Raw genomic sequence first — 57,671 nt, forward strand, 5'->3', positions numbered from 1 at the left:
ATAGATTTCCCGATAATAGCTTAAATGATTACGGTAACTTTTTAGCTGCTATTTTGATTTTGGGAGAACTGTGTTTTTTAATATTTATATATCTCAAAGAGAAATTCAAGACAAAAAACAAAGAAATATACGAATCAAAGGTAGCTACTAGAAGAAAGTGATTAAAGAAATGGATAAGCTGAAAGTTATGATTTAATGAGTAACAAAAGAGAAATTCGAATACTTTTTTGGTGGTTTGGTTACTCTTGAAGATTAGCCAATAGTTAATCTAAAATATATTAAATTAATGTGGATTCTTTCCTGATTTATTTGAGCAAAGTTAGAATGATTGGTTTAATCCGTAAAGGAGTAACTAGAATCGAAATATTTAAGAAATAGTACGATAAAAAGTGTCAATAAAAACATGGATTCTATCACTCTGGCATGGGGTGAATAGAGTCCATGTTTTTTTGATGACAAAAAAATAAAAAAAATTTAACTTTTTGCAAAAAAGTGCAGACCAAATGCCTCTTTCATTCGTCTATATCTATAAGAGGTGATTCACGGATGAAAAGATGGTGGAAACGGGCAGGAATGCTGCTGGCTCTGCTGGTCATTATATATGTGGGAGTTAAACCGGACATACTGATAGGCAAACCGGGAATCAAGGCGGAATCTGCGGTACTGATGGATTTGAGTACAGGCAAGATCCTGATGGATTATAACGGTTCAATGGAAATGGCCCCTGCGGGTATCAGCAAATTGATGACAGAGCTGCTCGTCATGGAAGCTGTCATGAATGGCGAGGCACGCTGGGATGATGCGGTTAATGTTAGCCAGTACGCTAGTTCGGTGGGAGGCACTCAGCTTGCACTTAAGCAAGGTGAGAAATTTACGGTACAGGAGCTTTTCCAGACGATGGCGGTGTATTCCGCTAATGATGCAGCTGTCGCGCTTGCAGAGCATATTGGTGGCACAGAGCAGTCGTTTGTACAGATGATGAACGAGAAATCCTCGGAGATTGGCATGTCAACGGATACCGTCTTCAGGAACTCAACGGGACTAAGTGAGAAACAGCTGGGTCCTAACCGTCCTGATGTAATTCAGGGACAGACCGTCATGACAGCTACGGATGCATGCAGACTTGCACAATATCTGATTGAAAACTACCCCGAAGTGCTCCAGGTCTCCAGCCAAACTCAGGTATCCATGCATCAAAAAGGGATTTATATGAGTAACACGAACTGGATGCTATCCTCCATTGGAGGACCTTACGCTTACGATGGCAATGACGGATTGAAAACTGGCTATGATCCACTTACAGGCTACCACTTTGTAGGAACAGCAGAGCGCGATGGCAAGAGACTGATCTCGGTTGTATTCGGTACAGAAAGCCGCGAAAGCCGTTTTAATGAAACGCGCAAACTGCTCAATTATGGTTTCTCTGGCTCAAAGAATTAAATGTTGCCGTATTCCCCTAACTGTAAACTTATGGATTATCATGGTAAAATGATTTACGAGTAATTCCATATTATTCTGTAATCCACTTATAAGGGGGACTTAATATTGAACGCAATTAGCAAAAAGGTATATGCTGTAACGCTAACCATGGCCATGTCGATTGCTCTGATTCAGCCTGCAGTTCTGGCAGCTGAAGCAAGCAAGCCTACAGCAGCCGTTGCTGAAGCCATAACTTCGAAGGCAACGCAGACGCTCCAGCAACTGGGATACATAGATGGTACAACAGATGGAATGCAACAAACACAGACACCGATAACGCGTGCTCAGGCAGCAATTATCCTGCAACGTGTACTTAAGCTCGATACACCTGCTTCTCTTACAGGCTTCGCTGATGTTCTGGCTCAAGATGAAGCCGCACCAGCCATCTATGCATTGAAGCAGAGTGGTCTCATTCAGGGACAAGCCAAAGGCTATGCACCGGATGCACCACTCACGCGGGCACAGATGGCCTCATTATTTACCCGGGCATTTGAATTGAAGGATAATGGAATTCAGGTCGTATACAGTGATATGAAACAAATTCCCGCTGTACACGCCGAGGATGCGATCCGCCTCAAGCAGCATTTTATCATTGAAGGCAGTGCATTTAATGCCAAGGGTACAGTAACTCATGGTGAATTTGCCGAAGCACTGTATCTGGCACTAGGGCTTGATGTAGCAGCGGAGGGTCTTACACCATTAGAGGATTTTTTCAAGCAGCCTGCACAGGCTGGCTTCCAGATGTCGCCGGACGGCAAACATATAGCCTATCTGGAACCGTGGAATAATCGTATGAACGTTGTGGTTAAGGAAAATGGCGGTACAGGCAAGCCGATCCGGATCACGAGTGAAACCGATCGCAGTATTGCTGCCTTTGTATGGGCTACCGATGATAAATTGCTCTATGTGAAGGATGAAGCCGGGGACGAGAATTATCATATTTATGTTACGGATATTGATGGTAAGAACAGCAAGGATCTTACCCCATACCCCAATACAAGAGCCATGTTAGTGGATCCGCTGGAGAGCATTCCAGATGAAATTTTGGTGGGCATGAACAAACGCGATCCTCGGATCTTTGATGTATACCGCATCAATATTAAGACAGGCGAAGCTGTGCTTGCTGCCGAGAATCCAGGTAATATCTCGGGCTGGTTAACAGACCACGAAGGTAAGATTCGTGTAGCCGTATCCAGTGATGGCAACGTATCCTCGTTAATGTATCGCGATTCGGAGGATAAACCGTTTGAGCCATTGCTAACCACAGAGCTCGGAGAGACGTTTGTTCCTCTGATGTTCACCTATGACAACAAAAATATCTATGTTGCGTCCAACCTGGATCGGGATAAAACAGCTATTGTGGAATTTAGCCCGAGCACCAAGAAGGTAACTAGAACCATTTATGAAAACAAAGATGTGGATGTAACCAGCTTCGTACCTTCGAAAGAGAAGGGGACAATTCTTGCAGCAGTTTATGAGACAGACAAGGTAAACTATGAATTCTTCGATGACGAGTTCAAAAAATTAATGCAGGATCTTCAAGCCAAAGTGCCCGGCAAGGAAGTTAGCATTGCCAACTTGAGCGAAGAAGGTCAGGTCCTGTTCGCCGCTTATAGTGACAAGTCGATGGGCACCTATTATTTCTACGACTCGAAGACAGGCAAGCTGGATAAACTGGCTGATGCTGCACCATGGATTGATGAGAGCAAAATGTCGGACATGAAACCTGTGACTTATACGTCACGTGATGGTTTAACCCTTCATGGTTATCTGACACTACCTAATGGGGCGGAAGCTTCCGGGCTACCACTCGTTGTTGTCCCGCATGGCGGTCCATGGGCTCGTGACTCATGGGGCTTCAATCCGGAAATCCAGTTCCTTGCCAGCCGCGGGTATGCTGTACTGCAGGTGAATTTCCGTGGCTCCACAGGGTATGGCAAAGCGTTCCTGGATGCAGGAAACAAAGAGTGGGGCAAAGCGATGCAGAACGATCTTACCGATGGCGTGAACTGGCTGGTGAAAGAAGGAACAGTTGATCCAGAACGTGTAGCCATCTATGGTGGATCTTATGGAGGTTACGCAGCGCTAGCTGGACTGGCATTCACACCGGACGTGTATGCTGCCGGAATCAGCTATGTGGGACCTTCCAATCTGTTCACCCTGCTGGATTCCCTTCCACCTTATTGGGAATCTGAGCGGAACATGTTCTATGAGCGCATGGGTGATCCGGTGAAAGACAAGGAGCTGCTGACTGCAGCCTCACCATTGTTCCATATCGATCAGATGAAGGCGCCGCTATTTGTCGTACAAGGTGCGAATGATCCGCGGGTTAAACAGGCAGAGTCTGATCAGATCGTGGAAGCACTGCGCGAACGTGGTGTGGATGTCCCTTACATGTTAAAGGCGAATGAAGGTCATGGCTTCGCTAATGTCGAGAATCAGCTTGATCTGTATCGGGCCATTGAGAAATTCCTCAATCGTCACTTGATGCAGTAATGGTTACATCCAAGTTATCTGTTTCGCTAAATTAAGCAGCCATAGGTAATTTTCACAAGGCAGCGAGCTGTCCCTCAGGTTAGATTTAAACACAATCTGAGGGCAGCTTTTTTCATTAAAATCATACTAATAACCAGTGTAAATCCATATTAATGAATTGACATATGAAATCTATTTGTTTTAAAATGACCAGTGAGTCATTAATGTTCTAATTTGTTTAATATATGTGTAGCATCCCGGCATAGGCTGGGTCATTGTGATCTGATCGGGGAGGTAAGTAGAGATGCAAAAACAAATGAAATGGCCGCTCATTTTATTTGCGATAGGGGTATTCATGGCTGCACTCGATAATGGTATTATCACGTCATCGCTGACGACGCTAAATGCTTCGTTTGGAGTATCTCCAACGTGGGGAGCCTGGACAATTACCCTCTATACGCTTGGTCTTGCGGTGAGTGTACCGATTGCAGGGAAGCTGTCGGACCGTTATGGCCGCAAAAAGCTGTTTTTGATTGAAGTCGCGTTGTTTGGAATAGGTTCATTGCTTGTCGCAATGAGTCCATCATTTACCTTCTTCCTGGTTGCGCGTGTCATCCAGGCGCTGGGCGGTGGCGGGATCTTTATCATTGCCAGTTCGTATGTGCTGAGCAAATTTCCTGCTGAACGTCAGGGCACAGCCTTGGGCTTACTTGGAGGTATGAATGGTGTTGCTGCGATTCTGGGGCCGAACATTGGTGCTTTTATTTTGGATATTACGGGAAACTGGCACTGGTTATTCCTCATCAATGTACCGATCGCCATTCTCTTATTTATCGCGGGCATTCGATTCATCCATGAAGAACAGGAGTTAAACCGTGCTGCTGTGGACTGGAGTGGTATTGCTGTTCTCACAATCGGGGTACTGAGTTTGATGTACAGCTTCAGTAATCTGGACGGTGTCGATATGCTGCAGAGCCTCGGTTCGCCGATGTTCTATGGTTTCTTCCTGGCAGGTGTGGTTATTCTGGTGCTCTTTTACTTTTTGGAAAAAAGGCTGGAAGGCTCGCAACGTGAACCTGTCGTATCGACTCAACTTCTTGGCATTGCGTCCTTTCGGTGGACGCTGTTGATTGCCTTTTTCTCGGGAGCCATTCTGGCATCCGTGATCTTCATTCCAGGCTTCGTGGAGCAATATCTGGGTGTATCCAGTACAGCTTCAGGCTATTGGTTTACCCCGCTTGCCTTGGCATCAGGAATTGGCGCAGGTGGTGGTGGTTACCTGGTTGACCGCAAAGGACCGATCTGGACCTTATCAGTCGCCGGTGTGCTGTCTGCGATTGGATTCTTGCTATTCCCGCTATGGGTAGAGCATATCTGGCAGTTTGTCATTGCGAGTGTACTTGTGGGTATCGGTTTCGGCATGATGCTGGGGGCGCCGGTAAACGTGCTCGTCACGGAACAGGCTGGTGAGAACAACAAGGGCATTGCCGTAGCAACCAGTTCCTTGTTCCGCCAGATGGCGATGGCCATTGCGCCTACCATCTTTGCAGGATTTCTCGCCCGTTCGTTCTCCAACTTGGGCTCCAATATTCAGACAGGTCTCGCTGATCAGGGGATCCAGGTTCCGCCAGAAGTGCTTCAACAGTATGCATCAGGAGCAGGCGGAGCATCGGGAAGTGATGTGGCGAGTCTGACGGAAGGATTGTCCCAAATCCCCGACCCGGGTATTCGGGATGTGCTGCTCCAAGCCGTTCATCAAACGACCGGTCAAGGTTACAACGGGCTGTTCTGGTCTGCTGTTATCTTCAGTGTGCTGACCCTGGCCGCTGCCCTGATCACGGGACGTTTGCGTACACGAGAGAAAAACAAACGTGTGGATACAGTATCCACCAATTGACCTTATAGAATAGATATACGTATAATTTGAAGAGAACAGTCTTACCTTTGAACAAGTCAAAAAGGAAGTCTGTTCTTTTCAATTTAACCGTATTGTAACTTTTCGTCCTGTAGCAATGTTTAAAATAGAACGAGCGTGAGCGTTGTTCCTGTCCGAGATAGAGAAAAGTTCAGTGAGCACCGTGTCATAAGCAGTTTCAGACGTTTAATGATATGTAGTATCGAATTTCATTTTGACAGTGAAGAAGGAATCGATGAATGAAAAGCAGAACTAAAGAAAAGAAGAAGAAAAGAAGAAAAGGCATATATATTACTCTCGTGTCGCTCGTTGTTTTGTTAATTGGCGGGTATTTGTTTCGCCAGCAGCTCGCTGTAGCTGCATTTGACCTGTTCCTGGCGGGCTCTGTAGAGGGCCAGTTGTCCAAATCGTATGTTCCGCAGGAGGGCAATAAAACGCCTGACCCGACAGTCTATCGCAAAGAGCCGTTTTCTGTGCTGCTGCTTGGTTCTGACAAACGTGCTTACGAGAAAACGCGTGGCCGCTCGGATACGGTCATTTATGCCGTGGTCAGACCAAAAGAATCACGTGTATTGCTCGTATCCATCCCCCGTGATACTTATGTACAGATTGTTGGACGTGATGCCGACAAGGATGGCGTAGATGATTACGACAAGCTTGCGCATGCCTACGCTTTCGGAGGGGAGAATATGTCCATCAATACGGTGGAGAAGTTTCTGGATGCGGATGTAGGCTACTATGCGACGATTAATTTTGACGGAATCAAAAAGGTCGTGGATGCGCTTGGTGGGGTGAAGCTGCCGATTGAAGAGGATATCGTGAACAAGGATCCGAATCACGTACAATTCACGATTGAAGGGGGCAAACCGATCTATGATGGTCAGGAAGCCCTTTATTATGTAAGGTACCGCGAGGATAGTGATTTTAATCGTACCAAGCGGCAGCAGATCTTTCTGAACGCCATGGCGAACGAAATGCTGAGTTTGAATCAGATCACGAAAATTCCGGAATTGATTCAGATTATGGGAGAGAACTTCCAGACAGACATGCAGCCATCATTTATTACGGATCTGGCCAAACAGGTCATGACCCAGGATAAACCGCAAATCTCGAGCTTCACCATTCTTGGTGAAGGGATGCGAAAAGACGGTATCTATTATGGTCAAGCGGATGAGAAGGATGTCCAATATGCCAAAGAGCTGATTAACAACTGGATGGATGAATCGACCCCAGCCGGTGAAGTCATGGTTCCAGACCGGCAAGCGATCGACTAATGAATTCCATACAGACCATGTGTATGACAACAATCAGCAGTACGTTAATGAGCGGGCTGCTGATTTTTTTCATTGGAGGGCATTTCAACCTTTTGGAACATCTTGCGTTGTGATCCGTATAATATAAGTTGAGGCGTAACTTGAAGTAGAATTACAAGGAGGATACGTAAGGGTATGAACATCGCATTTTTTTTGCTGCCTAAGCAAGAGGTTACCTGTGTAACGTCGGATTCTACTCTGCGGCAAACGTTGGAACGGATGGAATTTCACCGGTTTACGGCGGTACCCATTTTGAATAAGGAAGGCAAATATATAGGCACGGTCACCGAAGGTGATCTATTGTGGTATATGAAAAACGCTGAGGGAAAGATTACATTTGAAAACGCTTCAAAATTTCTGCTCAAAGATGTACCTCTTCGCCTCGATATTAAGCCGGTATCCATTGATGCCAATATGGAAGACCTGATCAATCTCGCCAAAGTACAGAACTTTGTGCCTGTAGTTGATGATATGGAACGTTTTATCGGTATTGTACGGCGCAGTCAGATCATTGAGTACTGTGAAGGCATTGTCTCCAAAGAGTCCATGAAAGCCAAGTAAGAAATCATTAAATGTAATTAAGCTTCAGTCAACGCGGATAATCAGAGCCTCTCAGTATCATGTTAAGCATTAGGAAGCATAAGAAGAGCGGGCATTTTCCTGCCATGGGGGATGATTTTGTGGACCCCCTTTTTATGCTATAATGGAGAATAAAGCTTTTTCGGGGAGAGTGACTTTCGCCAATATGCCTAAAGAACTGGATGTAGCCAAACGCGCTAAAGTGATTGAATGGCTGAAAACCGAAGTACTTGACCAGGTATCCCGATTGTTTAAAGCGTTATGGGAAGGCAGTACATCCCGCATCGGGGACAGTCTCGCCAGTCTGATGATGAGTAGTTACATATTGGGCCGTAGGCTCGGTATTCCTTTCAAGGATCTGGATGCATTGTTAATTGAGAAGTTGAGAAAGCACAAATCGGAAGGTCACCAGCTTGAAGACTGGTACCAGGATATATCCGCGCTAGAAGATCATATGCGTAAGAGGTGAATTTGTTGAAATTTAGCTTGAAGTCAGCCGTCTGGAGCGCAGTATACCTGCTCTTGCTGCTTTCGCTGTTAACTCCTTTATCGGTTCTCGCCATATTTTTCATGATGGTACCCGGAGTTATTTTGTATGCTTCCTTATCTGTAAAATCATTTATATGGCACCTTGTTCCGGTAGCGGTCATATTAGTCTTGTTTCATCCGATCTATCTATTACTGCTGCTGCTGTTCACCCTGCCTGCGATCATTATTGGTAATGCCTATAAGAAAAGGAAATCGGCCTTGTTCGCATTATTGGCGGGAGCCGGAGCCATGCTGGCAGAATACCTGCTGCTCTTGCTGATTGGAAGTGTCATCTTCCAATTCGATCTGTCGAGTTATATTGATGATGTGGTGAGACTTACGGTTGAACCACTAACGAATACGTCTAATCAAATGGTAAATGGCTTTGCGTGGACACCGGAAATGACTCAGGATGTCGCAAGGCAGACACAACTCATGATTCCGTTCGCTTTGGTTGTGACATCCATGGTGATGTCGCTTATCACACACCTGATTGCTCGTCCCATTTTGAATGTGATGGGTGTATCCGTATCGAAGCTGCCACCAGCGCGCGAATGGCGTATGCCTCGTGCCCTGATCTGGTATTACTTCCTGGCACTGCTCTTCGAGGTCATTTCCAGACAGAGCGATGGGACATACTGGACCATGATTGCGATGAACTTGTCGCCTTTGATTAATCTGGGCTTCATGATTCAAGCCATCGGTTTCTTCTTCTTCTTGGCACATGCGAAGAAGTGGAATCCTGTTATACCGTATTTGCTGGCGGTTGCGGTCTTCTTCATTGGGCCGCTTCGGATTATCGGGATTATCGATCTGGCGTTCCCGCTTCGCGAGGCAATATCGAGACCAAAACGTTAGGGTGATGAGTCATGCCTAAATTTCTGAAGAAACGCTGGCACGGCTACTATACCGTATGGGCGTTCATACTGCTGCTTCTGCTTGTTATGTTCGTGACCATCTATAACTGGGCGCTTGGTTTGATTAGTCTGATACTGGCTTCAGCGCTGGGAATCGTCATGATTAAGGCGGAGATGGCGTTCCGCCGCGAGCTTAACGACTACATTAATGGCCTGTCCATTCGCATCAAACGAATGGAGGGCGAAGCAATCAGCATGCTCCCATTCGGGATCGTGCTGTACAGCGAGGATCGTACGGTAGAGTGGCACAACCGCTTCGTCGGGGAGATGTTTCAGGAAAAGACGATGGTGGGCAATCCACTGCTTAATCTTTTCCCGAAGCTGCCTCAGCCGAAAGAAAAAAAGGATGGAACCAAAGAACCGGCCAAGGAACTTCATGATGAGTTCCAGTTGGATGACCGGTTCTATGGCGTTATTCATAACCCGCAGGAGCGGTATGTATATGTTTACGAGATCACGGAGCTTGCCATACTGCGTGATAAATATGAGAATGAACGCATTGCACTGGGTATTCTGGTATTGGATAATCTGGATGAGGCTTCACAAGGGATGGACGATCAGCAGCGAACTGCGCTTATCGCCCGGGTAACAAGCGAGATTACATCCTGGGCGAAGAGATATGAAGTTTACTTACGCCGTCTCTCTTCTGACCGCTATCTGATGATGCTGAACCATAAGTCGCTGCAGGAGCTCGAACAGAGCCGTTTCGTCATTCTGGATGAAGTGCGAGAGATGACGGCAGATCTTAAAGTTCCGATGACACTCAGTATTGGACTCGCATTTGGTTCGGATACGATCAGTGAGATGGGTGAACTGGCACAGTCCAGTTTGGATATGGCACTTGGACGCGGCGGGGATCAGGCTGCTGTGAAGTCCGGACAGCGCCTGTCCTTCTACGGCGGAAAATCCAATGCTGTGGAGAAACGTACACGGGTCAGAGCCCGGGTAATTGCCCATGCCTTGCGTGATTTGATGCAGGAGAGCGATCGAGTGCTGATCATGGGTCACAAGATGCCCGACATGGATGCAATCGGAGCTTCAATTGGCGTGTGGAAGGCAGCAAGCTTATACAATGTAGAAGCAAGAATCGTCCTGGATGGAATCAACCCATCCATTGAACGATTAATGGAGCAGGTGAACAAGGATGAGAAATTGTCCAAAGCCTTCGTCTCACCTGAACAAGCGACACAAATGATGACGGAGCATACGTTACTCGTGGTGGTGGATACCCATAAGGCATCAATGACGATGGAACCGAAGCTTGTGCAATCGGCCAATCGTGTCGTGGTGGTGGATCACCACCGCCGCGGAGAGGAATTTATTAACGATGCGGTATTGATTTATCTGGAGCCATATGCTTCTTCGGCTGCGGAGCTTGTGACTGAGCTCCTGCAATATATTCATGACAAGGTACAATTCACTCCGCTTGAAGCAACGGCCCTGCTGGCCGGGATTACGCTGGATACGAAGCATTTTGCACTGCATACAGGTTCGAGGACATTCGAAGCTGCAGGTTTCCTGCGCCGCAGTGGTGCAGACACCATTATGATCCAGCGTCTCATGAAAGAGGATTTGTCAGAATATATTGCTAAGGCAGAAATCATAAAGCATGCTAAAATGGTATACGGGAATATTGCGCTGGCGGTCACGGATCCCGGCAGCAAGATTTCACAGATGATGATTGCCCAGGTGGCAGACACATTGCTGAATATGACGGATGTGGTCGCTTCATTTGTTATTAGTGAGCGTCCGGATGGACTGATTGGCATCAGTGCAAGGTCACTGGGCCGCATGAATGTTCAGGTCGTCATGGAAAGACTTGGCGGTGGCGGACATTTGACGAATGCTGCCGTGCAATTGGAAGGAACGCTTGGAGAGGCAGAAAAACGGCTGATGAACGTACTGGCTGAAATCGAAAAGGAAGAGGGGCTGTTCGAATGAAAGTCATTTTTATAAAAGATGTTAAAGGTCAGGGGAAAAAAGGACAAGTGAAGGAAGTATCCGAGGGATACGCACAGAATTTCCTTCTGCCACGGGGAATGGCACGCTTGGCAACAGACGGTAACATGAAGACGCTGGATAACCAAAATGCAGCTGAGGAAAGACGCAAGCAGGAAGAGAAAGCTGAAGCGGAAGTACTCGGCAAAAAGCTGGAAGCAGAAGTAACTGAATTGAAAGCAAAATCCGGCGAAGGCGGCCGATTGTTCGGTGCAATTACAAGCAAACAAATCGCTGAAGCTCTGGCTGCAAAAGGTCTGAAAGTCGACAAACGCAAAATTGAGCTGGACGAGCCTATTCGCACACTCGGCGTAACGCAAGTAACCGTCAAGGTTCACCCTGAAGTGAAAGCTACCTTGAAGGTACAGGTAACGGAGGAGTAAGATGGGCGGCGAAATGTTATTCGACCGGATTCCCCCACAGAACCTGGAAGCCGAACAGGCTGTGCTGGGTGCAATCCTGTTGCAGGGCGAAGCCCTGATTACAGCGATGGAACGGGTGCAAACCGAGGATTTCTATGATAAGCCCCATCAATTGATATTTGAAGCGATGATTCAGCTTGGAGAGGAAAATCAACCGATTGACCTTGTCACGCTGACTTCGCGTCTGAAGGATAAAGGCGAGCTGGAGGACATTGGCGGCGTTAGCTATCTAGCGAAGCTGGCTCATGGTGTGCCTACGGCTGCCAACGTGGATTACTACGCACAGATTATCGAAGAGAAATCGATGCTGCGGCGCTTGATCCGTACCGCTACGCAGATTGTTAGCGAAGGCTATACGGGCGGGGAAGATGTTGCTGCGATGCTCGGTGAAGCAGAGCGGCGTATTTTGGAGATTTCCAACCGACGCTCCAGTAGTGGCTTTATCGCCATTCAGGATGTATTGATGGAAGTGTTCGACAAAGTCGAGACATTGCATCAGAACCGGGGAACCACAACGGGCATTCCGTCCGGATTTATCGATCTCGACAAGATGACTGCCGGATTCCAGCGTAGTGACTTGATTATTGTAGCTGCGCGTCCTTCGGTAGGTAAGACAGCCTTTGCCTTGAATATCGCACAGAATGTTGGCATTCGGGCACAAGAGACGGTAGCCATCTTCAGTCTGGAGATGTCAGCCGCACAGCTGGTACAGCGTATGATCTGTGCGGAAGCCAATCTAGATGCAGGGGTTCTTCGTACGGGTGAGTTCAAAGGGGACGAGGACTGGCAAAAGCTGACGATGGGCATCGCTGCATTAAACGAAGCAGAGATCTATATCGATGATACGCCAGGGATTACCGTAGCCGATATTCGTGCCAAATGTCGTCGACTCAAAAAAGAAAAAGGTCTTGGCATGATTCTGATCGACTACCTCCAGCTGATCAGCGGCCGCGGTAAAGCGGGCGAGAACCGTCAGCAGGAAGTATCAGAGATTTCGCGTACATTGAAACAGATTGGCCGGGAACTTGAAGTTCCGGTTATTGCCTTGTCCCAGCTGAGCCGGGGTGTAGAGCAGCGTCAGGATAAACGTCCGATGATGAGTGACTTGCGGGAATCGGGTTCGATCGAGCAAGATGCCGATATCGTAGCGTTCCTGTACCGGGATGACTACTATAACCAGGAGACCGAGAAGAAAAATATTATCGAGATTATTATTGCCAAGCAGCGTAATGGTCCAGTAGGTACGGTTGAGCTGGTGTTCCTCAAAAACTTCAATAAGTTCGTTAACTATGAGCGGGCACATAATGATGCCTTTGCCATGTAGACGATAGTTACGTTATATTTTGCTAGTTAATAGAGAAGATTCGGTACTCATCAACTACTAGTTAATATGAACTTATTAATCGATTCCAAATACGATATGTAGAGCCGTAATTCTATCGTGCAATTAAACCGGGGTTAGCCGTCAAGCTAGTTTTGACAGCCTGCCCCGGTTTTTCGCGTCGAAATATGGGGTTAATTCCGAACATTAGAGTAATGTGATTACCAATTGTTCGCCATTTCATTTGACTTTGAAAAAGGGGACTGGTACACTAGAATTGCTGCGTTAAAGCAGCGAAAACCTTCCTTGATATGTAACACGAGGGAGATTTTCACTGTCCGTTAGCACGCTTCTCCGCCGGTATTTTCACTTCGAATTCCTGCCGAGATAGAGGACGGACAGACCAATACAAAGGTGCGCAAGGCACCCACGGAGGTATGTACGATGTCAACGGTAGTTGTAGTGGGAACGCAATGGGGAGACGAAGGTAAAGGTAAGATTACGGATTATTTGGCTGAAAGCGCAGACGTGGTCGCTCGTTACCAAGGTGGTAACAACGCAGGACATACGATTCTGATCGACAACAAAAAATATAAACTAACGATGATTCCATCGGGCATTTTCTACACGGATAAAGCTTGTGTCATTGGTAACGGTATGGTTATCAACCCGAAGGCACTTATTGAAGAAATTAACTATATTCATGATAATGATTTTACGACCAAAAACCTGTTCATCAGTGAACGCGCACATATCATCCTGCCATACCACATGGTTCTGGATGCACTGGAAGAAGAGAGCAAAGGTCCAAACAAAATTGGTACAACCGGTAAAGGGATTGGTCCAGCTTACATGGATAAATCAGCTCGGATCGGTATTCGGATGGTTGACCTGCTTGATCCGGAAGAGTTCGAACTGAAGCTGCGTCATCTGGTAAAAGAGAAGAACCGTGTGATCGAGCAAGTCTATGGCGGTGAGCCAGTAGATGTAGAAGAAATTCTGAAAGATTATCTGGGATATGCAGAAATCCTGCGTCCATACGTGCGTGATACATCTGTTGTACTCAACGATTCCATTGATGAGAACAAAAAAGTATTGTTCGAAGGTGCACAAGGTGTAATGTTGGACCTTGACCAAGGAACGTATCCTTATGTAACTTCATCCAACCCTTCTGCAGGCGGTGTATGTATCGGTTCCGGCGTTGGTCCTGCTCGCATTCAACAGGTCATCGGAGTAGCTAAAGCGTACACCACACGTGTGGGAGATGGTCCATTCCCTACGGAGCTGCACGATGCAGTTGGTGATCAGATCCGTGAGACTGGACATGAGTACGGTACCGTAACCGGACGTCCGCGTCGTGTGGGCTGGTTTGACAGTGTTGTCGTGCGTCACGCTCGTCGTGTCAGCGGCATTACAGGACTGTCCCTGAATTCTCTGGATGTGATGACAGGTCTTGAAACGGTGAAAATCTGCACAGGATACAAATACCGTGGAGAGATCATCACACACTACCCAGCTAGTTTGAAAATGCTGGCTGAATGTGAAGCGGTATACGAAGAGATGCCAGGCTGGAGCGAGGATATCACGGGAGCGAAGAAACTTGAAGATCTGCCTGTGAACACACAGAACTATGTGAGACGTGTTTCCGAGCTGACAGGGATTCCAATCGCAATCTTCTCCGTAGGTCGTAACCGTGAGCAAACGAATCAAGTTCTTCCAATCTACGTATAATTTAATTGAATCATAGACCCCCAGTTATCGCCTCATAGGCGATGACTGGGGTTTTTCGCATATCTCCTGATATAATCCCGAGATTTCCGTCAATACTGAATAACAGTAGAATCACAGACCTGATGTGCTGACTGGCACAGACAGGTTGGATAATCGGAGGAGGAGAACAGGGATGAAGTTGCTTCAATGGTTTGCCAAAATCGTGCTTACCGTCATGCTGGTTAGTTCATTGACCCTACTGACAACCGGATTAATTGTACAGTCGTATGTGAAATCGCTGCTGGCGAGTTTTAATATTGAGTGGGAAGGTCAACCGCTGGGGTTAACATCCATGTTCCAGGGTGCACTCGGTGGTAAGGCGAGCGAGGAGAACAAACCGGGGGCAGGAACAACAGATCAGCCGACTGGTGCTGAAGAGGAACAAGTTCCAGAGGACGCCATATCGGTCATGGGCAATGGAACAGACCAAACTGAGACAAGCTCTGACAATGGTTTAGGCAATACAGAGAAGGGGTCAGATAAAACCGACCAGACAGCTTCTACCGGTGGAGGCGAGAGCAGCAACGGTGACACAGGCAGCATAGAAACAGATCCCAATAAGTCTACAGAAGGTGCTGCGGGAAGCGGAAACGGGACAGCAGCTGGCAATGGTACGGCTGGAACCTCTGGTCATTCTGCTGGTTCAGGTAATGATGCTATTGTGGTATCACCAGATGATATTACCGGAACAAAGGACAAGCTGCCTCTGGAGGAAAAAGAAAAGATCTTTAGCCTGCTGATGGCAAAGCTTCCTCAAAATGAAATGCAGCAAATCTCGGGTGCGATGGAAGATGGCCTGACCGAACAGGAATTACGTGACATTGAACAGGTGATATCGAAATATCTGACGAGTGAGGAATACGATAATCTTATGGAAGTGCTTCAGGCCGAATAAGTAACCGTGTAGAAATGCGCATGAAGTGTGTAGAGTTTGAGCTATCTATGGATTAAGAATTCACTCTTCAAAGCCTGAGAGCAACCGAGAAATATAGTAGGATAGCATGTTATATTCATACAACCATCCCTTGTCTGAGATCATCTGGCGAGGGATTTTTTTGATTGTGTTTTTATGAAAATAATGTCGCATTATTGCGGGTCTTAGAACCTAGTCTTAAAACTAGACCGAAACTACATAGTATACCTGAACCTGAGGCATAATGGTTAAGAATATTCGTCTGCCATGTTATGGATAATACAGGAAAACCAAGCGGGGCGCGACTTTGAGCTGTGACGCATAGAGTTGAAATGAGTGTAAAACCTGTGTTAAAGTATACGGGTGTGATTAAAGGTTAAATTTTTGACACTTTTATGAGCGCAGCTAAAGTCCTGATTTGCGGACACCCAGAACCAAATATCGACAAACTTGAGACAGACACGATGGGTGTGTCTTGACAGAAATGCGAACTGAGAAGTGCTGAAAAGGAGAGAATCATGAAAGGTTTCAGAGGCATACGCCAACCGGGCAAAAACCGGGTACACGAACAATCCGGAGAACACCGGACGGCCGAAGACAAAAACAACATGAGCATGTCCAACTTCAGTGTAAATAAAAAGCGCGTCCTGGCCTCGCGTAAATGGATCATTACAGCAGCATGCGGTGTGTTCATCGCTGCATCGGTTGGATTCGCAGGCAAGCAATACGTTGCTGCAAATACCGTTCCATACTACAAGGTCATGGTAAAAGGGAATGAGATCGGCAGCATCAAGGATGAAGCGCAATTACAGAAACTATTTGCAGACAAAACCGAGGAATACCAAAATAAATATCCTGACGCGGAAATGGTGCTGAACACAGATGGCATCACGACCGAAACGGTGAAAGCGTACAAACCTGAAGTGAACAGCGAAGAAACGCTGGACAAGCTGGATGATATGCTGACAGCATATGCCAAAGGCGTGGAACTCAAAGTGGATGGGGAAGTAATCGGCATTGTGAAGGATCAGGCAACAGCAGATGCCATTCTGGAACAAGTGCAGAGCAAATACATATCGGCATCGGCTGTGCGTAGTTCGCTCAAGACGAAGTCGGTATCGGCTAACTCGTCAAGCAAAGCGGAGGGGCCAAGTACAACGCTGAAGTCCGTGGACATCAAGGAAGATGTGGCGACAGAGTCAGTGAAGGCAGATCCGAACAAAATATGGGATGTGTCCGAGGCGGTTAAAGCATTAACCGTTGGTAAAGATGCGCCTGTAACCTACGTGGTGCGTGAAGGAGATACGATCTCTTCGATCGCAGCCAAATATGAGATTACACAAAGCGAGATTCGCAAAAACAATCCAGGCATCAAGGAAACGTCACTGCAGATCGGGGATGAGCTTACGCTGACGGTGCCTAAACCGGCAGTTACGGTGAAGTCGGTTGAGCAGGTCGTGGAGCAAATTGAAATCAAACCGCAGGTTGAAGTACGCAAAAGTGCTGAGCTAAAAGCCGGCATAACCAAAGTGGTACGCCCTGGACAAAGCGGATTAAAAAGCATGCAGTACCGTGTAACCAAGGAAAATGGTGAGGTCATCAAGGAAGAATGGCTGGGCCAGGAAGTCATCAAGGCAGCGGTTACTGAAGTGGTGCTGAGCGGAACCAAAGTGGTTGGTGAGGGTACAGGTGAATTTGCTTGGCCTGTATCAAACGCAACGATGAGCAGCAGCTTCGGACAACGCTGGGGTCGTCAGCATAAAGGTGTCGATCTGGTAGGTAACCGGGATGTGAAATCGGCCGATGAAGGCGTGGTTACTTTTGCAGGACAGAAGAGCGGGTATGGCAATGTCATTATCATTAACCATCGTAACGGATATGAAACACTGTATGGCCACCTGGACAGCATTGGCGTAAAGGTTGGACAAGTGATTGAAAAAGGGGAGAGCATCGGCGTTATGGGCAACACGGGTCGTTCGACCGGAACGCATTTGCATTTCGAGATTATCAAGAACGGAACGCCAGAAAATCCGATGACGTATCTTAACTAAGGGAAAGAAATCAGAAGCAAGGTTGGCTTAAATGCCGGCCTTGTTTTTTCATGCTGTAAAATATTTTCAATTTGTAGCATTTGGATCGTTGGATCAGGATGTGACTGTCCTTCAGGTATGTTAAACTATACAGTAAAGATACCTTTATAGATCAAACCTTAGAATTACGTTTGCCATAGAAGATAAGATGCAAAAGAGATAAAGACCGCTAGGGCGGATCAAGCAGGATATAGGGGTGAATACAGCCGATGCAGGGGAAGATTTTGGTGGTGGACGATGAACAGCCCATTGCGGACATTCTGAAGTTTAATTTGGAAAAAGAGGGGTACGAGGTCATCTGCGCTTTTGATGGCATTCGTGCAGTTGAACTGGCGTTATCCGAGAAACCGGATCTGATGCTGCTGGACTTGATGCTTCCTGGTAAGGATGGCATGGATGTGTGCCGCGAGGTACGCGCCCATCTGGAGCTGCCGATTATTATGCTGACGGCAAAGGACGGCGAGATTGATAAAGTGCTCGGCCTGGAGCTGGGTGCGGACGATTATGTAACGAAGCCTTTCAGTACGCGAGAGCTGCTCGCTCGGGTGAAGGCACAGATGCGCAGACGACAGAAGCCTGCGATGGCTGCCGAAGCTCCGGAGGACGACGAGAAACAGGTCATGCGCCTGTTCGATCTTGCATTTGATATGGACATGTATACGGCCTACAAAAGCGGTGAACCGCTTGATCTGACGCACCGTGAATATGAGCTTCTCTATTATATGGCGAAGAACTCCGGCAAGGTCATGACACGGGAACATCTGCTTCAGGCAGTATGGGGATATGAATATTTTGGGGATGTACGTACCGTGGATGTCACGATCCGTCGTCTGCGCGAGAAGATTGAGGAGAATCCGAGCAAACCGGAAACGATTCTGACGCGCCGCGGGCTGGGTTATCTCGTGCGCAGTCCCAAAAGCGTGGGGATATAATGGGGCGTTTCTCGCGATTTTCGTTCTTCCGAACGATTCAGGCGAAACTGATTATTATCTATGTACTGCTGATTTTGATTGCGATGCAATTGATCGGCGTTTATTTCGTGAGTGCGATGAAGAACTCCCTGACGAGCAACTTTACCGAGGATCTCCAGGCACGGGCGGAGATGCTATCCGTTCTTGTGGGCGAGACCATGGCAGGTGGGGAAGCAGAGCCTGGCGAGGACAAAACGGAAAACCTGCGTGTACTGGTAAACAATCTGTTCAACATTAACGGTGCCGAGATTCAGGTACTGGATGCGAGTGGCAAAGTGCTGACCACTTCCTTGAGTTCACATTCCGATTACGTGGGTCGTAAAAATACCCAGACCGTTGTCAGCCGGGCACTGCAAGGCATCCGGGATAACGAGGAATACATTGTGGACGAAGACAATGTCCGTAAAAAGGTCGTGGCCAAGCCGGTTATGTCCGGCGGCAAGATCATCGGCGCGGTCTACATCGCTGCCTCCATGAACGAGCTGTACTCCACCATGGAGGGAATCAATAAGATTTTTATTTCCGGCATATTGATTGCCTTGGTACTGACCGCAGTGCTTGGCGTCATTCTGTCGCATACCATTACGCAGCCCATCAAGGAAGTTACCCGCAGGGCAACAGCGGTTGCCGAAGGGAACTTTGATCAGCAGACACCTGTATTCGGTACAGATGAGATTGGGCAGCTCAGCCGGGCGTTCAACTATATGACCAGTCGCCTGCGGGACGCACTCTCCCAGAACGAAGAGGAGAAGGAGAAGCTGACGTCCATTTTGACGAATATGAGTGATGGTGTGGTCGCGACTGATGAGTATGGCAAAGTCATTCTAGTCAACCGCCGGGCCAGCAGCATCCTGGGCATGCGCCCTGGGGATATCGAAGGCAGGCATTTTGCCGTATTGCTCGGCATTGATCCGGAAGATGCAGAAGCACTAGCAAGTGGCTTTACAGGCTCGACACTGCTGCAGATTGCACCTGCCGGGCAGGAGGAACCCGTGGTGATTCGTATGACATTTACGCCGGTTCATCGGCGCGAGCTGGGCATTACCGGAACGATTGCCGTGCTTCAGGATGTTACCGAGCAGGAAGAGCTGGAGGCATCCCGGCGCGAGTTCGTTGCCAACGTATCCCATGAGCTGCGTACACCGCTGACGACGATCAAGAGTTATGCAGAAGCACTGGACGATGGTGCGCTTGAAGACCCGCAGCTGGCGGGACGATTCGTTGGCGTTATTCAGAATGAGACAGAGCGCATGATACGGCTGGTGACGGATCTGCTGCATCTCTCCAGGCTCGACTCCAAGGAAGCACTGCTGCGCAAACAGCCGACGGATATTATGGACATGCTGGAGGAGGTAACGGATCGATTCTCATTCCAGATGCATCAGAAGGATATTCAGCCCGTATTGTCGGTCGAGAATGGCATTCCTGAGGTACCTCTTGATCGGGACCAGATTGATCAGGTCCTGGATAATGTCGTATCCAATGCACTGAAGTATACGCTGGAGGGCGGTACGATTACAATTGCAGCCAGACGCAATGATGAGCATACCCTTGCCATTTCCGTGACAGATACGGGGATGGGTATTCCGCAGCGGGACCTCGATCGTATCTTTGAACGGTTCTACCGTGTGGACAAAGCTCGTTCCCGCAGTATGGGCGGTACCGGACTCGGACTATCCATTGCCCGGGAAATTGTTAGGGCGCATGATGGCACCATTTCTTTGGAGTCTGAAGTGGATGTCGGCACTACCGTAACGTTCACACTGCCTATGCGTGAAAAAGGAGGTGAGCACCTTGAAGGAACGGATTAAATCCCTGGTGCTCGCTTCTCTCGTTGCTGCCAGTCTGGTGCAGAGTTATTTTCTGATCTATCGTTTGCCCGGAGGCGGGGATTCCATTGTGACGTCTGAGACGAACTATGTGAAGACCGAGAATATGGGTCAGGAGCGAGATATTGAGGAACTGATCTTCCCCGATCAGATGATGATTCATCTGGGAGAGGACAAACATACCGTATTTTACCCAGGCAATACCTTCTACCAGCTGATCTATTCACGTCTGCAAGGACGGACATTTGATGATTTTCAGCGGCGGACGGTACAGTCCGTGAACTGGGATCAGATCCGCAAGGATAACCCGGGCATTGAGCTGTCGTTCAAGGAAGGCATTCCGGTAGCCCTGCTGCAGCGAGTGATGCGGCTGGGTACGGATTCCCTGTTTCAGGGGGAAACCATTAACCGGATAGCGATCTATACCGCGAAAAATGAAACCAAAGCCCATGCCCTGTTCTTCAGTGCCAAGGGTGATGTAGTCTATGAAGCTGCACAGGCGGATCTGACGGTCCAGGACGTACAGCAGCATGTCGACTTCGGTACCAACTGGACACCATACACACTGACGGATGGCGGATATTATATTCCGGCAGAGCCGCTGGATGCGGTGGAGGCCGATGTGCCAACCGGGCAGTTCACGGTGGAGCAGATGCAGCGCAGCCTGTTCTTCGATCCCAGCATGACCCGCAATATTCGGGAAAAGGATGGGTCGGAGATCTATACGGACAGCAAACGAAGTCTGCAAGTGAAGCAGGATCAGCGCTGGATCAGCTATACGGACCCGGCTGCACCGCCTGCAGGGCAGATTGATGCGGCGAAGGACGCGCTGTCTGCGGTGGATTTTGTGAACCAGCATGGCGGCTGGAAAGGCCGTTCACGCATGATGCTGGATACCGTGGATAACAAAACACAGCTGGAGTTCCAACAATACTACGGCAGTTTCCCGATTATGGATTCGGTGCAGTTCCGCTTTGGCACCATCAGTATGGAGATGCAGCAGGAGACCGTGTCCAGCTATGAACGCTCGCTGGAATACCTGAACGAGGGTGCCGATACGAAGAAATCAGTGAAGTTATCAGGTGGAGATAAGCTGAAAGCCCTTATCGAGAAGGTGGCTGGAGAGAGCCGCCAAGTGGTAGACGTGTATCCGGCGTATCGTCCGTCCACAATTGAAGGCGGACTGAAGCTGATCCCTATATGGGTGATCCGCTTCAGTAACGGAGAGGAAACCACTGTTTCTTGATGATTTTGTAGGGTGCCGGAGTCATTCGATTTGGCACGAGGTGTAGGGTCACACGATAACGGAGAGGGCAGAAATAACCTGAAGAAGCGGAGCGTTCGCTAAAAGCTTTCTGAAAGAAAGCTACTTCGGAAGCATAGGCTACCACCGGATTTCCTCTTGAGAAGAGGGAATTCATGAAATCCGGGGGTAACAGCGATCGGAAGGTTGTTCTGACCGCGTAGTGGTCCAGTGTGAGATTAGTCGTTTTATATCAAATAACGGAGGTGAATGGTTTGGATTGGGGACGGGCGAAAAATGTGTTGATCTATGCCTTCCTGCTGCTCAATCTGGTGCTGGGTTACCAGATCTGGATGGATGCACGGGAGACGGCCGGAGCCAATCTGGACTTCACCTCGCTGGCTGATAATACACAGCAGGCGATGGAAGAGAAGGGTATTCAGGTGCTGGCACCAATCCCGAACGAAACGCCGAAGCTGCCCAAGCTGTCCTATGAGTTTATAGAAGAGGACAAGACGGGAATTCAAATCGATCTGGACAAGCCGGTGGACAGCAAGCTAATCTTCTCACAAAGAGAGCTGGCGGACGTGCTGGCGGACGAAATTCCGCAGATTGGCACGTATCGGCTGGATCAGCTGATGACGGAGGATGGGGCGTTTGTGCTTCATCCGCTAGTCGATGGGAAATGGCCGCTCTTCAATGTCAGTCTGGAGCTGTTCTACAGCGATCAGAAAATTACGGGTTACCGTCAGACTCCGGTGCGGATTACAACCGCGGAGGAGAGCGATCAGCAGGTGCTTCCGGCGCCCAAGGCGCTGGGCACGCTGATCGAGAACTTTTTGCCGAACGATGCAATTGTCAAAGACATTCAGCTGGGCTATTACGGCCAGTTGTTCAATTCCGATATACAGGTAGCGATGCCGGCATGGCGGTTCGTGCTGGAAAGTGGCGAAGTGTTATACGTGCAGGGCATCAGTGGGGATGTATTCAGTCCCAAGACAGACAAACCAGGGGAGTAATGCGTTATGGGGATATATTTTACCGTGTTATCCAGCGGTTCGACAGGGAACGCCACAGTTATACAGCATGGGGGCACGTCCCTCATGATTGATGCGGGCCTTAGTGCGAAGCGTCTGGAAGCCTTGTTTCTGGAACGGGAGATTTCAGGAACAGAGCTGGACGGGATTCTGGTTACACATGAACATTCCGATCACATTAAAGGACTAGGCGCGATGTCTCGGAAATATAATTTACCAATCTATGCAAATACGAATACGTGGGCGGCACTGGAGAAGTCGGTTGGGGCCATTCCAGAGGAAAACCGGAGAGTGTTTGAGACGGGTGAAAAGCATGATTTTGGGTCACTGCGCGTGGAATCTTTCGGGATCTCGCATGATGCGGCTGAGCCAGTAGGGTATACGTTCGATGATGGCAGTGAGAAGCTGTCTGTTGCAACAGATCTTGGATACATGAGCGACAAGGTTCGCGATGCGATCTCCGATTCTGACGTGCTGGTGCTGGAGGCGAATCATGATGTCGAATTGCTGCGCATGGGGCGGTATCCATGGAACACCAAGCGCCGCATTCTGAGCGACATTGGGCACTTGTCGAACGAAGCGGCAGGGGCAGCGCTCAGTGAACTGATGAACGGACGCATCAAGCGCACGTATCTGGCACATCTCAGCCGGGATCATAATATGATGGACTTGGCAAAAATGTCGGTGCGCGACGCGATGGAGAGCCGTGGATGCTTCTATCGGGATCATGAGTTCAAACTCTGTGATACGTATTACGACCGTCCTACGCCATGGGATAGGGTGGGTGAGCCATAAAGCTGTCGAGTTCGGCGGCTTTGCGCTCGACCTCCTCACGGGTCAGAATGCCTTTATCGATCAGCAGCTCGATGATCGTGCTTAATGCTAGGGTATTACGATAATGTTCTTCCTTGAGATCGGCCAGCTTGGCCGCCATATGAACTTCATCCATAGCTGTGAGAGTACGCGTGCGTTCCATAATTGAATCCTCCTTCTATGAACCTTCGAATTGGTCTTTTTACTATTATTGTAGTCAGGCTGGATGGAAAACATTCCTCTTTTTGCCGCTATAATTTGTGTTGCGAGGCGTGTATGCTGAAGTCTGTGGCTTCCTGAACCGAAAAAGTTCTTGGGAAATTGGAAAAGTACGCTTAGCGAACCGGGTTTTGTGGTGATAGTTACTATGGACGTTTTATTGTAGGTCCGTTATTGATAAGCCTGCTTTAGCAGAAATTTGCGTCAATCTTCGTAATGATGCAACTTTTTTGAATTTGGCGTGTTTAGTATATATGGAGCCTTGAAAGAGAGGCTTGTTTGCTCGGGAAGTTAGCATGTCGTAGAATGCGAGAACGTTGCTGGTAGATTCATAGACAGGATGGGAGTGTCTGTTCTGCTGTACATAGACGCTTCATTTCGGGATAGCGGAGATGCAGCGATATGCAAAACAACCTTGAAAAATGCTAGAAAGCATGGAAAACCGTTGGGGTCTTCACGTAACGGAGACGACAGAATGAACTTGGAGAAGCGATCGAAAGGTTCATCTGTCGGCGGAGTGGGCTATGTGAGAACACCATCGTTGGCCATGCCACAATGATCAGGCGGCAGTCAGGATCTGGATGCGTGACAACGAAGGGGAGAGGATCACGATGGGATTGTTCGGAGACGATTTTTATTCAACCAAAGTATCAAGACGCGCCGAGCCTGTACAGAAAGGCAAACTTCAGATTATCCGCCCCGGTGGACGGGATCGCTGGCAAAATCCTCGCCGATCGCGCTCGGGCATCAGCTCCACCGTGAAGGTGGCAGTCATTAGTTCGGTAATCAGTTCCATCGTGACCGTCACGCTGTTTAGCTTCATTATGCAGCCCGCATCTGTTCCTCTGGCCAATGCTACAGGCAATGGCGGGAACGGAGGTAACCTGCAGGCCGCACAGGCGGCTGATCCATATGACCGGATTATCCAGGCAGCAGCCAAGGTGCGTCCTTCGGTCGTGAGCATCGTGAACCATAAGACGGGTAGCAGTCTATCCATAGAAGATTCGGCGCTTGGATCAGGTGTCATTTTCAAGAAGGAAGATGGCAAGGCCTATATCATGACCAATCATCATGTCGTCGAAGGGGCAAGTGATCTGGAGATCGTGACCGTCGAGGGCGAGACACACAAGGCGAAACTGGTCGGGAAGGACCGCGTAAGCGACATCGCAGTGATGTCTGTTGAGGATGACAAAGGCATTGGGCCAATAGCGGAGATTGGCGATTCCAGCAAGCTTCAGCGTGGCCAGACGGTACTCGCCATCGGGAATCCGCTTGGCTTGGGTGGTACGCTGACATCTGGTATTGTCAGTTATACGGATCGAATCCTGCCCGTGTCCATTAATCAGGATGGTGTATACGACTGGGAGCAGAACGTAATCCAGACAGATGCAGCCATCAACGAAGGCAACAGCGGTGGCGCACTCGTTGATCTGAACGGCAAAGTAGTCGGCATCAATACGATGAAAATTTCGGATACAGGCGTTGAGGGCCTGGGCTTCGCGATTCCGATGAATGAAGTGATGAAAACCGTCGATTCACTGCTGCTGAGCGGCAAAGTGTCACGTCCATATCTGGGCGTGTACACCGTTGATCTCAGCAATCCATATGCACCACTGGATGATGAGCAGCGTAAGGATCTGAAGCTGCCTTCTCACGTCGACAGCGGTGTGGTCGTGCTTGAAGCGTCCGGTCCGGCATCCGAAGCGGGTTTGAAGCTCAATGATGTCATCACGGAATTTGATGGGCAAAAAATTACCTCTACGCTGGATCTGCGGAAGTATCTGTACGATAAGAAGAAGATTGGCGATACTATTGAAGTCACCTTTTACCGGGACGGCAATGCCGAGAAGGTTTCCGTGAAGCTGACCGATAAACCGGAGTAAGGTAGTCGAGAATTAATTTAGGCGAGAAGTCCCCTGCTCGTGAAAGAGGCAACACATCATTCTTTTTGGAATGGTGGAGCCTTCTGACATGAATCGGGGACTTTTTTTGTTTTCTTTCCAAATAAGCGGATTGAACCAGAGCCAAAGTCTCAGTTACAGAAGGGATAGGCTATGATAGACTGTTTTTAAATGTACCAAGGTGCACGATTGTGCGAGTAACATGCATTTGTCGTGGTTGGGTTGGAAGATCAATTGGCAAGAAGAGGAGCTTATTTAATGAAACATTTGATGAAACACTCGCTCGGAGGAGCGGCTTTACTACTATCATTATCCGTACTCTCTGCATGTGGATCTGAGGTATCTTCCTCTGGGTCTGCGGATAACAGCGGTTTGGAGGGACGAATTGCAAGTCTGGAGAAGCAGCTTGCCTCACAAGGTGAGAAGAGCATTAAGCAGGATGAGAAGATTGCTGCGCTGGAGAAGAGGCTGGAAGAGCTGAATAGTACGGTAACAGCAGTAAATGAATTGGGTGGGAATAGTTCTACTTCTTCAGGTAATAACGGATCTGCCGGCAAGGGGGATGGCATACGGATTACATTTGCTCAATATGAGAAGCTTGATGTGGGCATGACGTATGATGAAGTGAAGGAGATCGTCGGCGGGGAAGGCGAAGCCCTGAGCGAAGCGGAGAATACGGTCGTCTACAGCTATAAGGGAGCTGGCGATACGGGAGCCAATGCGATTCTGGCGTTCCAGGGTGGCAAGCTGCTGACAAAGGCACAATCAGGGTTGAATTAAGAACGTTGAACTGGAGATTGAATGCGTTGAAACATAGATAAGCGTTGTTGTATGGAATCATTGGAGCGTTCTCTAAGGACATGGAATAGTGTCGAACAAGAACGCTTTTTTGGTTTGATTTTTTGCCGGTTGGGGAAGATTATTGGGGGTTAAACACGATAAATGAGGGATAGGGGTTTCTTTTCCACCCCAGGTGTGATAGAACAGAGAAGTGGCTATCCTATATGGATAAGCGGTTGTGAATCGGGAGCATAGCTGGTTACAGAAAGGATGCTTGAACGGATGTACGTTGTATGCAAAGAACACGTGGACATTGCCATCGACATGTTTGTCGATGAGTATGAGGACGCTCCGGATATTGTTGATCTGAAGGAGACGGAATTTGCCGATTGGGACCCGCCTGCGAAGTGCGCCGAGTGCGAACAAAAGGCTGAGTTTCTCGTCGTCTAGCGTACTGTGTAGGCATCCGCAGCAGAGGCGTCCCTTATGGACGCACTCGCTCGCCTGCCATCCGGTATGAACATCAAAGGTAAGAAGCAGGGAGAGCGTGTCGGAGCGCTCTTTTTGTGTTTGTGGAAGAATGGGGAGATGGCGGTATGTGCTGTCTGCTGTCTGTGGGTGAAGATGGGTAGGGAGAGTCATTTTTTGAAGCGTAATGTAAGGAACCTAAGACGTCTTAAATGGTTGATTTGGGCCGATATGTGGGTTAACGAACCGCAGACACGTTATTTGCCAGAAATGATAGGTATAGAGCCCTTACTTCCTCGTATTAAGGTGAGTGAGGTTCACTAGCCTCGCATTAATGTGTACTTGAGGCTGCATAAGGTGCGTGAGGTTCGCAAGAGGATCTGCGTTTAATAAGTGAGATTATAGGTGTGGCGAAGCACCGTTCATATAAATAGATACATACAGGATTGCGATCATGAGGAGGAAATGGTTTTATGTTCATTCAGATTATTGGCGTAGGCAAATTGAAGGAAAAATATCTGACGCTCGGCATTCAGGAATATGCCAAGCGTCTTGCCCCGTACATCAAGTTTCAGATGATCGAGGTCGCAGACGAGAAGGCGCCCGACACCCTGAGCGAAGCTGAGGTGCGGGCGGTGAAAGAGCGCGAGGGTGAACGCATCCTCGCGCATGTGAAGAGCGAGGCGCATGTCGTCGCGCTCGCATTGGACGGCCAGCTCTGGAGTTCGGAGGAGCTGGCAGCAGAGATCGACAAGCTCGGCACGTATGGGACGAGCCATGTCGTGTTTGTCATCGGAGGAAGCCACGGGCTCTCCGATGAGGTACTGGGCCGCGCGAAGCAGCGACTGAGCTTCGGGCGCATGACCCTGCCGCACCAGTTGATGCGGCTGGTGCTGGTGGAGCAGATTTATCGCGCGGTGAAGATCAATCGGAATGAACCGTACCATAAGTAGGGGCAAGTTTTTTGCGGAAAACTCGCAGTAGCCTGTATTTACAGCCTATCGACGATAGGAGCACGATTGTGTTTAAACCCAGTCCGTTTGCGCCACTGACGGCAGCGAAGGTTGCAGAGATTATTGCGAGTGAGTTCCCGGCTGGTGTAATCAATGTCGTTCATGGTGATGCGGATGTGGGCGTTGCATCGTACAGGGAATGTAGATGTGAAATTGAATGTAGGCTCTAACTTTGCGCTTTGTTTACTGATCTCTAAGAATCAGTAGACAAGGCGTTTTTTTGTCAGATAAGTTTGACAGTAGCAACTTTTTGGAGAAAAAAATAACACATATCTGATGGAGGTGACCCTGAAGAAATAAAGAAGCCACTCCAATTTTATGGAGTGGCTTTGTACTCAGCTATTATACGGTGAACGGCAGCTATTTTCTACCTAGTGTCTCCCAAATTCCATGGAGCCAGGAGTCGAACTCAGCATCTTTGTCGCCCTCGTAAGTATCATAGATATCCAGACGTGTCTTTTGCAGTTTTTCCTTAAATTGCTCAAATGTGTGACCTTCAGGAAGGCTTTTTTTAATCCGTAGCAAAATTTTGTTAAGACCTTTAAACAGATCGCCTTTGTTTTTGGCAGGCATCTGTACATCTTCATCCAACTGCTTGAGCTTGAGATATGCGGCTTCGCGCACTTGAAACACTTGATCATTTTTCAAAACATAATGAAGCAACTGTATGGTAGGGACGGTATCCCAGTTTCCCAATTCATTCACCGCATTCAGTCTGTCTCTCCAGCTTGCCGACCGATTAGCCGCTCGTTTGAGCTCTTCAAAGTTTTCCGGTAGTTCGTTAACTGCTCCAATATCATGGTTGTTCGTCAAAGTTCAATCTCCTTAATCATCGCCATCTCGGCAGAATGATGAATGTTAATCAGGTAAACTCCATTATAGCACGAACCTGGCTAAACTACTTCATTTAAGCCGATTGGTTAGCTAAAAATCACATTCACCATTTCATAAAGATGTACCAATCTATCTAATCTCTTTGACAATCATTTTTCCTTAATGAAGCCTATCATATACACCCAACCAATTAGTCCACATAAGACAAATCCAAACGCATGCAGAGATCCATAAATGGGAATGAAATCGAGTATGGTCAAGGAGTACATATTTTTCAGTAACGGATAGAAGATGGAAATGACAACAACCGTGTAAAAGGCTAGACAAGAAAGGCCTAAGAAGAAGGCTGCCTTAATATCCAGAGCGTTTTTCCTCATGTAAGCAAGGAGATAAGCGGTATAAACCACAATATTACATGCGAACAAGGTGACACCAATGTACTCAATCGGCTTGGAGAAAATCATACCGAAAGCAATCAATATGGGTCCGATGATATCGATGGCAACAACCCAGGGATACCAGCTTTTTTTCGTCATGATCCGTCCCAGTGCGCCAATAAAAATCGGAACGATTGCAGATGAAAAATGAAAATGGACCGAGCTTAACGCGTGTGTTGCCACATTAGCTTCAAAGAGGTCAAATTGATATTGATATAAGGTAAACCAAATGCCCCCGATAAAAAAATAAACAAGCCCTGCACCAATTGCTATTTCCGCTGCTTTTCCTTTAGAAATCATAATAGTGCTCAAGCCATAGATGCCAAGCAGTAGTGTAAACAGTAGCCACCCAAGGGAGAGAATCCCTGGTATTGCGGTGCTTTCTAATCCCCACATCTTACTGCTCATTACCGAGGCCAAGGTAAGAAGCACAGCGGGAAATTGAAGCCATTTCATAGCAGCATAAATCATTCGTTGATGTTTATTCCTTGCGTCATGGTTCAAAAGTAAGATTACAAGAGGTACAATGACGAAAGCCGCAAAAAGTAGAAATTTTTCAACAAGTTCGAATTGAAAGTAATCAAGATAAAATATCAGAATGCTTATGATTCCACCTGGAAACGCGGGTGCTAATAATGATTTCATTAGTTGCCTCAAGGAACTATTCATGGGGTTTCCTTTCTAACCTACGTTTATCGTAATAACTGCCTGCATCCAGTTGTGTAGAGTTCTTTATTATAGATCGGTAATTCTTCTTTTTGTAGTCTAACACATATAATTGTCAATATATGAAAATAAGCATCTTACTGCGAGAAGGATCGTGTGAAAATAGTCTCTAGAATCTTTCTCGAGGAGAGCTCCAATGGAGGCACTTTACTATATTGTTAAAAAGGAGAATGGAGATGACCGCAAAGTTAACCTTGAATTATACGGATGGAGATTTCATAGAAAAGATAGAAATACCCATTTACGATGAGTATCGCAAGAATACCTCTTTTGGGCTGTATCATTTAAATCGTAACCCCGCCCTTACGGTTCACAAAGAGTTATTCGTTATCGATGAATCAGGGATTGCCCCGCAATCGATGTTTCAAAGTGTTACAGAATTTTGTGAGAAAATTATTCCTTATTTATTGAGTAGGAAGAATGAGTCCCTATTTCTATATGGGGAGTACTACGATGCAGAAAAGGATAAGATGATCGAGATTGATGATATTGAGATTCTCTGTTTCATAGGCGGAGAAGCCATGGCACAAGAAGAAAAAAAGTAATCCTGGATAAAAGTCAGAGACGCTGGAGAGATGTCCACGTCTCTTTTTTCTGCGCTCAGAAATTGTAAACTTGAAGTTCGTCATCTTCCAATAAAATAGACCAGCTTCCTTATCTATCAATCTTTCAAAATTTTTACATCCATTTGATATAGTTCGCGATTTTTATGACTTGATTTATGTTAAAATATCTCAGGATCAGAAATTGGAGAGGGGTTTTTTAACTCATGTCATGGAAAAAAGTTTTGGGGAAAAGCACCATTCGTGTGGCAACTACTGCTCTATTACTTTCTCAACTATTCGGCGCGGTAGGTCCTGTTTCTGCTGCAGGCACAGATGTAGAAGTACACTTGATCGGAATTAATGACCTGCATGGTCAGCTCGATACCACATCAATGGTTGGGGATAAAAAGGCAGGAACAGCTCCAATTCTAGCTACATATCTGAAAGAAGCTCAAGCCAAATATGAAAACTCCCTACTCTTCCATAATGGAGACTCTGTTGGTGCATCTGCGCCAGTTTCTTCTTTGGATCGGGATGAGCCTACGATGGAATGGATGAACATGATGGGCTTCGATGTAGGTTCTCTTGGCAACCATGAATTCGACCAAGGGATCGCTGCATTGAAAGCACAAATCTTTGGTGGCCTTGATCCAAAAGAAGGCAAAGTGACTCATGCTGGTGCAAAATTTGATTATGTAAATGCAAATGTCATCGAGACTGCTACTGGCAAAACGTTAATTAAGCCATATGTGATTAAAGAAGTGGGCGGCGTCAAAATCGGATTTATCGGATTGGTGACGAAATCTACACCGGCTAAAGTTTCCCCATCGGGTACAGCAGGCGTGCGTTTCTTAAGTGCTGAGGAAGAAGTGGAAGCGGTTAATAAATATTCAAAAGAATTGCAAGATCAAGGTGTTGAAACGATCATCGTTCTGGCGCATGATCCAGCAACAACCAAAGAAGGCGTAACGACTGGAGAAGCAGCTGATTTGGCAAAAGCTCTGCCAGCAGACTCTCCTGTTGATGTTATCGTTGCAGGTGACAATCACGCTTTGGCTAACGGTGAAGTGAATGGGAAATTGATCGTTCAAGCGTACTCTTATGGTACAGCATTTGAAGATATCAAGTTGATGATTGACCCTACGACTGGGGATGTAACTGAAAAATCTGCAACAGTGACAACAACTTTCCAAGAGGGTGTAAAAGAAGACCCTGAATCTTTGGCAATTATAAAAAAATCATTGGACAAGCATCCTGAGCTAACCAAGCCAGTAGGTACAACCGATGGTTCTGTCACTCGCACAGATGCTTACAATAACGAGGCACCTCTAGGAAACCTCATTGCAGATGCAATGCGTCAAGCCGACTTCGGGGATAACGCAAGCGAAGCTGACTTTGCATTTATGAACCCAGGTGGTATTCGTGCAGATCTACCAGAAGGCGATGTGACCTTTGCTGATCTTGCTAAAATCCAACCGTTTGGCAATACGCTAGTAAAACTGGAGCTCACAGGTGAGCAAATTCAAACCTTGCTGGAACAACAATGGGGAACCAATGCGGATGGTACGCCAAACACCAAAACACTACAAATCTCTGGTTTGAAATACACAGCAGATTTCAATAAGCCAGTTGCAGAACGTGTGACTAGTCTTAGCCTTGAAGATGGTACGGCTATTGATCCTGCCAAAACATATACAGCTGTGGTGAACAACTTTATGGCAGCAGGTGGAGATAACTATAAAGTGCTGGTGGATGCTAAATCATCCCTGGCTGGTCCTATCGATCTGGATGTATTCTATCAATACATTGTAGATGCATATAAAGGCGGCGCGATTGAAGCGAAAACAGAAGGGCGCATTACGAATATCGCTGCAGCTGCAGAGCAACCAGAAACACCGGTAACAACAGAATTCATTTCCCGTGCTGAATTTGTAAGTGCGCTAGTAGACATGTTGAAACTAAACGAAGTTGCTACAGCACCTGCGTTCAAGGATGTGGCTGCTGACGCGGCATATGCAGATGCTATCGCTGAAGCTGCTCATGCTGGACTCATTCAAGGCTTTGGTGGTAACTTCAACCCTGACCGTATTATCACTCGTGAAGAAGCAGCTACTATTCTTGCTAAATTGTTGAAAAATCCAGCTTCGGATAAAGATGCTGCTGCGATTATTGCTGGTTTCAAAGATGGTAAATCCGTATCTGCCTATGCAGTTAAATCCTTGGCACAATTGATTGAGCAAGGTATTCTTGAAGCGGCAGAAAACAATTCACTCGAGCCGAAACAAGGCCTCTCCAATAACGATGCCAAAGCTCTCATTCAAAAAGCAGTTGCGGCAAAAGCTTCATAATATAGAACGTATTCAAACCATATTTTAAGACAGGAAGACACATCCTTTTTGGACAATAGTTCTTTTCTAATGATAAACCTCGAATCTTTGAAAGGTTTTATCTGGGAGAGTACTATAACCCCATGAGGATGTGTTTTTATTATGCCTCTATACGAGCAAATCGGAATTTTAAGAGATAAGATCACTTCAGAAATACACTCCTTCAAGCCGTAACTCTCCTTCAATTCATCCCAAATGAATCACTTTTCTATTCAAATGTCACCTCGATCAGCTCGTTTCTCATGTTCTAGTTGTCTTTGTTGAGATTTTGTAGAGACTCTTTTTTTAAACTAAACAAGAAAGAGTGGAAACTCGGACCAAAGTGCATCTTCACGAGCCATCGATCTATGAGGGCGAACAGGAGGAATCTTCGCAAGATCTCATTTGAGGCAAAGGTCTACTAGAATCATACATACAGAAGAGATTCATTAGGATAAATGTGATCAGGCTGGATCCTCCTACTGTTGATGGATTTTGGCAATTTAGGGAATGGAGGAGAAAGGGATCTTGAAACGAAAACGCAACATAGGTAAGGCTATACTCTCTTGCTTCCTGGCAATGATGCTTATTTTGCAGACGGTAGCGTTCTCTGTCACTGCATATGCGGATAGCGTGCCAAATGATTCCGGTGCAGTGGCTATTAGCGAAGCCGATTCATCGAGCACGGACGAACAGCCGTCAGTAACGGAGGCGGTGTATGATGAGCCGGCCTCGGCCCCAATAGCCTTAACGGCTGGGCCAGCGGATAAGACGAGTTTATTGATGGGTAAAAATACCCCTTTTCCGCTGGCGGTTTCCCAAGGAACTCCTGCGAGTGAGATAAAGTCTACTACAGCCCCTGGATACGATCCAGAAGTTGACAAGATCAACGGCAGGCAGACTTTTTCAATCACGTCGGAAAATCTCAGTGTGCCAATGCGGAGCGATAGTGACACGGATGCGAACGATCCAGACACTTACATCCAACAAGGCGACTTCATTGAGTTGAAGCAAGCGGATTACTTTCAGGGAGTAACTCTGACGAATGCTACAATACCTTTAAACGTTAATCTGTTTGGGGTGAACTACAAGCTGGGAACCGCCTATTTTACCGGAAGCAGCATTAAGATCGTTTTTGACGGTGAAGAAAGCTTGTTTCTCCAGGGGACAAACGTTAACTTCCGCTTTGACACCACCGCAAAGGCCGATGTAGCGGGAATGGACTACGGCACAACCGCGCCTCTCAACCTATTCGGGAGCGGATATATGCTGGAAAATCCGGATGTTGCAGGGAAGTACAGCATCAGCTTGCGCTCGAACAGTAACACGGACAGCTTCGTTAGCTATACCCAGCAACGAGGCAGGGTGGAGATATCGAATGCCGATTTTCAAGCAGGCAAGGTGAAATGGCAAGCGATCGTCACTGCTACTGACATGGATGACGTGAACATCAAGCTACCGCTGGACAAAACGATATTTTCCAATGATTTGACTAATGTAGGTAATTATGTGGCAGGTTCCTTCGAAGTAAAGGATGCGGCCAACAATGTTGTGGCAGGAGCAACGCCGACCTATAATGGGAACGGGCTGACCTACACCTTCCCTGACAATATCGGCGATACGGCAACCATCAACTTCGAAACCTGGATTCCGAAGGAAAAATACTACGCACAGTATCGCTATAATGATAGTAGCTGGGACTTCTCCAAAACACAGCAAGTAATCAATGGCACGGACACAAGTGCAGTAAAACTGCTGAAAGCGGACAATACGGAGCTGACAACAGGTAATACGTGGACTGTTGCGCTCAAGCCCGTTTGGATTCAGAAGGATGGGGTGCAGAACTACAAGGATAACACCATCACATGGACCATTACGGTTAACCATAATGCCAAATACAACAGGAACCCTCTGCAGGACTTGGCAATAACGGATGTCATCCCTGCCGGACTCAGCTTCAAGTCTGCAACGTTTCAGAAGTTTGAAGCAAATGTATGGTCGGACATCAATTCGATTACGATGAAGCCCGCAGACGATGCCTATTCCTTCGGAACCGTGAACGGCCCGGTGAGGTTGGTCATTGTCACCGACATTACCGGCACGCAAACCAGCTTTACTAACAAGGCTACTGCCAAGTGGAATCTGGATCAGACGGACGGCAACGGGCAAAACAACGACATCGGGGTAACAGATCAGGCAACGGTCACCAAAGCGACCATTAGCCTGAGCAAGACAGCCAACGGAGGCGATTTAGCTACAGGCATTTTAGGATGGAAGGTGTCCTTTAAGCCGCTGGACGCGATGCCGGACGGAAGCATTTATGACCTGTTCGTGTACGGAGATGGAAGCGACATTGACTGGAGTAAGGTTACGGTCAGTCCGTCCATCGATTCGGAACTCTTGACAGCAATACGAACCAAAAATGCGGCAAATCCAAGGTATTGGCAGCGGTATAAGCCAGATTCCTTTAGCTCTGCCGATGGGTTAACCGAAAAAGTCTATACGGTTACCCAAAACGGCAAGGCGGTCGCCGACATCCTGGCTGTCACCGGTTTTACAACCGGAGAGAAAGTATATACGTATAACATTAATACATTTTTGACGAACTGGAAGCATTTTGCACATAATTACGCGAATAATTTTTATAACCAGGTATCTCTGTTCGATGGCGGAGATTATGTAACAGGTGCAGGTTCGAATGCTAACGCTGTCAACAGCGGTATGCTGACCAAGGGAATGCTCTTTGCGTCAAAGCCGGTGAACCCGGCAAGCGGGGTAGAGGATAATGTTGCGCCAAATCAGGTTAACAGTTTTATCTACTCTGGAAATGAGAAGGATTATTGGACAAGAGCGGCCTATGACCGGGCGACCAATACGGTAACTTTCCGTCTGTCGGTCAACGCCAACGGAATCAATACCGAGGAAATGGCCAAGCACGGCGGCACGCATGTCGCACAAAATATTCAGGTGGTCGATATCCTCCCCGAGGGCTGGGAGTTTAAGTCTTATTCGGAGGGGAAAGCATTTGAGATTTACAAAGGGGCAAGAGCCGATTATGGGTTGAGGGTGGACGCCACCGCACCTGTTGCGCCTATTACCGATCCCGACAATCTGGTAAGCTTTTCTGCTGCTGGCAACGTGGGGACGTTTAGTTTTACGAAGCTGGAACAGCCATATGTGATTTTGGTAAAGGCGGGCCCCACGGCTGCAACTCTCAAGCAATATGCCGATGCCGGTCATACGGAACAGACGGTATATAACAAGGCTGAGCTGCGCATCAAATGGGGAGACGAGGATACGGTAGTTGATGTCGAGCGGGATAACCAGACGCCCGTGCAGCGCAAAGTTATCGTTCCTCCATCAAAATCGATAAACAAAACGGTTAAAAAAGCAGCCCCTGGCGTGCTGGAGTGGACCGTGGAATATGCCACGCCATTTACAGTGAAAGATACTGCCTACTTGCAGGATACGTTAGACAAGGGACTTAAACTGCGCAATGATGAATTTGACCGACTCTCTCTCCGGGCTCCCGATATGGCGATCTATCCTGCCAAGTTAACGGCTAGCGGAGCTTTGGCCAAAGATGGTGAGGCTCTTGACCTGTACGCTTCTGATAGCGAGGTCAAGGTTACGGCGAACAAGGAGGCAGACGGAACAACGACACTGACCTTCAAGATGGCGAACCCGAACAAGCTCTATCTGTTCGTTTACCAGACTGAAATCGACGGCACTGTACTCGGTGTCGGCGACAAGGCAGGCAACAACGTGCAGATGATGGGCGATGATGCCGCCAAGGATGTCAGCAGCCATGCGGAATACACGGTAGAAAGTGCAGACATTAGCGGCGGTGCTGGATGGCAGCCTATTCTGAAGCTAAGAAAGGTCGATCCTGACGGAAAGCCGCTGCAGGGCGTAGAGTTTACGCTTTACAACAAGGATGGTACGGTAGCTGTTGATAAGAAGGGGGTTCCCATCAAGGGAGTTACCGACAGCAAGGGCGAGTTGATTTTTAACGTAGAGGTAGGACTTTACGATCTGAAAGAAACCTGGATCGACGAGACAACCTATCTGCCTACCGAACGAGTTTATAACGTGCGTGTGTCTAGTACGCCATTTAACCCTATCTGGGTGGACGGCAATCTGGTAGAAAGCACTAATCCGCTGGTTGTTCCTACTCCAGCACAAGGAAAGCTGACCATCACCAATAAGGTGGAAGGGAACGGCAGCGACCCTGCCAAGGATTTTGAATATACCGTAACTTTCGAGGGTGAAGGAAAGGACGGAGAGTATACCTATAAGAAGCCGGATAATAGGTTCGGTACCATTAAGAGCGGAAACAAGATTATCCTCAAGCACGGGCAAGCTGTGACGCTCCCGACATTGCCTGCGGGTATGACCTATACTGTAACCGAGACTGATTATACAACCGTTGACGGATACACGACTAACCCGGAAACGAGAGAGCTGACCGGTACAATCGAGAATAAAGGTGATCACAAGGCAGACTTCGTCAATGAACGAACCGTTAACAAACTGACAGTCAGCAATACCGTCATGGGGAACGGTGGCGACAAGACGAAGGACTTTGAGTACACAGTCATTTTTGAGGGTACGGGTAAGGATGGAAGCTACTCCTACATGAAGTCGGACGGCAGCACAGGTACGATCAAGTCCCTGGATATCTTCAAGCTTAAGCATGGAGAGACACTGGATATTTCCGATCTGCCTAAGGGTCTGAAGTACACCGTTACCCAGAAGGAATACACAGCCGATGACTACACGACCAATCCTGAGGAACGGGAACATACCGGAATCATGGAAGGCCAAGATGAACTGGCCCCGTTCACCAACATTCGGGTGCTGAAGGGCGGCCTGCTCATCAGTAATACAGTCAAAGGCAAAGACGATGACAAAAAGAAACTGTTCAAGTACACCCTTAACTTCACAGGAGAGGGCGAGAACGAAGCTTACACCTATGAAAAGTCAGACGGAAGCAGCGGCACAATCAAGAACGGGGAGACCTTTGAGCTTACAGATGGTCAGACACTTATTGTGCAAGGACTTCCAACGTATCTCGAGTATAAGGTGACCCAGGTTGATTATACGGAAGATGGTTATGTAACGGATCCTGAAACTTTCGACCACACAGGCACTATTCCAGAGAAAAAACCGGCCGAAGCCCATTTCATCAATACTCGCCCATATCTGGAAGGCGTTCTACGTAACAACAACACAGGAGAAGTTATTCCAAATGCACCTATTACGATAACGGACCTGAAGACCGGCAAGGAGATTCAAACGGAAACGAATGACAAGGGTGAATATGCGATCCCGGCCACAGCGGACACGGACTACACAATCACATATACCAAGTGGTATCAGGTAGGCGGAAAAGATGTTCCTGTCGAGTTCACGCAAAAAGCCAATGTAGACGGCAGCGTGACGGACGAGACCATTCCGGCTGACATTACAGCTGTAGGGATCATTCTGTTTAAGCAGCTGGATGGAACAACAGAGCTATTCAGTGAGTCATTAACCAGTCAGATGTACATTTATTTGAAGGATATGGCCGGCAAGTATGTTGAGGAGAACGGTCATCCCAAGGCATTTCCTATGGCTTCGAACGGTACCTTCTCTGTGGAGGGGCTGAGCGAGCAGAAGTATACCATGGAAGTTCGCTATAAGGCTGAGACAGGGGAGGAACTGCTCTTCAAAGTGACACAGCTGAACGTGAAAGCGAACGGGGAGCTGAATATATCCGAGGCATTGGTCGATCCTTACGGTACGGTTTATGACGAAACGACAGGAGATGCGAGCACAGGCAAGAAAATTGAAGGAGCCAAAGTTACACTCTACTATGCCGATACGCAGCTTAATCGAGATAACGGACGCATTCCGGGTACGAAAGTTACGCTTCCTCCGGTTCCTAATTTTCCGCCTCATGACAACGAGAGCCCAGAGCAGATGAGTGATGCCAACGGCTTCTACGCGTACATGGTGTTCCCTGAAGCGGATTACTACCTAATCGTAACGAAAGATGGATACGAAACGCACAGGAGTGATACGATTTCTGTCGATTTTGACATTGTAAAATACGATGTCCCAATGAAACCGATAAACACCGGCGGCGTACCGGGTCCTGTCAACCCTGCACCAGAGCCAGTGAATCCGGGCCCAGTCAACCCTGCACCAGAACCGGTGAATCCGGGTCCTGTCAACCCTGCACCAGAGCCGGTGAATCCAGGCCCAATCAACCCTACACCGGAGCCAGGGCCATTCAATCCTGTACCGGAGCCGGTGGATCCAAGCCCTGTCAACCCTGAACCAGAGCCGGTAAAGCCAGGCCCTGTTAGTCCTGTTCCTGAGCAACCGGGCACTTCCGAGCCTAACAATGTCGACAACGTGACTGATAACGATGACCATGAAGTTGGTCATGTCAGTGACTTAGCCGATAAGGATGCGGGCAATGAATTGGACGATGCTCCGCAAACCGGAGACAACAGTGTATCGCCAATCTTGTATATGATTTTGGCGATGATGTCCTTGGTGACGATCGGACTCTGTCTACTGGGCAATAAGAAGAAAAAGCATATTTAGTAGATTGGAAAGGCGGTAAGGAAAAATGAGCATAACTAAAAAAATTCTTATCGCCGTTTCCTCCCTTTTGTTGGTGTTTTCTCTCGTCAGTATGACAAGAATTTTTTTGCGGGATTATACGGAGCAACAGAAAATTGAAGAGCTGACAGAGGTTTGGGAGGAAGGATCAAACCAAGAAGGAGGGGATACAGTCCCCTCCTTTTTGTCCAATAAGGCGAATAAGCAGGTCATGCTTCCCGAATTCCGGAATCTGTATGAGAGGAACTCGGACATTGTTGGCTGGCTGAAGATTGATGGCACCCGGATTGAGTATCCGGTCATGCAGAATCCACAGGATGCGGAGTACTATCTCAATCATGATTTTGATAAAAGGGAAACTACAGGTGGGCTTCCTTTTTTGGATAAGGATAGTCAGGCTGACACTTCGAACATTTTGTTGATTCATGGACATCACATGAAAAGCGGTTGGATGTTCAAAGACTTAATGAAATATAAGAACGAGAGCTTCTATAAGGAGCATGCCACGTTTCAATTCAGCACACTTTACGAGAAAGAAGAGTATGAGATTGTTGCCGTTATTTTGTCAGAAGTCTATCGGAAATCGGATGACGTTTTTAAATACTACCAGATTGGGGAGATCAATACGCCCTCCGAGTTCAATTCCTATGTACAGAGTATTAAGAAGCTTGCTCTCTATGATACAGGTGTAACAGCCCAGTATGGCGATAAGCTTGTTGTGCTGTCCACCTGCGAGTACTCGACTGAAAATGGAAGGCTGGCCGTGGTCGCGCGAAAGCGTTGAGGTGATGCTGATACAAGAAATGATACAGGAAATCAATCTGCTTCATATTGCGTTCTCCGTTTGGAGGACGCGATTTTTTTGTTGCCAAAACAATGAGGCTACTTATTCCTTGCAGTATCTTTTCACCTCTTACACGATAGAACGATAATCGGACAAACGTACTTTTTGTTTCTTGTCCACTTTACAGTCATTCTAAGGTAAAGTAACGGTTAGCATAAGCGGCCATTCGTCTATATTTAGGATAATGCTCGTTCAACTCGCGTATATGGATTTTTTATACATTTGGTATAATAGAATGAATTCAACATGGAAGGGACTGAACTATGCGCAGATATCAATATCTTGAACCTACCCTATCAAAAAACAATGGAGGTGAAAGTATTGATTACAGAATTACAGACAGAGCGTCTGCAGCTGAGGAAAATGCAGGTATTAGATTCACCGGCTTTATTTAAAATCTGGTCTGATCCGGATGTTACTCGATTTATGAATGTTCGTTGTTTCACGGCTGAAAATCAAGCAATAGAAATGATTCAGCTTCTGGATGATCTATCACAGGACAATAAGGCCATTCGTTTCTCCATCATACACAAAGAATCGGGCGAAATTATAGGTTCATGTGGGTATAATGCCTTCAATTTTGTAAATGGAACAGCGGAAATTGGTTATGACCTAGCCAAATCGTACTGGGGAAAAGGTTATGCTTCAGAGGCGGTTTCGAGTTTGGCCGAGTATGCTTTCTCATCATGGAAGCTGAAACGAATCGAAGCAAAGGTAGAACCTGAAAACCTGAATTCCATAAAGCTCTTGCAAAAACTTGGTTTCACGTATGAAGGAATCCTTAGTCAAGATAAAAGCGCAGAAGAAGCAGCGAATGATCTCTATTTATACTCAAAATCAACATCAAATTAAGCTAATCTATCAGGATTACGATAGCAGCATAAACTTCAGTATAGCCGTACGGGCACGTGGACCGTACGGCTGTACTGCATTTTACGTAAAACAACAGAATTATATATTAAGTCGTTAGTCAAATAAGATACAATGAGATGTAGATTAGGGCATCAGGCGGGTGCTCTTAGGTTTGCCTGCGTACAAGGCTATATCGTATTGAAGATATTCGAAGATATTAAATTTGAATTGAAATGGTGGGTTCATGAAAGAATTATACAGTCAGGTGAATCGAAGAACATATTATATATCCATGTTAACGATCATTGTGCTTATGGTGTGGGGACTTATCCTATCGACGTCCGAGTTAAAGGGTATTACGATAGGATATGGTATTCATTTTATGTGTGTAGCAATTATATCGGTGTGTTTGCTGATCTATCCGAGGCATGAAACTTATTTTTTCAGAAAGATCATCATTATGATGGGGTTCGCTTATTTCTATACTCTTTTCTTTTTGTACCCGGATACCTGGACCACCTATATTCTGATATGCCTCATTCCTTCTCTTGCCATTTTGTTTTTTGATATGAAATTGTTTTACTTCTCCATGGTTTTAAATGGAATACTGATTCTGATGACTTTCGTTTACATTACTCTAATTGACCAGGGACAGGTGTATACATACTTACATTACGATCTTGTAGGCAATTTAATCAATATCATAGCCAGCCAAGTGATGCTGTTTCTCATATTTCATTTATCCTTTAGTCGGATGAAAAAGCAGCAACTCTATTATGAGCAGGTACAACAAGCAGAGCGTTTGAAGATGATCGCTAATTTGACCGCTGCCGTGGCGCATGAAATTAGGAATCCGGTTACGGTTGTTCGAGGTTTTTTGCAGTTATATCAGCAAGATCCCGCTTTTGACGTTTCGGACAAGAACAAGTTTAAATTAATTATCGATGAACTGAATACGGTTGAACACATCACTTCTCAATTCCTAACCCTCTCCAAGCCGAACGGAGATCTGAAACCGGAGAGAGTCGACGTGAAGGATGTCCTTCATGGTGTTACAAGTCTGCTAAGTTCATATGCCATGCTATCGGATAATCATATTGATATAGATGTTGAGGAAGACTGTACGATTCTCATTAATACAATTGAGTTCAAACAGCTGCTTATGAATTTAATCAAAAATGCAGTGGAAGCATCGGAGGCTGGCATGTCTGTCTCTGTCACGGCAAGGAGAAGTCGTCATGATATTGAGATAAGAATTATCGATCAAGGAAGCGGAATGTCAGAAGATGAGGTGAAGTCACTAGGTACTCCTTTTTATTCGTTAAAAAGTAATGGAACTGGGCTTGGGTTGATGATCTGTTTTAATATTGTCGAAAAGTATGGTGGAGAGATTCATTATCATAGTTTGAAAGGACATGGAACCACGGTTACTGTTCGCTTCTTAGCTGTAAATGAGAAGTAAACAGCCAGCGTAGAACGGTTCCTCTTCCTCTTGTTGAATGGGACTTAAGGGTTTGCTATAATGCACACATTACATCACGAAGAAGGGAGCACTGTATAATGAAAAAGGCCAAACATACCTGTCCATCCAACAGCAAGGCATTCGGCTTGGCTCTGCAGGCTCTTGTGTTCATGTCAGATAGTCCAAATCGTTACCCAAGCACCAATATTGCTGATCACTTGTGTTCGGAAGCGACGTTGATCCGCCGGATATTGGCGAAGCTGGCTCAGGAAAATATTCTTGAAGTCCGGGAAGGTCGCGATGGGGGATACCGGATGAAGGCAACGCCGGAGTCAGTCACACTGGCTGATATATATCAGGCACTCCAGACCGATGTATCTCTATGCGAAGGTATGCTTGAATCAACAGGTGAGCACGCATTCGGCTTACAGATGCATGATATGTTCAGCGATATCTCGGCTGAAATTAACAATAGTGTTCTGAATATTTTACAAAAATACACCATTGCCGATATGGCCAATAAAATGAACCCCGTAAAGGAATAATTGACAACGATCTATTCCGCATATATACTGTGCTTATATTAGCACAGTTAAGTGGTTTATTTTTTTGTTTTTAACTGTGCTAAATAATACACAGTATAGTTATGGGAGGCTAAACGGAATGGAGAGCACAAAACAAGAGCAAAGTTTCATGGGTGTTGTCAAAGAAAGACGTTCAGTACGGCATTACGATCCTGCCTTCAATATTTCCGAGCAGGAACTGAAAGATATTTTGACTGAAGCTACTCTTGCTCCGTCAGGTGCAAATATGCAGCCATGGAAATTCGTTGTCTTCAATGATCAGGCTTTGAAGGAACAGCTGCTTCCCATTGCGAATAACCAACAGCAAGTGGTGAATGCCTCGGCTGTCATCGCGGTGCTTGGTGACATGGAGTACATTAGACAGGTGGACTCTGTTTATGACGCTTCCGTAGAAGCTGGTTACATGACTCAAGAAGTCAAGGAAACACTGGTTACCAATATGAAGGGAATGCTGGCATCCATGGATCCTCAATATATTAAGGATGGTGTAATATTCGATTGTGGTCTTGTATCGATGCAGCTCATGCTAGCCGCACGAGCACGCGGTTACGATACCGTTGCCATGGCAGGGTATGACAAGGAGAAATTCACCCAGGCATTTGATATCCCCAATCATTATGTGCCCACTATACTCATAGCCATCGGTAAAGCATCACAACCGGGACATCCAACCACACGTCTTCCAATTGATGAGATGACATTTTGGAACGGCATAACAAGATAATGGGAAGAATGCTCCCGAGGATTTACCTTGGATAGGATTCTTCCAGCGATTGTAGGATAGGTAAAACATAAAAACGTTAAAGGCTGCCATGATGGCAGCCTTTTTCTATGGATAATACCTTATTCTACTTCAATCTCTTTCACCGTCTCACCCTCCACCAGGACAGGCTGGTAATAGGTGTTGGTAGGCAGGTCCTTTTTGCCTTGCAGCTTCTTAATGACCCAATCGGCAGCGTCGCGTCCCATTTGCTCCTGAGGATGGGTTAACGTGGTGAGTTTAATATTGGCGTTCTTGGCGATGTACGAATTGTCCTGTCCAATAATGGATAACTCATCCGGAATGGATATGTCCAGTCTTCGGCAGGCATGCACCACTTCCAGCCCCACCTCGTCGTTATAACATACGATGGCGGTTAGAGCTTCCCTGTTATCGTTCAGAAACGTTTCCAGATTAGCGGATAGATCCGGTTTCGAGGCTGTATCGAACGAAAGCACCTGCTCGGGATGGAACCGTAATTTGGCTTCGCCCAATGCTTTGATATACCCCTTCATCCGGTACTTTCCTTGCAAATCATCCATTTTCGCAATAAGCCCAATCTGGGTATGCCCTTTGGCAATCAATTCCCGGGTGGCCAGATAGCTGGACTGTACGTCATCCAGACAGAAGAAGGGAACCTCCAGCTCTTCGTAAAAGGCATTGATCATCGTGAACGGTACATCCTGCTCCTTAAATGACAGGTAGTACGCAATGTTGGGGTTATACAAATTGCTCTTGGTCGGCTCCACAATCAGGCCATCGACTCCGTAGGAGAGCATCATCTCCAGCGCCTTTTTCTCTTGGGCGACATCATTATTGGTGCTGGCTAACAGCAGTGAATAATTATCCTCGTTCAATCGGCTTTCAATACCGCGAATGATGGAGGGGAAGATGTAATCAGAGATGTATGTCGTGATGACACCAATCGTTTTCTTCATCGTTGTTCCGCCGGATCTGGAGCGGTATTGGTTGCTGACATAGGTGCCAGAGCCCTTCTCGCTTCTCAAAAAACCTTCGTTCGACAGCTCCAAAATGGCCTTCCGTACCGTCTGGCGACTCACATTGTAGCTCTCCTGCAGAGCAGACTCTGTTGGGATCTGTTCGCCCACGTTATATGTCCCCGAAAGGATATGGCTCTTTATATCATCAATAATGACTTGGTATTTTGGCTTCACACAATCCACTTCTTTCATGATTACTCATCTATAGAAACGTTATGGTTCAAATAGTTGTACGTACATATTTTAGCATGATTCTAGTCTAATGAAAATAAAACGGCATATTTCTCGAAATAAACCGTACAATTCTGGCTCGGTTACATGAAACTGTACACTACAGCATACCCATAAGCAAGCAGAAAAAGACATGCTAAACACTAATATCATGTTCTTTGTAAGTATAAATATTATATATTATTGACAGATGTACGTACAAAAATTATACTAAGGCTGTCAGAAAAGGAAAGCGCATTCTTAAATAAAGATTACTGCTGTTTATTCACCAGAAGTGTTCGCAACAGCAGTACACATTTTATACGAATTCATAAATTCATCCTAAGCCGTTGCAGCTGTGGTCCTTTAACGTAAATACCATCCTAGCGATGAAAACGGCGATCAGAGAGGGGACAACCATGGTTATGAGTCATGAGCAGACGAAAGAGGCGATTGCAAAGGGAGCCACATCCCTGGGCATCGAGTTCGGGTCGACGCGGATCAAGGCCGTATTGATTAACGAACGTTTCGACACCATCGCATCCGGAAGTTACGAATGGGAGAATCTCCTGAAAGACGGATATTGGACGTACAACCAGGAGGATATCATCACGGGCATGCAAACCGCGTACCGCGAGATGAAGCAGGATGTGGAACAGAAGTACGGCATCACGCTGCAAACCATTGGTTCCATCGGCTTCTCCGCCATGATGCACGGATATGTTGCTCTGGATCGTACAGGTGAACTGCTGGTACCGTTCCGGACGTGGCGTAATGCAACAACTGGAGTGGCGGCGAAGGAGTTAACAGATCTTCTTCAGTTCAACATCCCGGAACGCTGGAGCATCGCACACTTGTATCAGGCCATATTGAACGAGGAGGAGCATCTGCCTCGCATCGATAACCTGACTACGCTGGCTGGATACATCCACTGGTTGTTAACCGGCAATAAAGCGATTGGAATTGGTGATGCTTCAGGCATTTTCCCAATTGATGAGTCTACACATAACTATCATCCAACCATGATTAAGCAGTTCGACGAACTGATCTCAGGTCGAGGTTATCCATGGACATTGGAAGAGCTTCTTCCCAAGGTATATCTCGCGGGCGAGGATGCAGGTACGTTAACGGATGCCGGGGCCAAGCTGCTCGATCCTGCAGGAGACTTGCAGGCAGGCATTCCGCTATGTCCGCCGGAAGGCGATGCCGGAACAGGCATGGTCGCGACGAACAGCGTAAGAAAACGTACGGGCAATATCTCTGTTGGCACATCTGTCTTTGCCATGATCGTCCTGGAAAATGAACTGTCCAAAGTGTATCCCGAGATCGATATGGTCACAACACCGGACGGCAGCCCAGTGGGTATGGTACATGCCAATAACTGTTCCAGCGACATCAATGCATGGATCGGATTGTTCCGTGAATTCTCTGAGGCCATGGGATATGAAGCCGATAGCGGCAAGCTCTTCAGCGTCTTGTTTAACAAGGCACTTGAAGCAGACCCGGATGGTGGCGGCTTGCTGAGCTACGGCTACTATTCCGGCGAGAATATTACGGGGATTGATAAGGGCCGTCCTTTGTTCGTTCGTTCACCTGAAAGCCGGTTTAATCTGGCCAACTTCATGCGTACCCATCTGTTCACAGCTTTCGGTGCACTGAAGATCGGGATGGATATTTTGACCGAAAAAGAACATGTCGCTATCGACAGCATCTTGGCTCATGGTGGATTGTTCAAAACGCCAGTCGTTGGACAGCGGATCGTTGCAGCCGCGATGAATGTGCCTGTATCCGTCATGTCCACAGCGGGGGAAGGTGGAGCATGGGGCATGGCGCTTCTCGCTTCGTACATGATCAATAAGGATGAGCAGGAGAGTCTGGATGTGTTCCTGGAGCAGAAGGTATTCAGCGATGTCGCTGGAGAGGAAATAGCACCGGACCCATCGGATGTTAAAGGATTTGAATCATTTATCGAACGCTACCGGAAGGGTCTGGCCATTGAGCAGGCGGCTGTTGATCATCTGGTAGAGAACGGGAGGGACTAAGATGTTAGAGCAACTGAAACAAGAGGTTTACGAGGCGAATCTGGAGCTGCCGAAGCATGGTCTTGTAAAGTTCACTTGGGGCAACGTCAGCGCCATTGATCGCGATAGCGGATTGTTCGTAATCAAACCGAGCGGCGTCAGCTACGATGCCATGAAGCCAAGCGACATGGTTGTTGTCGATCTGGATGGCAACGTGGTCGAGGGCGAGATGAGACCATCCTCGGATACAGCAACCCACGCCGTTTTATATAAGCATTACTCCGAAATAGGCGGGATTGTGCATACGCACTCCACATGGGCGACCATCTGGGCGCAAGCTGGACTGGATGTACCTGTTATGGGAACAACGCATGCGGATACGTTCTATGGTGCGGTACCTTGTGCACGTTTCCTGAACCAGAACGAGGTTGATCGCGGATACGAAGCGGAGACAGGACGCGTCATTATTGAAACGTTTGAACAGCGCGGGATTGATGTTATGGCAGTTCCGGCCGTGTTGCTCCATGGTCATGCACCGTTTACCTGGGGAAAAGATGCGAAGGCGGCTGTGGTGAACAGTGTTGTGCTGGAGGAAGTATGCAAAATGAACCTGTATGCGCGGCAGCTAAACAACTTCGCCAAAGAACTGCCGCAAGGCATTCTGGATAAGCACTATCTGCGGAAACACGGGAAAGACGCGTATTACGGACAGAAGTAATGTGGTTATGTAGCGATCGGTTGATAATAATTCAAGCGAATAAGTTGTTTGTTACTACTACCAAAGAAGTTGTATAAAACTTTTACACGATAACGGAGAGTGCAGAACCAATCTGAAGAAGCGAAGCTAAAAGCTTTCTGCAAGAAAGCTACTTCGGAAGGATATACCTCGCGTTTATCACAGGATTTTCCCTTAAAAAAGGGAATAAAAAAAATCCGGGGATAACCAGCGATCGGAAGATGGTACTGCAATCGGAGTGATAAGTGTAAACCCATATGTTCAACTATAAAAAATGAAATGAGGATGATTACATGTCAGCAACAGCAGCAAAAGAATTTTGGTTTGTCGTTGGTTCGCAGCATCTCTATGGTGAAGAAGCACTGGGCGAGGTCAAAGCCAATGCACAGAAAATCACGGACGCTCTGAATGCAAGCGGCGTTCTGCCATACCCACTCGTATTGCAGGATCTGGCGGTAAGCGCAGATAAAATCACGAGCATCATGAAGGAAGTCAACTATCGCGATGAAGTAGCCGGTGTTATTACTTGGATGCATACCTTCTCTCCAGCGAAAATGTGGATTCGGGGTACAAAATTGCTGCAGAAACCGCTGCTTCATCTGGCTACGCAATACAATGAGAGCATTCCTTGGGCCACCATCGATATGGACTTCATGAACCTGAACCAGGCAGCACACGGTGACCGTGAGTATGGTTTCATCAATGCGCGTCTGAGAAAACAAAACAAAATTGTCGTTGGATACTGGGAGCGCCCGGAAGTGCAGCAGCAGGTTGCCGACTGGATGGACGTGGCGGTTGCCTATAACGAAAGCTTCAACATCAAAGTGGCCCGTTTTGGCGACAACATGCGCAACGTGGGTGTAACTGAAGGGGATAAAGTGGAGGCACAAATCCAATTCGGTTGGACGGTCGACTACTTCGGCATCGGTGACCTCGTACAGGTTGTGAATGCAGTGACAGAGCAGGAAATCGATGACCTGATCGGCCAATACGCGGAGCTGTATGAATTCGATTATGGTACAAACAGCAAGGAAGCTTGGGAAGCCAGTGTACGTGTGCAAGCCAGTTATGAAATTGCGATCAAACGCTTCCTCGACGAGGGCGGATACACTGCATTCACCACCAACTTCGAAGATCTGCATGGCATGAAGCAGCTTCCAGGTTTGGCTGTACAGCGCCTGATGGCCCAAGGATATGGATTTGCTGGTGAAGGTGACTGGAAAACAGCTGCACTTGATCGTTTGCTGAAAATCATGAGCCATAACGAGAACACGGGCTTCATGGAAGATTACACATATGAAATGGCTGCCGGACAGGAAGCGATCCTTCAATCTCACATGCTTGAAGTAGATCCTACTCTCGCCAGCACCAAACCGAGAATCATCGTGTCTCCACTGGGTATTGGCGATCGCGAAGATCCTGCACGTTTGGTATTCGATGGCAAAGCAGGCGAAGGTGTTGTCGTATCCATGGCTGACTTCGGCACACATTACAAACTGCTAATCAATGAAGTATCTGCATTTGAGCCAACTGTACCAGCACCGAATCTGCCTGTGGCACGTGTATTGTGGAACGTGAAGCCAAACTTCCAGGATGGGGTCAAAGCTTGGATCGAAAATGGCGGCGGTCACCACACCGTGGTTTCCTTGAACCTGACAACAGACCAGATCGTAACGTATGCGAAGCTGGTTAACCTGGAGTACGTCGTTATTAAATAAACATAAGATATTTTTATCGTGATTGGACTCATATCCATGATTGCCTGGCGGCCGAGGGATTCCCTCGGCCCTTTGTCGTGCTGTGATGCAGTGACAAGACAATCACAATCTGTAGTGCAGTCTCATGAAGTGCGTACCCTTGCGCACCTTAGAGTTTCCTTCATTTTGCTATAATAGCCCAAAGGAGGTTATTGATTCATTATGCATACACAACAAAGCTTGCTTGATCAGCTCCACCAGCTTGGCATTGACAGACGAGGTACGCTGCTTGTTCACTCTTCCATGAAAAGTATGGGTGAGGTCGAAGGTGGGGCGGATACCGTACTGGATGCCTTTACAGACTATATGAAGGACGGACTGCTTGTGCTGCCAACCCACACCTGGTCCACCATCAATGCGAGTAATCCAATGTTCCACGTGGAATCATCACCATGCTGCGTCGGGATTCTACCTGAGCTATTTCGAAAACGGCCAGGTGTAGTACGTTCTTGGCACCCGACTCACTCGGTTGCAGCAATCGGTCAGGATGCAGTGGCATTCACGAAGGACGATCACCTATATGACACGCCTTGTGCAAGAGGCTCAGCTTGGGGCAAGCTGCTGGATCGTAAAGCGACCATTCTCCTTGTTGGCGTTGACCTGAAACGAAACACGTTCATCCATGGCGTAGAGGAATGGGTGGACATTCCGGGGCGTTTAACAGATGAGCATGAGCAGCTCTACACCGTATTGCCAGATGGAACAGAGATTTCAGTACCTTCCCGCAGGCATTACGGGTTGTCGTGGTCGGAGCATTTCTGGAAAGTGGATGAGGTGTTACAGCGCAAAGGCGCGATGCGCCAAGGAAAGCTTGGCGACGCTGTTGTACGAGTATGTGATGCGGCCATGGTGGAGGAAATTATCACAGCGATGCTGAGGGCGAATCCGGATCTATTCTCGGATAACCTGCCGCTGGCGAAGGAGTAGGAGTAGACATACCCGAGAACCGCTCGGCAACGGGAGGGAGATGGTTCTTTTTTCAATAGTTAAACGTTCAAAACACTCACAAATCAGCAAAATAGATGCATAAATAAAACAGGGCTTGGCTGTATTTCCAGTGTATGGCCTACTCACCCATAGGGGTGTGTGATAAGATATGGTTAATTTAACCAAAACTTTAGTCAGGGAAAGCATTATATAGTTTCAATATAGCTTGAATTAGATTTACGAAAACAGCCTAGCTCAATGATATCGTAGTAGTCGCAACCAAGAAGGAGAAGATTTGTGAGTCCATTGGTATGGTATGATCTCTTTTTATTCGTCCTGTTGTTAGGTGTATACGTTTATGTTTTTGCTACCGCTAGAATCACGAACTTACATAAGGTTTACTTTCTATTTCATGGGTTGATGATGCTCTGGCCCTTCTGTCAGTTTGCGATCGTGTTGTCGGATAACCCGGGCTGGCAATTATTTTATGTGACCCTGTCTTTCGTCGCCGTCTCACTGCTTGGAAGTGGCTGGCTGCTGTTGACCATCTTCATTACCGGTTATGCGGATCGATTAGGGACAAAAAGAGTTATGCTGCTGTTCGTACCAGCTGTTATTGCAGCCATTGGTGTGGTTATCAACCCGGCTCATTGGTTTGTAACCCCGCTGGAGGGTGGTTATGTCGAACGGGCCTATGGCCCCTGGTTCTGGGTTGTCATGATTGTTTTGGTGAGCTACTTTATAGCTTCCCTCTTTATTTTGTTCGGGTCACTTCGCGCCTCCGATAAATCACCAACGATTAAAAAACAGGTGAAAATTACGCTGTGGGGCATATTCGTTCTGGCTGTTTTTGCAGCAATCGATGCCCTTCTGAATGTGGTTTTGCGAGCATGGATACCGTTCATCATTCCCGGACTGACGTCGCTGGGGATTTTTCTGTCGGATTTATTTTTTGTCTATGTCATCAAGCGGTACAACGTCTTCGATCTGGTTTCCATCGCCCATGAGGATGTGATTAATACGATTCCCTATGGCATTCTGGTTTTGGATGAGAATGAGACCATTATTGAAGCAAACAAGGCATCCAGATCCTTCATGGATCTGCATGTTGGGGATTGTTTTGATATGGAGGCATTTCTGGGATCGGTTCGTGTAGAGGGCAACAGTGTGTCGTTTCTGGATCAGTATCGGCAAAAGGAAAATACGCTGTCTCAGATTGAGGTCATTGTGGAGGAGCGCGACATGGAGCGTCATTTTATCCTCCAAACCTCTCCAATCATTGATCATTATCAGATGCCTCTTGGTCATCTCCTGACGTTTCAGGATGTGTCGCAAGAGCGCTACTATGTGAAAGAAATGAATCGGCAGAATGAGATGCTTCAGGAACGCAATCATGCCCTGGATCGCATTCGTCAGGAGCTATCCGAGGCTAATCTCAAACTGGAAGAGCTGGCGCTTACGGATAGTCTGACTCACTGCTACAATCGTCGTTATCTGACCCAGCAGCTGACGCATGAGGTCATTACGAATGTTCACTATAAGACGCCATTTTCACTCCTTCTCCTGGATATTGATTACTTCAAGGCAATCAATGATCGCTATGGACATGTCATTGGGGATGAAGTGCTGTACCGCACAGCTCATGCTGTGAAACAGTCCATCCGGGAGACCGATATCCTAACGCGCTACGGTGGGGAAGAGTTCATGATCTACCTTCCGCACACGGAACGCCAGTTAGCTCAAAAAATCGCAGAACGGGTGAGGCTGTCCGTGGAGTCTAACCTTATGGTGGTAGATCATGAGGTTGGGCAGGTATCCATTACGATCAGCATTGGGATTCTATCCATTGAGGATTTTGAATGTGATGAGGTACCGGATAATCCGGAAGGGTACTTGACCCAACTGTTTGCAGCAGTAGACAAGGCACTGTATCAGGCGAAGCAGAATGGGCGGAATCGGGTTGAGTTTGCGGAGCTGGAGCGAGGTGTTTCTTGATGAGGTGAGAATCACTTCTATAATATGTCTTACAAATGACACCAAGCCGATTGGTGTCATTTGTTTTTTTAACCTTTAACTTGGGTATATGCATATAGGACCATAGGACTGATGGGAATAGGGTTTAATGCTATTAATTAGGTAAAATCAGGATGTTAGCCTGATGTATTGCGTTTGAAACTTCTGCTAACATAGGTTAATCCTATATCAATGAGCGGAGATACATATGAGTACAATTAAAGTTACCCCTGAACAACTACATCACGTATCCAATCAGGTAGATCAGGCCAGACAACAAATGGAGAGCATTCGGAGCGATCTGACCAGGCAGATTATGTTCATCCAGGCGATGTGGATGGGTGCAACGCAGGAACGTTTTTACTATGAGTTTGAGCGATCCAAGCCTATACTGGAGAGAGCATTAGAGAGTATGATCAACACGTCCAAGGATCTGAAGGATATCGCTGCCCGTTTTCAGGAAGTAGATGCTGGGCAGGTTAGTTTGGCAGGTGCAACTGGAGCTGTTGGTGCGATGGCGATGACGACAAGATTGACCGGTAATGGAAACTCGGAAGATAAGGGTTATCGAATGGCGTATAACTCAGCATTTGGAGTATGGCTCCCTGTGAATGAGAAAGGCGTTACGGATCAGACAGCTCTCCAGGCTTATGAGAAGGATAAAGGGAATTTGGATGTAAAAGGTATGCAAGGTCCTATGAACATGGAGCCACCAGGGGAAGATATCTTCGCGCTCCAGATCAAGGCATTTGAGAATGGAATACATCCGTTTACAGGCGAGCCAGTCTCAGATAAATATGCTCAAACAATGGTTACGTCGCTTAAACTTAGTCAGATTTTTATGGCCGTTTCGATGGTTAAAGGAAGTATGCCGGGCAGCAAAGGTCCGTTCCGTTTGCCATCATCCAACCCAGCTGTGGCGAAGATTAAAAAGCATATTGAGGCTGCTAGTTTAGGCGCTACTAGTTCTGGCAATGTTGCACCTGCACAAAGAATAAATAATAGGTACCCTGCTGATGCTCAAGTTGGAAAAGAGTTTAGTTTTAATATAGAGAATGGACGAATCAAAAATGTAAATGGAATTAATGAGATGGATTTTGTTATAGACATGAACGGTAAACTTCACGTTGGGAGAGGGCACTCTTTTCTAGCGAATGGTGAATCTGTTCAAGCAGCAGGGAAGCTCAAGATAAACTCTGATGGACGGCTTAGAAGAATAACCAACTTGTCTGGACATTACACGCCTACAGTTGAGCAAGCAAGAGTATTTCCTCAAATTTTGGAGCAAGCTGGAATAAAAACTAAAAATGCATGGTTGGAAGTATTCTCTATAGATACAACGCCTTCAGGATATGTTAATACCAACGAACTTGTTAAAGTCTCAAGTACGAAGATCTCAGGAAAGTAGGGATAACCTTGGAACAAATAAAACAGATGAATAAAGAAATATTTAAAGAAAATCTATTAAAGACAATTCAAGAAATTTCAAATAGAAAAGGACTACAATTCAACGATTACAGATTCATTATTGAGCCTGTGAGAGAAAGGGATAAGCCTCTAAATAGTGCTGATGATATGATGCGACTAAATATTCTGAGCGAGGATAATATCGGTGGGAAGAAATTACCATTAGTCAATGCGGTTAACATCCTATGCGGTTTAGAGCCCATGGTGCCTATATGGATAAACGTAATTTTTGTAGGGTTTGATGAAGCTGTAGCTATTTTTAAATTACAGTGCAGTCTAAGGTTTAGGAAGCCTACTTTGTTGAGAAATGTTGAAACAGGACATGCTCCCTTTAAAGCAATCATAGAATGATTTTTTGGAGTGTTAGAATAAGCTAGATTTGGCAGGTGTCCTGGAGCAGTATAACGATTTAGAAACTAAGACTAAAACGAAAGATAACAATGGTATATTTATGAATCGTTTTTCCGAAGCTCTAGAAAGAATTAACAACATAGATTGGAGCATCTCTGGCAGTGTTGACGTACCGTCAAATATGGCACTAATACAAGAATATATCAGACGAGCAGCCTTATTAATAACTTCCTATGATTTAAAATCTCCATACCCTTTTTTTAAAGCTTCTCATGTAATCGGTCATGACGTTGATCTGGATTTAACAGAAAAATGCCCTGAGTTAGCGAAGCTGACCAACAGTTTTATGAAAGGGACCTGTGAAGCATATTTGGAGTGGGTATTCTTAATTGATTCAGGAAATGAAATAGCATTGAAGTTTAATGATTTGTACAAACCCCTCATTCGATTAATTGAAAGAGGAGGAACCGTTAGAAGACGACACGGAGACATTATTGCTGGGGGCTATGTGTTTCCATTAGCAAATGCTGACTACATGTCAAAACAAAAACCTATTAATATTAGTGATGAAGGCTTAGCAGCATGGGTGAATCAATGATTTTTGTAATTCACAGTACGTGTAAGTTTGTTTTAAGGCTATAATCAAAAGCGGGCAAAAAAGAGATTAATAGAATATTGTTCCAATACATCAAGATAAGATAACCCGCTCTCTTTTTGAGAGTCGGGTTTCTTTTGCGTTCCACCACTAACATATCTCTTGTCAAAACGTAATCATTACGATATGATAATACTCATTGTTTAAATAATAATAATTACGATTAAGTCAACGATTGATAGAGAGGGGCATTACCTTGAATAAAAAGACGCCGCTGCTGGTGCTGACCTCCCTGGTTCTGAGCGCCGGATTGTTGAGCGCCTGTGGATCTTCCGAAACGAGTCCCGCTGCGCAGCCTTCCACCGATAAAAACGTTCACTTCCTATATAACTTTTCCACAAACTCGCTTGACCCCCATGTCGACTCCAGCTACGTTCCGCTACGAGCGGGCATTACGGAAACGCTGGTTCGTCTCGATGAAGAGAATCTGACCGTTGCACCATGGCTCGCTGAGAGCTGGGAGAGTGAAGACGGTCAGCATTGGACGATTGATCTGCGCGATGATGTAACATTCCAGAATGGCAAGCCGATGACGGGTGAATCCGTTAAGGCATCGCTTGAGCGCGCATTGACTGAAAGTGCAGCCATTCAGAACGCACTTAAGATCGACACGATTGAAGCCGAGGGCGACAAACTGGAGATTACGACCACACAGCCGTTCCCGGAATTCGCATCCGAACTGGTCAATCCGAATACGGCCATTATTGACGTGAGCGAGCCGGACATCGTAAACAAGCCGATTGGCACCGGGCCGTTTAAGCTGAATTCATTTACACCGGGCAGCAAGCTAGAACTGGACCGCTACGATGAATATTGGGATGGAGCTTCACCACTCGATTCGGTAACGTTCTCGTTTAACGAGGATGCCAATGCTCGTACACTCGCACTTCAATCCGGACAAGTCGACATCGTATACCGTCCGGAAGTGGAAAGTCTGGAATCCCTTAAAGCAATCGATGGCATGACTGTGGAGTCTACCTCCACGTTCCGCGTTCACCAAATGACGATGAACATGCAGCGTGAAAGCATTAAGGACCTGAATGTGCGCCGTGCACTGGATGCATTAATTGACCGTCAGGGTATCGTTGATACCATTCTGCTTGGCTATGGTGAGTCGGCTATCGGACCGTTCCTGCCGTCTCTGCCGTTCGCACCTACCTATGACAAGTCAGCATCACAATCAGGTGAAGAAGCAGCAGTTAATTACCTGAAGGAAGCCGGCTACACGCTGCAAAACGGCGTTATGACCAAAGATGGCAAACCACTGCAACTGACGCTGCTTACATACTCGGCTCGCGCAGACCTGCCGCTCATTGCCCAAGTCTTCCAGTCTGACGCCAAGAAGATTGGCATCGATGTGCAAATTCGCCAGATCGATACGCCGGAGGATTATATGGCGTCCAATCGGGATTGGGATCTGGCAACCTATAGTAATCTGACAGCACCGCGAGGTGACGCTGGTTACTATCTGAATGCAACATATCATCCGAAGGGCGCACTCAACTTCAGTGGATCAGAGGATCCGGAGCTAACGGCGATCATCGATGAGCTGAATCTCACAGTCGATCCGGAGAAGCGCGCAGAGCTTGCAGAAAAGGCCGCCAATTACGTGCACGATAACGTGCTGAATTCATTTGTCCTGCATCCGGGTACGATCGTTGCTTACAACGGCAAGAAGATCAAGAACTGGGTTACCACACGCAGTGAGTATTACATGATTACCAATAAGCTGGATGTGATGTAATGTTTCGCATTTTGCTTCGCAAGTTTCTCGAAGTTTTTATTTTTCTACTATTCATTATGTTTGTGAGCTTCCTATTCATCCGTCTGGCTCCCGGCGACCCGGTGCTCACGATTCTGAATGTGGACGAACTATCTGTCAGTCAGGAGCAGGTTGAGGCTATGCGTGAAGAAATGGGCTTCAATGATTCACTGCCTGTTCAATTTGGCAATTGGCTGCTGGACTTCATCCGTCTGGACTTCGGCGTATCGTACTCGACAGGACAGCCGGTTATGCAAACGCTAATGAGGGCGCTTCCGGCTACAGCGGAACTTACGATCGGCGCTCTGCTGGTCATGCTGGCTGTGGCCATCCCACTAGGATCACTGTCAGCATTGCATCGTGGCAGCTGGATCGACCGGGGCAGCCGGTTGTTGTCCATTGTCGGTGCGGCGGTGCCCAGCTTCTGGCTTGGCCTGATTCTGATCGACCTGTTCGGCGTGCGCTTCGGCAGTCTGCCGACCATGGGGCGGGACGGATTCGCATCACTTATTTTGCCATCTCTGACGCTGGGACTTGCCATCTCCAGCGTTTATGTGCGTCTTTTGCGTTCCAGCCTGCTGGATTCACTGAGTCAGGAGTTTGTTCGGTCTGCTCGGGCGAGGGGGTTATCTGAAGGTCGCATCTTCTTTTTGCATGCCTTCCGCCACAGTCTGCCACCAGTCATAACCGTCTTTGGTGTCAGTCTAGGCAGCCTCATTGGTGGGGTTGTCGTCATTGAGGTGCTGTTCGCC

Annotated in this window: 45 protein-coding genes (1 of these 45 running past the window's edge); 41 read left to right on the forward strand and 4 right to left on the reverse strand. The window is 47.0% G+C overall.

Going from position 1 to position 57,671, the window contains the following annotated elements:
* The first annotated feature begins 546 nt into the window (after nt 1–546).
* From CHI14_RS19650 to CHI14_RS19735, 18 genes are all read left to right on the forward strand, one after another.
* A complete protein-coding gene (locus CHI14_RS19650) occupies nt 547–1,440 on the forward strand; it encodes a D-alanyl-D-alanine carboxypeptidase family protein (RefSeq protein WP_095290567.1) in 894 nt (297 codons plus the stop codon).
* A gap of 105 nt (nt 1,441–1,545) precedes the next feature.
* Nucleotides 1,546–3,975, forward strand: a complete 2,430-nt coding sequence (locus CHI14_RS19655; RefSeq protein WP_095290568.1) for a S9 family peptidase — start codon at nt 1,546–1,548, stop codon at nt 3,973–3,975.
* A 283-nt stretch (nt 3,976–4,258) separates the two neighbouring features.
* On the forward strand, nt 4,259–5,851 hold the full coding sequence (locus tag CHI14_RS19660) for an MFS transporter (protein ID WP_095290570.1): 1,593 nt from the start codon (nt 4,259–4,261) through the stop codon (nt 5,849–5,851).
* A 257-nt stretch (nt 5,852–6,108) separates the two neighbouring features.
* The gene (locus CHI14_RS19665) at nt 6,109–7,143 is read left to right on the forward strand and encodes an LCP family protein (protein ID WP_095290572.1); all 1,035 of its coding nucleotides are present in this window, start codon (nt 6,109–6,111) and stop codon (nt 7,141–7,143) included.
* Nucleotides 7,144–7,317: 174 nt separating this feature from the next.
* Nucleotides 7,318–7,743: a CBS domain-containing protein gene (locus CHI14_RS19670; RefSeq protein ID WP_095290574.1), complete on the forward strand. Its 426-nt coding sequence runs from the start codon at nt 7,318–7,320 to the stop codon at nt 7,741–7,743.
* Between the two features lie 184 nt (nt 7,744–7,927).
* Complete coding sequence (locus tag CHI14_RS19675) at nt 7,928–8,230, forward strand: MazG-like family protein (protein ID WP_095290575.1); 303 nt, start codon at nt 7,928–7,930, stop codon at nt 8,228–8,230.
* Nucleotides 8,227–9,147 carry a DUF2232 domain-containing protein gene (locus CHI14_RS19680; RefSeq protein ID WP_249281174.1) on the forward strand — a complete coding sequence of 307 codons (921 nt, stop codon included), beginning with the start codon at nt 8,227–8,229 and terminating at the stop codon, nt 9,145–9,147. The genes CHI14_RS19675 and CHI14_RS19680 overlap by 4 nt, the downstream gene beginning before the upstream one ends.
* An 11-nt stretch (nt 9,148–9,158) precedes the next feature.
* A complete protein-coding gene (locus CHI14_RS19685) occupies nt 9,159–11,147 on the forward strand; it encodes a DHH family phosphoesterase (protein WP_095290577.1) in 1,989 nt (662 codons plus the stop codon).
* A complete protein-coding gene (gene rplI / locus CHI14_RS19690; RefSeq protein ID WP_095290578.1) occupies nt 11,144–11,587 on the forward strand; it encodes a 50S ribosomal protein L9 in 444 nt (147 codons plus the stop codon). The genes CHI14_RS19685 and rplI overlap by 4 nt, the downstream gene beginning before the upstream one ends.
* Nucleotide 11,588: 1 nt before the next feature.
* Nucleotides 11,589–12,950 (forward strand): replicative DNA helicase, encoded by a 1,362-nt coding sequence (gene dnaB / locus CHI14_RS19695; protein WP_095290580.1) that lies wholly within the window; start codon nt 11,589–11,591, stop codon nt 12,948–12,950.
* A 441-nt stretch (nt 12,951–13,391) separates the two neighbouring features.
* The gene (locus CHI14_RS19700; RefSeq protein WP_095290582.1) at nt 13,392–14,678 is read left to right on the forward strand and encodes an adenylosuccinate synthase; all 1,287 of its coding nucleotides are present in this window, start codon (nt 13,392–13,394) and stop codon (nt 14,676–14,678) included.
* A 172-nt stretch (nt 14,679–14,850) separates the two neighbouring features.
* The gene (locus CHI14_RS19705; RefSeq protein WP_095290583.1) at nt 14,851–15,612 is read left to right on the forward strand and encodes a hypothetical protein; all 762 of its coding nucleotides are present in this window, start codon (nt 14,851–14,853) and stop codon (nt 15,610–15,612) included.
* A 536-nt stretch (nt 15,613–16,148) separates the two neighbouring features.
* Nucleotides 16,149–17,681: a peptidoglycan DD-metalloendopeptidase family protein gene (locus CHI14_RS19710; protein ID WP_095290585.1), complete on the forward strand. Its 1,533-nt coding sequence runs from the start codon at nt 16,149–16,151 to the stop codon at nt 17,679–17,681.
* A gap of 248 nt (nt 17,682–17,929) precedes the next feature.
* Entirely contained in the window at nt 17,930–18,652 is a 723-nt protein-coding gene (yycF, locus tag CHI14_RS19715; RefSeq protein ID WP_095290587.1) for a response regulator YycF, read from the forward strand.
* Nucleotides 18,652–20,502 carry a cell wall metabolism sensor histidine kinase WalK gene (gene walK / locus CHI14_RS19720; RefSeq protein WP_095290588.1) on the forward strand — a complete coding sequence of 617 codons (1,851 nt, stop codon included), beginning with the start codon at nt 18,652–18,654 and terminating at the stop codon, nt 20,500–20,502. The genes yycF and walK overlap by 1 nt, the downstream gene beginning before the upstream one ends.
* Nucleotides 20,486–21,766: a YycH family regulatory protein gene (locus CHI14_RS19725; RefSeq protein WP_095290590.1), complete on the forward strand. Its 1,281-nt coding sequence runs from the start codon at nt 20,486–20,488 to the stop codon at nt 21,764–21,766. The genes walK and CHI14_RS19725 overlap by 17 nt, the downstream gene beginning before the upstream one ends.
* Before the next feature lie 272 nt (nt 21,767–22,038).
* A complete protein-coding gene (gene yycI, locus CHI14_RS19730; RefSeq protein ID WP_095290591.1) occupies nt 22,039–22,782 on the forward strand; it encodes a two-component system regulatory protein YycI in 744 nt (247 codons plus the stop codon).
* Nucleotides 22,783–22,788: 6 nt separating this feature from the next.
* A complete protein-coding gene (locus tag CHI14_RS19735) occupies nt 22,789–23,595 on the forward strand; it encodes an MBL fold metallo-hydrolase (RefSeq protein WP_095290593.1) in 807 nt (268 codons plus the stop codon).
* Here CHI14_RS19735 and CHI14_RS19740 read toward each other — a convergent pair.
* On the reverse strand, nt 23,564–23,776 hold the full coding sequence (locus CHI14_RS19740; protein WP_095290595.1) for a hypothetical protein: 213 nt from the start codon (nt 23,774–23,776) through the stop codon (nt 23,564–23,566). The two genes, CHI14_RS19735 and CHI14_RS19740, sit on opposite strands and share 32 nt — an antisense overlap.
* A gap of 667 nt (nt 23,777–24,443) precedes the next feature.
* Here CHI14_RS19740 and CHI14_RS19745 point away from each other — a divergent pair.
* The 5 genes from CHI14_RS19745 to CHI14_RS30520 all read left to right on the forward strand — a co-directional run bounded on the left by CHI14_RS19745 (nt 24,444) and on the right by CHI14_RS30520 (nt 28,164).
* Nucleotides 24,444–25,715 carry a S1C family serine protease gene (locus CHI14_RS19745; RefSeq protein WP_095290596.1) on the forward strand — a complete coding sequence of 424 codons (1,272 nt, stop codon included), beginning with the start codon at nt 24,444–24,446 and terminating at the stop codon, nt 25,713–25,715.
* A 276-nt stretch (nt 25,716–25,991) separates the two neighbouring features.
* A complete protein-coding gene (locus tag CHI14_RS30515) occupies nt 25,992–26,513 on the forward strand; it encodes a hypothetical protein (RefSeq protein ID WP_249281175.1) in 522 nt (173 codons plus the stop codon).
* A gap of 282 nt (nt 26,514–26,795) precedes the next feature.
* Nucleotides 26,796–26,963 carry a CxxH/CxxC protein gene (locus tag CHI14_RS19755; RefSeq protein ID WP_068964251.1) on the forward strand — a complete coding sequence of 56 codons (168 nt, stop codon included), beginning with the start codon at nt 26,796–26,798 and terminating at the stop codon, nt 26,961–26,963.
* Nucleotides 26,964–27,454: 491 nt separating this feature from the next.
* A complete protein-coding gene (rlmH, locus tag CHI14_RS19765; protein WP_095290599.1) occupies nt 27,455–27,934 on the forward strand; it encodes a 23S rRNA (pseudouridine(1915)-N(3))-methyltransferase RlmH in 480 nt (159 codons plus the stop codon).
* A gap of 68 nt (nt 27,935–28,002) precedes the next feature.
* A complete protein-coding gene (locus tag CHI14_RS30520) occupies nt 28,003–28,164 on the forward strand; it encodes an aldehyde dehydrogenase family protein (protein WP_349290386.1) in 162 nt (53 codons plus the stop codon).
* Nucleotides 28,165–28,354: 190 nt separating this feature from the next.
* Here the strand turns inward: CHI14_RS30520 and CHI14_RS19775 are convergent, their stop codons facing one another.
* Together CHI14_RS19775 and CHI14_RS19780 are read right to left on the reverse strand one after the other, a co-directional pair.
* Nucleotides 28,355–28,807, reverse strand: a complete 453-nt coding sequence (locus CHI14_RS19775) for an esterase (RefSeq protein ID WP_095290602.1) — start codon at nt 28,805–28,807, stop codon at nt 28,355–28,357.
* Nucleotides 28,808–28,977: 170 nt separating this feature from the next.
* The gene (locus tag CHI14_RS19780; protein WP_095290604.1) at nt 28,978–29,934 is read right to left on the reverse strand and encodes a YndJ family transporter; all 957 of its coding nucleotides are present in this window, start codon (nt 29,932–29,934) and stop codon (nt 28,978–28,980) included.
* A 233-nt stretch (nt 29,935–30,167) separates the two neighbouring features.
* On the opposite strand from CHI14_RS19780, the gene CHI14_RS30125 reads away from it, so the two are divergent.
* The 8 genes from CHI14_RS30125 to CHI14_RS19815 all read left to right on the forward strand — a co-directional run bounded on the left by CHI14_RS30125 (nt 30,168) and on the right by CHI14_RS19815 (nt 43,983).
* Nucleotides 30,168–30,536, forward strand: coding sequence for a hypothetical protein (locus CHI14_RS30125; RefSeq protein WP_170948198.1), 369 nt, complete (start codon nt 30,168–30,170; stop codon nt 30,534–30,536).
* A 224-nt stretch (nt 30,537–30,760) separates the two neighbouring features.
* A complete protein-coding gene (locus CHI14_RS19785) occupies nt 30,761–32,884 on the forward strand; it encodes a bifunctional metallophosphatase/5'-nucleotidase (protein WP_095290606.1) in 2,124 nt (707 codons plus the stop codon).
* Nucleotides 32,885–33,430: 546 nt separating this feature from the next.
* Complete coding sequence (locus CHI14_RS19790) at nt 33,431–39,499, forward strand: DUF7601 domain-containing protein (protein WP_095290607.1); 6,069 nt, start codon at nt 33,431–33,433, stop codon at nt 39,497–39,499.
* Nucleotides 39,500–39,524: 25 nt separating this feature from the next.
* Complete coding sequence (srtB, locus tag CHI14_RS19795; protein ID WP_095290609.1) at nt 39,525–40,301, forward strand: class B sortase; 777 nt, start codon at nt 39,525–39,527, stop codon at nt 40,299–40,301.
* A 381-nt stretch (nt 40,302–40,682) separates the two neighbouring features.
* On the forward strand, nt 40,683–41,213 hold the full coding sequence (locus CHI14_RS19800) for a GNAT family N-acetyltransferase (protein WP_095290611.1): 531 nt from the start codon (nt 40,683–40,685) through the stop codon (nt 41,211–41,213).
* 754 nt (nt 41,214–41,967) lie between these two features.
* Complete coding sequence (locus tag CHI14_RS30525; protein WP_249281176.1) at nt 41,968–42,675, forward strand: sensor histidine kinase; 708 nt, start codon at nt 41,968–41,970, stop codon at nt 42,673–42,675.
* A gap of 98 nt (nt 42,676–42,773) precedes the next feature.
* A complete protein-coding gene (locus tag CHI14_RS19810; RefSeq protein ID WP_095290614.1) occupies nt 42,774–43,220 on the forward strand; it encodes an RrF2 family transcriptional regulator in 447 nt (148 codons plus the stop codon).
* A gap of 118 nt (nt 43,221–43,338) precedes the next feature.
* The gene (locus CHI14_RS19815) at nt 43,339–43,983 is read left to right on the forward strand and encodes a nitroreductase family protein (protein WP_095290616.1); all 645 of its coding nucleotides are present in this window, start codon (nt 43,339–43,341) and stop codon (nt 43,981–43,983) included.
* 119 nt (nt 43,984–44,102) lie between these two features.
* Here the strand turns inward: CHI14_RS19815 and CHI14_RS19820 are convergent, their stop codons facing one another.
* On the reverse strand, nt 44,103–45,194 hold the full coding sequence (locus CHI14_RS19820; protein ID WP_095291239.1) for a GntR family transcriptional regulator: 1,092 nt from the start codon (nt 45,192–45,194) through the stop codon (nt 44,103–44,105).
* Between the two features lie 461 nt (nt 45,195–45,655).
* On the opposite strand from CHI14_RS19820, the gene CHI14_RS19825 reads away from it, so the two are divergent.
* The 10 genes from CHI14_RS19825 to nikB form a co-directional block, all read left to right on the forward strand.
* Nucleotides 45,656–47,272, forward strand: coding sequence for a xylulokinase (locus tag CHI14_RS19825; RefSeq protein ID WP_095291241.1), 1,617 nt, complete (start codon nt 45,656–45,658; stop codon nt 47,270–47,272).
* A 1-nt stretch (nt 47,273) separates the two neighbouring features.
* Nucleotides 47,274–47,969, forward strand: coding sequence for an L-ribulose-5-phosphate 4-epimerase (locus tag CHI14_RS19830; RefSeq protein ID WP_095290617.1), 696 nt, complete (start codon nt 47,274–47,276; stop codon nt 47,967–47,969).
* A gap of 311 nt (nt 47,970–48,280) precedes the next feature.
* Complete coding sequence (araA, locus tag CHI14_RS19835; RefSeq protein ID WP_095290619.1) at nt 48,281–49,705, forward strand: L-arabinose isomerase; 1,425 nt, start codon at nt 48,281–48,283, stop codon at nt 49,703–49,705.
* Nucleotides 49,706–49,906: 201 nt separating this feature from the next.
* Nucleotides 49,907–50,671, forward strand: a complete 765-nt coding sequence (locus CHI14_RS19840) for an AAC(3) family N-acetyltransferase (protein ID WP_095290620.1) — start codon at nt 49,907–49,909, stop codon at nt 50,669–50,671.
* A 297-nt stretch (nt 50,672–50,968) separates the two neighbouring features.
* On the forward strand, nt 50,969–52,666 hold the full coding sequence (locus CHI14_RS19845) for a histidine kinase N-terminal 7TM domain-containing diguanylate cyclase (RefSeq protein ID WP_095290621.1): 1,698 nt from the start codon (nt 50,969–50,971) through the stop codon (nt 52,664–52,666).
* A 226-nt stretch (nt 52,667–52,892) separates the two neighbouring features.
* Entirely contained in the window at nt 52,893–54,092 is a 1,200-nt protein-coding gene (locus CHI14_RS19850; protein WP_095290623.1) for a WXG100 family type VII secretion target, read from the forward strand.
* A 26-nt stretch (nt 54,093–54,118) separates the two neighbouring features.
* Nucleotides 54,119–54,502 (forward strand): hypothetical protein, encoded by a 384-nt coding sequence (locus CHI14_RS19855; RefSeq protein ID WP_141236709.1) that lies wholly within the window; start codon nt 54,119–54,121, stop codon nt 54,500–54,502.
* A 28-nt stretch (nt 54,503–54,530) separates the two neighbouring features.
* Nucleotides 54,531–55,100 (forward strand): hypothetical protein, encoded by a 570-nt coding sequence (locus CHI14_RS19860; protein WP_095290626.1) that lies wholly within the window; start codon nt 54,531–54,533, stop codon nt 55,098–55,100.
* A gap of 253 nt (nt 55,101–55,353) precedes the next feature.
* Nucleotides 55,354–56,901, forward strand: a complete 1,548-nt coding sequence (nikA, locus tag CHI14_RS19865) for a nickel ABC transporter substrate-binding protein (RefSeq protein WP_095290628.1) — start codon at nt 55,354–55,356, stop codon at nt 56,899–56,901.
* A protein-coding gene (gene nikB / locus CHI14_RS19870) for a nickel ABC transporter permease (RefSeq protein WP_095290629.1) crosses the window boundary here: on the forward strand, nt 56,901–57,671 show its 5' portion. It continues 177 nt past the right edge of the window; the window shows 771 of its 948 coding nt (coding positions 1–771); it begins with the start codon at nt 56,901–56,903; its stop codon lies beyond the right edge, outside the window. The genes nikA and nikB overlap by 1 nt, the downstream gene beginning before the upstream one ends.

This window comes from Paenibacillus sp. 7516, assembly GCF_002272715.1.
GTDB classification, from domain to species: Bacteria; Bacillota; Bacilli; order Paenibacillales; family Paenibacillaceae; genus Paenibacillus; species Paenibacillus illinoisensis_A.

Bases quoted from the DNA above. Each gene is read 5' to 3' on its own strand.
- CHI14_RS19755 (WP_068964251.1), top strand. From the start codon at position 26,796: ATGTACGTTGTATGCAAAGAACACGTGGACATTGCCATCGACATGTTT.
- CHI14_RS19855 (WP_141236709.1), top strand. From the start codon at position 54,119: ATGAATAAAGAAATATTTAAAGAAAATCTATTAAAGACAATTCAAGAA.
- CHI14_RS19840 (WP_095290620.1), top strand. From the start codon at position 49,907: ATGCATACACAACAAAGCTTGCTTGATCAGCTCCACCAGCTTGGCATT.
- dnaB (WP_095290580.1), top strand. From the start codon at position 11,589: ATGGGCGGCGAAATGTTATTCGACCGGATTCCCCCACAGAACCTGGAA.
- srtB (WP_095290609.1), top strand. From the start codon at position 39,525: ATGAGCATAACTAAAAAAATTCTTATCGCCGTTTCCTCCCTTTTGTTG.
- CHI14_RS19810 (WP_095290614.1), top strand. From the start codon at position 42,774: ATGAAAAAGGCCAAACATACCTGTCCATCCAACAGCAAGGCATTCGGC.
- CHI14_RS30125 (WP_170948198.1), top strand. From the start codon at position 30,168: ATGACCGCAAAGTTAACCTTGAATTATACGGATGGAGATTTCATAGAA.
- CHI14_RS19670 (WP_095290574.1), top strand. From the start codon at position 7,318: ATGAACATCGCATTTTTTTTGCTGCCTAAGCAAGAGGTTACCTGTGTA.
- CHI14_RS19705 (WP_095290583.1), top strand. From the start codon at position 14,851: ATGAAGTTGCTTCAATGGTTTGCCAAAATCGTGCTTACCGTCATGCTG.
- CHI14_RS19780 (WP_095290604.1), bottom strand. From the start codon at position 29,934: ATGAATAGTTCCTTGAGGCAACTAATGAAATCATTATTAGCACCCGCG.
- CHI14_RS19740 (WP_095290595.1), bottom strand. From the start codon at position 23,776: ATGGAACGCACGCGTACTCTCACAGCTATGGATGAAGTTCATATGGCG.
- CHI14_RS19685 (WP_095290577.1), top strand. From the start codon at position 9,159: ATGCCTAAATTTCTGAAGAAACGCTGGCACGGCTACTATACCGTATGG.
- CHI14_RS30515 (WP_249281175.1), top strand. From the start codon at position 25,992: ATGAAACATTTGATGAAACACTCGCTCGGAGGAGCGGCTTTACTACTA.
- walK (WP_095290588.1), top strand. From the start codon at position 18,652: ATGGGGCGTTTCTCGCGATTTTCGTTCTTCCGAACGATTCAGGCGAAA.
- CHI14_RS19745 (WP_095290596.1), top strand. From the start codon at position 24,444: ATGGGATTGTTCGGAGACGATTTTTATTCAACCAAAGTATCAAGACGC.
- CHI14_RS30525 (WP_249281176.1), top strand. From the start codon at position 41,968: ATGAAAAAGCAGCAACTCTATTATGAGCAGGTACAACAAGCAGAGCGT.
- CHI14_RS19735 (WP_095290593.1), top strand. From the start codon at position 22,789: ATGGGGATATATTTTACCGTGTTATCCAGCGGTTCGACAGGGAACGCC.
- CHI14_RS19850 (WP_095290623.1), top strand. From the start codon at position 52,893: ATGAGTACAATTAAAGTTACCCCTGAACAACTACATCACGTATCCAAT.
- CHI14_RS19825 (WP_095291241.1), top strand. From the start codon at position 45,656: ATGAGTCATGAGCAGACGAAAGAGGCGATTGCAAAGGGAGCCACATCC.
- CHI14_RS19700 (WP_095290582.1), top strand. From the start codon at position 13,392: ATGTCAACGGTAGTTGTAGTGGGAACGCAATGGGGAGACGAAGGTAAA.
- CHI14_RS19665 (WP_095290572.1), top strand. From the start codon at position 6,109: ATGAAAAGCAGAACTAAAGAAAAGAAGAAGAAAAGAAGAAAAGGCATA.
- CHI14_RS19650 (WP_095290567.1), top strand. From the start codon at position 547: ATGAAAAGATGGTGGAAACGGGCAGGAATGCTGCTGGCTCTGCTGGTC.
- CHI14_RS19710 (WP_095290585.1), top strand. From the start codon at position 16,149: ATGAAAGGTTTCAGAGGCATACGCCAACCGGGCAAAAACCGGGTACAC.
- araA (WP_095290619.1), top strand. From the start codon at position 48,281: ATGTCAGCAACAGCAGCAAAAGAATTTTGGTTTGTCGTTGGTTCGCAG.
- CHI14_RS19675 (WP_095290575.1), top strand. From the start codon at position 7,928: ATGCCTAAAGAACTGGATGTAGCCAAACGCGCTAAAGTGATTGAATGG.
- rplI (WP_095290578.1), top strand. From the start codon at position 11,144: ATGAAAGTCATTTTTATAAAAGATGTTAAAGGTCAGGGGAAAAAAGGA.
- CHI14_RS19660 (WP_095290570.1), top strand. From the start codon at position 4,259: ATGCAAAAACAAATGAAATGGCCGCTCATTTTATTTGCGATAGGGGTA.
- CHI14_RS19830 (WP_095290617.1), top strand. From the start codon at position 47,274: ATGTTAGAGCAACTGAAACAAGAGGTTTACGAGGCGAATCTGGAGCTG.
- CHI14_RS19785 (WP_095290606.1), top strand. From the start codon at position 30,761: ATGTCATGGAAAAAAGTTTTGGGGAAAAGCACCATTCGTGTGGCAACT.
- yycF (WP_095290587.1), top strand. From the start codon at position 17,930: ATGCAGGGGAAGATTTTGGTGGTGGACGATGAACAGCCCATTGCGGAC.
- CHI14_RS19815 (WP_095290616.1), top strand. From the start codon at position 43,339: ATGGAGAGCACAAAACAAGAGCAAAGTTTCATGGGTGTTGTCAAAGAA.
- rlmH (WP_095290599.1), top strand. From the start codon at position 27,455: ATGTTCATTCAGATTATTGGCGTAGGCAAATTGAAGGAAAAATATCTG.